This is a genomic window from Bacillus sp. FSL R7-0166 (assembly GCF_038008935.1).
Taxonomy (GTDB): domain Bacteria; phylum Bacillota; class Bacilli; order Bacillales; family Bacillaceae; genus Bacillus; species Bacillus altitudinis.
This window is the reverse complement of record NZ_JBBPAC010000001.1, coordinates 403,701-461,371: the sequence shown is the minus strand read 5'-3', so window position 1 is coordinate 461,371 and position 57,671 is coordinate 403,701. Positions and strand designations below refer to the sequence as shown.

The window sequence follows — 57,671 nt, the reverse complement described above, 5'->3', positions numbered from 1 at the left end:
TTTTTCTGCGTGTTTTTCCTCCTGTAGACAGACTTCACCAATTTTTGTCTATCCTAAAAGAAAACAGCAGTGGAGTATCCGTAGCCACAAGGTAAGAACATCAATATTTTCTTTTTCATGGCCGAAACACCCCTTTTTGATTGCGTGAGCAAGGTTTAGATTTATTTCATCCTACCTGATAAATGAACCACAGTCAAAAATAAATGATAAACGATAACGTGCAATATTTTGATTCTTCATACCCATTATCAAAAATCGTTCTTTTCTTGTTCATGGTTTGTTCAAATTTCTTCTATATAGTAGATCGTAATAGGAGGTAGGATACATCATGGCAAAAATAAATAAGAAAATGATTAGTCTTTGCACCGCAGCCATTAGCAGCTTATACATCACTGGTTATGCAACTACCCATCACGCTCAAGCCGTTCAGACAGCACAATCAAATACACAAGTAGACGCTTCTTCAAACGATACATCTCTCACATCAGATACTACCGCCACTCAAACAGAAGATACCACTTCAGAAACTGAACTCAAGGATGGTACTTTTTCTGGTACTGGATCAAATGAGATTGGCTCTATCAGTGTATCTGTTACCATCAAACAAGGAAATATCACTTCTGTCGAGATTACGAGTGATAACACAAGATACGGGCAAAGCTCCATTTCATCATTACCTAATGAAGTGGTTATCAGACAAAGTGCTGATGTAGATACGGTGAGCGGTGCAACATTAAGTACTCAGGATTTTGAAACAGCCGTTGCTCAGGCTTTAGAGCAGGCAAAGGCATAGAGAGGAGACACTATGATGAAATGGTTAGGACAACAAAAACTGATGACTTATCAAAAATCCATGCTGGCTATGGGAACTGTTATCAATATTCAAGTGGTTGCCTATGAAGAAGATCGACGAGCTGTTTTAGAAGACATCAATCGCGCTTTTTCCATTTTTTACGATATCGAACATCGGTTTAGCCGTTTTCGCTCTGATTCGGAAGTCATGAAGTTAGCCAATCGCTCAAATCAAGAGGTATTAGTCAGTGAAATGCTTTTCGATTTAACAGCCTATGCGTTAGAGTTAGCTGAATTAACAAATGGAAAGTATGATCCAACCATCGGGAAAGTCATGGAACAAAAAGGATTCAATCGGTTATACACGACAGGACAAACTTTTTCATCAGATGACGTACCACATACAGCCGTTCATTACCGTGACGTCCAGTTAAACGAGACGAATCGGACGATTTATTTGAATAAACCGCTTATTTTGGATTTCGGTTCTATTGCAAAGGGATTTGCGTGCGATCTTGCCGCAAAAGAGCTTGAAGCATGGGAAGGCTTTATGATGAATGCTGGTGGGGATGTGTTGGTATCTGGATTTAACGAACAACAAGAAGAGTGGACAATTGGGATTCGGCATCCCATTCACAAACAGACCAACATCTCGGTCATTCAAACGACTAATTGTGCGATTTGTACATCTGGAAGCTATGAACGGATCAGCCGTAATGATCCTCATACGCACCATTTGATTCACCCTCAAACGAAACAGTCTGAACAAAGTTTGTTAAGTTGTACCGTCATTGCACCACTCGGTATGCTCGCCGATAGTCTCTCTACAGCTGCTTTTTTATTAGGTAGAGAAGGAGGTTATTCTTTTTTAGCCGAACATGAAATACCTGCCGTGATGGTGGATCAAGATGCTGATATGACCCTAACACCGGAGATGAAGGAGGTTCCATCATGGAATTACAGCCAGCACCAACCACAGACCAAACATTTTTGAAATCATCGCCTTCACTAAAAACCTACATTCGGACGCCGAAACGGTATGTCATTGCCATTCTATTGGTTCTTCTAGCCGCCGGCAGTCTGCACACTGGATTTCTTAGTGGTCTCACTACAGTTGCCACCAGCATCGGGACAGCACTGATTCTTGACACTTTTATTACAAGAGTGATTCGGAAACGTCATAAACACACATTCCCTGATGGAGCTCTGCTCACAGGGCTGATTATTGGCATTGTTCTCAGTCCAGCCACTTCTTTTGCTGTATCTGCTTTCACAGCTGCAGCGGCCATTTTATCTAAGCATGTCATCACTTATCAAAAGAAGCCGATTTTGAATCCAGCTGCGTTTGGTTTATGGCTCTCAGTCATTTTATTTTCTTCCAATCAAAGCTGGTGGGGCGGTATGTCTCTTCTACCTTGGTGGACTATAATCCTAGTGATGGTCGGCGGTTATTTGGTGACAAGCCGCGTACAAAAGTTCCCGCAAGTTTTCGCCTTTCTAGCCGCATACGGACTCATTCACCTCATATTGGGATTCATCGGCCTAACGGATGCTTCATCTGCTTTTATGACGCCCTACTTAAATGCTGTCTTGTTCCTTGCATTCTTTATGTTGACTGATCCACCTACTTCACCAGCAAAGAATCGTGATCAAATCATCTTTGGTATCCTCTGTGCTGTCGTTTCATGTGTGGACTTCTATTTATTTAATAGCTTATCTTATTTACTCACAGGGCTTTTATGTGCCAATGCTTGGAAAGCCTATCGAACGTACCAAACAAATCAAAAGCGACGGGCAAAAAGGACGAAAGTCGTCTAAATAAAAAAACGGACATCGACTTTTCGACGTCCGTTTGACCATACCTTATAAACGATAACGTGCAATATCTTGATTCAATCGCATGCTTAGCTCATTGAGCCTTTCTGCTGCCTTCGCCACATTGGAGATGGCGGTGACTTGTTCGTCAGTAGATGCAGTGATTTCTTCAATCGCAGCGGCATTTTCTTGAGAAATATGCGCTGCACCATGCATCGCTTTTGTGATGAGGTCGTTTTGTTCTAGTAAGGTATTCAGCTCTTTTGCCATCGCATTCGTTTCAACGATGGTTTGTGAAATCGATGTAGAGATGGAATTGAATTCTTGTTCTGTTGCATGAACCGCTTCATCAAGCTCGGCAAAACGATCCATTGTTTTGGACATCATGCCAGCTGTAGCCGTCGTTTCTTCTTTAATGCCTTGAATCATCTGCTGGATTTGAACGGCTGATTGCTTTGTCTGTTCAGCTAAATTCCGCACTTCACTCGCCACAACCGAGAATCCTTTGCCATGCTCTCCTGCACGAGCTGCTTCAATGCTCGCATTCAGGGCCAGTAAGTTCGTTTCGTTTGAAATGCTTTCAATGGTATCTGTGATTTGAGAAATATCTTGTACTTTTGTACTTAACTGCTCAATCCCTGATCGAATGCCTTGAGATGCCTGAATGGATTGCTCATTTGATTGTTTTAATTGCTGGACAATTTGCTGACCCTGCTGGGAAGATTGGTTCGACTGGTCTGAAATTCGTTTGATCTGGTCGCTTTGTTCTTTGACGTTTTCAATGGATTGATTGAACTGAGTCATTTGTTGATTGGCTACCTCAAGGTCTGATGCCTGATGAAGGGTCCCTGTTGAGATGTCTCCAATCGCTCGGCCAATTTCTTCACTGCTAGCGGATGTTTCTTCAGAGATGGCGGATAGATCTGTCGCAGATTCGACGAGCTGGCTGCTCGTTTCCTGCAAACCGCTCACAAGTGCTCTAAGCTCTCCTGACATATGATTAAATCCTTTTGCCAGCTGCCCAATTTCATCCGAGGTTTCTTTTAAGCTGGTGCGTTCAAGATTGCCCGCCGCAATTTCTTTTGAAGCAGCCGTGACTTGCTTAAGCAATCTCACTTTTCCTCGGGCTGCCAAATAAAAGACACCCATACTTAAAAGAGCGACACCTGCTGTAATGAGAATAATATAGAGCTTCATCTGCTCTATTTCTTTATAAAATTCATCCTGAAATACAGCGATTCCTATACTCCAATTCCACGGTGTAAACTGGTTCATATAAGCGAGTTTTTGCTTTTCTTCCCCCGTGGCATCGTCTTTATCCATATAGGTGATATAGTGTGCATCCTCGCCTTTTGCTGTGGCGCCAGCGACCATTTTTTGACGATTTGTCGTGTTATCTGGGATGACGCCGATGTCGTTAACCGGATGAACCTGTGATGAATAATCGGCTCCATATGCGACAAGGTAGCCTTTATTTTTATAGGTGAAATCTGATTTTTGAAATTGATACCCTTTCCCGTTGTCATTCTTCGGCCCGCTCAAGTAAATACGGGCTTGTTCCTGCGCCTGTTCAAGCGTCAGTTCTTTTTTCTCCACACGGTCGTTCAATTGTTCAAGAGTGGCCATCGCTCCATTTACGATGTGTTTTAAATCTGCTTTCCCTGCATCAATTAAGACATTTTTCGCTAAAAAATACCCCGTTGTTCCTACAAGTCCGCCTGTTAAAATTGTAATAACGATAATGGCTGACATCAATTGAAAAAAGACACTCCTTGAAGCAAACGCTTTCTTTTTCATGTTCTAATTCCCCCTTACTACATATATCGTCATGCAGGGGAAAGTATTAAAAAAGTCATAGAAAAAATCCCTTTCACGTTAGAAAGGGATTTTTTAATTATCGCTCGATTTCTTTGAGGATGTCTTGATAGAGATCGTCTTCAGGTTTGAGTCCACATACCTCTTGAAGCACACCTTCAATGCCTTTTTCTTTCCTTAATGCCTGCAAGCGGACCGCTTCTTCGTCTTCTGCAAAGTCGTAAGCCAAAGCAGCAGCAATCCCTTTGATTAAGTACACTGGCTGCTTGATCTTTTTCGCTGGACCGATTAAACGGTCATCTGCTCCCAGCTTTCTAAGAGGAGAGCGTGCGACACGAGTCACTTCATCGGAAATAAACGCATTTTCAAATCGCTTGATGATTTTTTGAATATACGCATCATGTTCTTCTTTTCGGAAGCCATATGCGTCAATTAAATAACTGCCCGTTTCATGAAGGGCACCTTCGACCACTTGACGAATGTCTGGTGTATCAACAGCTTCTTTAATGGTTTTTACGCCTTTCTGATACCCGACATAAGCCGCTAGTGCATGTCCTGTATTGACGGTGAAAAGCTTCCGTTCAATATACGGCGTCAAATCTTGGACAAAGGTCGCTCCGTCAATTTGAGGAACATCTCCAATAAAGCCCGTCTCATCAATGACCCACTCGAAAAATGGTTCAACCGACACTTTGAGAATGTCCTCATGGTGCTGAATCGGAACAATGCGGTCAACCGCAGCGTTTGGAAAGCCCACGGTTTGTGATATCGCTGCTTGCTCATCTGCTGTTAAATGAGAGAACACCGCTTCTTTTAAATGAGCACTTCCCCCAATCATATTTTCACATGCCACGATGTTGATGATATGGTCCGGCTTTTTTTGTTTTAATCCTTCAGCAATCGATGAGGCAATGATCTTCAATACGGCTGGTCCAACAGCTGTTGTAATCAAATTGGCTGTGGCAACGGCCTCTGTTAATGCCGCTGGGTTTTGCGAGGAATTGATCGCTGATACTGGCCCGACTACTTCTTGCTTCTGCCCTGGTGCTGCGAGTTCAACCGTGTATTCTCCTCTTTCATTCAGCTCATTGATGACCGCTTCATTCACATCGGTAAAGACAAGCTCAAAGCCTGATGTCTTTAACAAAGATCCGATAAACCCTCTGCCAATATTCCCTGCTCCAAAATGAAGTGCCTTCATGTTAGTTCACCTCGTTAAAGATGGCGATCAGTTCATCCTGATCCTTTGCATGAATGATCCGTTCTACATTTTCTTCTTCTGAACAGACAATCGCAATTTGAGACAGAATATCAAGATGCTCGTTGTTTTTCCCAGCGATCCCAAAGACGACTTTCGCCATATTTCCTTCACCGTATTCAACGCCATCTGGAATTTGGATAATGGAAATCCCTGAATGAAGGACAGCCGCTTTGGCATCCTCTGTTCCATGAGGGATCGCAATACCGTTCCCCATAAATGTTGAAGAGATGTTTTCTCTTTCAAACATTTTGTCGACATAATCACTTGTGACATAGCCGTTTGCTACGAGGACTTCGCCTGCTTTTTTGATGGCTTCTTCTTTAGAACCTGCTTGTTCGTTTAGAAAAATATTGTCTTTAGAAAGTACTTGTTTCATACATGATCACACACCTTTTTTAGAATAAAAATCAGGAAAACAACCAAAACGGGGAGTTCAATTAGGAAAAATTGGACTCAACCCGTTTCGTCATGTTATTTTTTCAATTTCTCAATCAGCTCATCATATTTCGGGCTGTTTAAGAAATTATCCACTGAGATATGCACAGCGCCTGGCAGCTTTGCCTTTGCTCTGTCTGTTAAATCTTTATGAGTAAAGACCACATCCGCATCGTCTGGGATGTTGCTGATCGATGTGTTTGTCACATCGATATCAAGCTCTGCCTTTTTCACTTTGTTTTTCAGAATGGACGCACCCATTGCACTTGAACCCATTCCTGCATCGCAGGCAAAGATGATTTTATTCACGTCATCTGGATTGACGTCACTTGGAGATGCTGCTTGCTCGTTTGCTTGAGCGTCTTCTTTTTGTGCTGTAAGAGCAGCGGCGGCTGCACTTTTCTTGCCTTTCATGTCCTGCATCTTTTCTGTTGCTGCTGTTAAATCTTCGTCAACTTCTTTAGATGCTTTCAAAATGACCGATGCGACAAGGAACGATACGATAGCTGCTACGACAACCCCTGCTAAAACGGCAAGGTGACCGCCTTTTGGAGACATCAGCATAAGCGCAATAATACTTCCTGGTGACGGCACAGCTTTTAATCCTGCATTTAATAATGTGAACGTCAGGACACCACTTGCTCCCCCTGCAATGACAGCCAAAATAAGTTTTGGTTTCATTAAGATGTACGGGAAGTAAATTTCATGGATTCCTCCTAAGAACTGAATGACAATGGCACCTGGTGCAGACTGTTTCGCATTTCCTCTTCCAAAGAACATATACGCAAGAAGAACACCTAAGCCTGGCCCTGGGTTTGTTTCAAGCAAGAACAGAACAGATTGCCCTGTCTTCGCTGCTTGCTCGACCCCTAACGGACCTAAAATACCTTGGTTAATCGCGTTGTTTAAGAATAATACTTTTGCAGGTTCAATGAAGATACTTGCCAGCGGTAGTAAATGAGCATTGACAATGATATCTACACCTGCCGCAAGGGCTTTATTCAGACCTAGTACCACTGGGCCGATAGCATAGAATGCAATGGCAACAAGAATGGCACCGAGGATACCTGCCGTAAAGTTATTCACAAGCATTTCAAAGCCAGATTTGATTCGGTCTTTGAACAGCTGGTCGATTTTCTTAATAAGATAACCGCCAAGCGGTCCCATGATCATGGCACCTAAAAACATTGGAATGTCTGAGCCAACAATGACGCCAATCGTAGCCGTAGCACCGAGCACTCCGCCTCGATGGTCATAGACGAGTTTACCGCCTGTGTAACCAATTAAGAGCGGTAGTAAGTAGTTAATCATCGGTCCAACGAGTGTAGCTAATTGCTCATTCGGAAGATAACCACTTGGAATGAACAAAGCTGTAATGAGTCCCCATGCAATAAATGCACCAATATTCGGCATAATCATGCCGCTTAAATAGCTTCCAAAGCGCTGTACTTTCACGCGGAATCCGCTTTTTTCCTTCATCTGTGAAAACCCCTTTCTTCTCTCCCTTTATTTCGGGCTTTATAGGTCAAAAGATATAAGAACGAGAGTCAGTGAAGCCCTTATACCTATCGTAAAACGCTTTCACTTTCCCTTCAATTGAAACTAAATGTCACTTTGTCACTTAGTGTGTGACAAAATTGAAAAATAATGTGACACCTCTCGGCATACCATAGATGATAGCGGGGTAAAAGTTGAATCTACTGTTGTTTTGGCGCAAAATTCATTGGAATTTCACAACTTTCAAATGGTCACTTCTTGTTTCCTCTACTTAAATCGAATAGGCTTATATTGATCAAACATTCAAGAAACGTCTGCGCAGACAAGACATGACACAGAAAAAGTGAACCATCTTGCTATTTGTTTCGTTTACCTTTTAGAGTGGGCGGTACAATAGAAAGAGCGGTTTTTTCTGTGACTCACAGTTTACTGCCGCTTTCTTTCTGATACATGAGACATTTTCATAGGTAGAAAGGCGGTTATTCACATTGTTGAAATATAGTAAGTGGCTTCTGCTGCTTCTCTTCATGTTCTCATTTTTCATTCCAAAAGAAGCATTTGCTCATGCATATGTGGTGAGCTCAAATCCAGTAGCAAATGAAGAGCTGGATCAGCAGCCTCCTGCAGTCTCAATCACCTTTAGTGAAGGAATCGAAAGCGGATTTCATGCCATTAAGGTGTTCAATGCAAAAGGGGATCGTGTGGATCAAGGAGATACGGTCATCAAAGAGCAAAAGATCATGGAAGCAGCTTTAAAAAAGAATTTACCAAAAGGCATTTACACCATTCAGTGGAATGCAGTATCAGCCGATGGGCACTCTGTGTCTGGCATGATTCCGTTTAGTATCGGAAAAGCGGATGGAGGATTTGATCAATTAGATCAAGGACAATCAAGTGAATCCATCGATATGGCTTCAACCATTGACAAAGCCTTTCTGTATACGTCATTTAGCTTATTTCTTGGAACCATTTTATTTGGGCTTCTATGGTTTAAAGCGCCCATAACCGACGTTTTAGCCCGGCGAATGAATCGACTTTTGACTGTTTCACTGATCATGATGGGCGGAGCACTCTTGTTCCAGCTGCCGATTCAAACAAAATCAGCGGCAGACGTGTCCTTTTTAGGGGCATTTCAACCATCGCTTTTACAAGAAACCATTGCGTCGACTTCGGGCGGGAGTCTGTGGATGATGCTGATGGCGTCATTTGTTCTTCTGATGATTTGGACGATTGTGGCGATGAAAAAAGGAATCTTCACTTCCTTTCGAGTATGGCTGTTCCCGCTGCTCATTTTCACTGTGCTCCTATGGCTGAAAGCACAAATCGGTCATCCAGCCGCTACAGATAATAAAATACTGACAACGTCACTTGATTTCATTCATCTCGTTTCTGCATCTATTTGGGTCGGCGGCTTAACAGCCATTGTCCTTCTTTTGATGAAGAAACTGCCGAATGAAGATCAGCCGCTCATACGCAGCACCCTGACAGCTTTTCATCCGTGGGCACTGCTCTCAGTTGGACTGATTGTGTTTTCTGGGTTTGTGAATGCGATTTTTATTCTGCAATCATTTGATGCCCTTTTCCAATCAGCTTATGGACGCACCTTCTTAATCAAACTTGGTTTATTTATCATCATGGGTCTCCTTGGGCTCGTCCATTATTTGATGCTGAGATGGGAAAAGAAGCAGAAACGAAACGTATCTTTACGAGCAGAGTGGATCATTGGGATCGCTATTTTACTATTAACAGCCGTATTCACCAATATCCCAAGCCCTCCGCCGCCTGCACCAGAGCCATTCTTTGGAGCCAATCAGGTGGAGCATCGTGACCTTGTGTCTTTGAGCATTACCCCGAATGCTCCAGGTAAAAACACGTTCGAGGTGGCATTTACGAAGAAGGATGGACAAACGATCACAGACATTCAATCTGTGACAGCTAAGATCCACAAAGTCTCCTTGTTCGGTGATGAAACGCCAAACGAATTTCAGCTGAAACGATTAAAGAATGGACACTTCTCGGCTGAAAACCTCTTACTAAATGAAAAAGGCACTTGGAAAATTGAGATTCATGCATTAACTGGTTCTTTTGACAACATCGATACGACATTCATTAGAAGAAACTAAAAGGAGTTCATATCATATGAAAAAATACGTTAAAGCTTTATTACCAATGCTTCTCGCTTCATTTTTACTGGCGATTCCTGTGAGTGCACACGTGACAGTCAAACCTGATACATCTGCAACGAATGCTTGGGAAACCTATACGTTAAAAGTACCTTCTGAAAGCGACAGTCCGACAACAAAGGTTGTCATCACGATGCCTAAAGGCGTAGAATTCCAGCAATACGAGCCAGTGCCTGGCTGGAAAACAACAACTGAAGAGAAAAACGGAAAAGTCACAAGAGTCACTTGGGAAGCAACTGGCGATGGTGTCCTTGCTGGCCAGTTCCAGCAATTCGTGTTTGTCGCAAAAAACCCTGAAAAAGCCAGCGAAGCGGCATGGGATGCCTATCAATATTACAAGGATGGAACAGTTGTTGAATGGACTGGCGACAAGGACGCTGATAAGCCTCATTCGATCACAAACATTGTTGCGTCTAATACCGTAACGGATTCACATGGTCAAGAAAAACCAAAAGAAGAAAAGGCATCTGAAACAGCCTCTGCTTCTTCTTCACCACTTGTTCTTAGTCTGTCCATTGCAGCCTTAGTTGTGGCATTGATTGCACTTGGACTTACTTTTAGAAAGAAATAAACCTTACATGAGCGATCGTTTTTTCAAGCGGTCGCTTTTTATTTTCCCAACCTATCATTTCCAATATAGGATTGAATAGGATACTCGTGCGTGCCATAATGAGACACATGACCACCTAGGAGGCTATGAGATGAACCATCTAATCATATTTGCTCATCCCCAGCAAAGCTTAAATCAAACCCTATTAGATCTTGTTGTAAGCACTCTTTTGAACAATGGTCATGATGTGACGGTTCGTGATGTGTATAGCATTGGCTTTCCGCCAGAGCTGACAACAGCAGAAAAGGTTGCCATGAGAAACGGACATGTGCCGGCACCGGTTCAAAGAGAGCAGAAGCTGATTCAACAAGCTGATGTCCTCACGTTTATCTTTCCAATATGGTGGACAGGCTTGCCGGCGATGCTAAAGGGTTATGTGGAGCGCGTTTTTTCAGAGGGGTTTGCGTATGAGATCAATGAAAACGGAGTGGTGAAAAATCTGCTTAGAGACAAAAAAGGGGTCATTATTAATACGCATGATGCACCGAGGACCTTTCTTGATTCAAATATGATCATCACCCCCAGCCATCACATGACGACAGATACAGCCGCCTTCGATCTGATCGGCGTTGAGCCAGTCGAACGGCTCTTGTTCAGCAGCATGGAACAAGCATCTGCAGACGACATCCACGAGATTCTCAAAGAAACAAAAGAAACGGTGGATCAACTTTTCCCACCGGCTGTTTAACATAAAAAAGACTGCCGAGACTTCTCGGACAGTCTTTTTCACATGTTATTCGTCTAAACCAATTGACACATACTTCGTTTCTAAATAAGGCTCGATGCCTTCGATGCCGCCTTCACGGCCAATACCACTCTCTTTCATACCGCCGAAAGGTGCCTGCACAGCGGATGGTCCCCCGTCATTCCAGCCAATAATCCCGTAATCTAGATTCTCAGATATATAGAGACCATTGCGGTAATTCTCTGTAAAGAAATAAGCCGCAAGTCCAAAAGGTGTATCATTTGCTAATTCAATGGCTTCATCTAATGTGCTAAATGTCGTAATGGGTGCAACTGGACCAAACGTCTCTTCATGCATAATGTTCATGGAAGGGTCGACATGAGTTAGCACCGTCGGCTGAACAAAATAATACGACTTCTCATCGTCAAAATGTGTATCGCCGCCGACAAGAACTTTCGCCCCTTTATCCACGGCATCTTGAATTTGGTCGACAATTTTATCGAAGCCTCGCTTATTGATAATCGGTCCGATGGACGTGCCTTCCTCAAACCCATTTCCTACTTTCAGCTTTTCCACTTCTTTGCTGAAGCTTTGCGCAAATGCTTCATGAATTTCTTCATGGACGATTAAGCGATTGGCACAAACACATGTCTGTCCTGCATTACGGAATTTAGATGCCACTGCTTGTTTCACAGCCAATTCAAGGTTGGCGTCCTTATCGACGATCAGCGGGGCATGACCGCCAAGTTCCATAGAAACGTGTTTCACTGTGCTCGCACTGTTTTTGATGAGATGTTTTCCAACTGGTGTTGAGCCAGTAAACGTGATCTTGCGGATCAATGGACTATCTGTGAAGATTTCCCCCACTTCTTTTCCATCTCCAATCACCCATTGCAAGGCATCCTCTGGAATTCCGGCTTCATGGCCTAATTTGACAAGCTCAATGGCCGTAAGCGGCGTGTCTTCAGCAGGTTTCACGATAAACGTACAGCCCGCCGCAAGCGCTGGTGCTGCCTTTCTTGTAATCATCGCCGCAGGGAAATTCCATGGTGTAATGGCGGCAACAGGACCGACTGGCTGTTTTGTGACAAATAGGCGTTTGTTTGTCGTATGAGACGGGATCGTTCTGCCGTAAATCCGCTTTGCTTCCTCTGCGTACCACTCAATATATCCAGCGGCATAGACGATTTCCCCTAATGCTTCTTGATACGGCTTCCCGTTTTCTTCTGTGATGATTTTTGCAAGTCTTTCTTTATGCTCGATCATGAGATCAAACCACTTGCGAATGATATTTGCACGTTCATGGGCTGACGTTTTTGCCCATGTTTTGAATGCTTTGTGTGAGCGAGTGATCGCATCTTCAATCTGTTCTTTTGTATGCTGAGCAACTGAGGCAATTTCTTCTCCGGTTGCAGGATTATACACTTTGAGTTCGTTTGTCATGCTCTACCTTCTCCTTCGTTCTTGGATTCATTACATATAGTATATACCCAATGAGTGCCCAACCTAAAAGCAAAATCCATTCAGCTGGCCATGATAAGGAGGCCGGCATCCCTGGAAAATAAAATGAAAGAAAAAGGAAACTAAGTCCAATGGCTAAAACGCCGGTCGTCCGCCAATATTTAATGCGGTATGGTCGCTCAAGCTCAGGTTCTGTCTTGCGAAGTCTCATAAAGGCAATGGACACAATCAAATACCCAACGATGATGCCCACACCCCCTGCATTGACAATCCACACGAGGGCAGGTCGGCCTAGTAATGGTGCAAAAAAGGCCAATGCACCTAAGAACAAAATGGCATTTGTCGGTGTTTTATACTTCGGATGAATATACGCAAACCATTTGGAAATCATGCCTCTTTCCGCCATTGCATAGAGGATACGGCTTGCACCAATGATAAATGCATTCCAGCTCGTCACAATGCCTGCTACACCACCAATGACAAGCACAGTCCCAAACGCCTGATGACCAAGAAGCTGTACCATGGCATCTGCTGTTGCCAGTGATGAAGCCTCAAGCTGACCTTTTGACAATCCTGCCGCTACTCCAAAGACAATGAGTAGATAAAATACAACCGCACTCACAATGGAGATAATCAAAATTCTCCCGATGATCTTCTTTGGTGCGTTAATCTCCGCCGCTACCTGCGGGATGACATCAAACCCAACGAATAAAAAGGGAATCATCACTAACACAGCCATCAGACCGCCAACCCCGCCCTGAAACATCGGCTCAAGGTTTGCAAAATCTCCATTAAATGTAGCTCCGCCTAATAGAAGAAAACCTGTCAGGATAATGGCCACTGTGAACACCGATTGAAAAATGGCAGCAGGCTTTGCGCCAATGTAGTTCAGAGCTGTTAAAAACAGCGCACCGCCAGATCCAATCAACACCCATGTAAAGTAAACATCCCATCCTCCTATATTCCATAGGAAACCAACATGCTGTGTTGGAATGACATAGTCAATGACTGTCGGAAGTGCGACCGCTTCAAACGTAATTACGGACACATAACCGAACAATACGCCCCATGCGGAGACAAACGCTGATTTGATCCCAAATGCCCGCTGGACAAAGACGAGTCCTCCGCCTGTTTCTGGAATCGCAGAGGAAAGCTCTGCATACGTTAGTCCAATAAAGATGACGAGAATGCCCCCTATGACAAAGGCAATCACACTTCCTAAAAATCCAGCTGTTAAAATCCAATCTCCCGAAAGTACAACCCAGCCCCAGCCAAGCATTGCACCAATGGATAAAAACAGTACGTCTGACTGCGACATGGTTTTAGCCATTTGTTGTTTTTGCATACAACCATCCCCCTTTGTTGTTTAGCGTGCTGTGAAGGCGTCTTCGATAATCCCTAGTCCTTCTTGCAGCAGCTCATCTGTGATGACAAGTGGTGTTAAAAAGCGAATAATATTCCCATTGATCCCTGCCGTTAATAAGAGTAGTCCGTGCTTGTTTGCATAGGCTGCAATCGCTGCGGCTGTCTTCTTATCTGGTGTACGCGTTTTTTGATCTTCCACAATTTCAATGGCCGCCATTGCCCCTAATCGCCGGACTTCCCCGATGAATGAGTACTTACTTCTCCACTCATTCGCTTTGTCCTCAATGACTTGTCCAATGTGTTCAGATCGTTCATTCAGTTGTTCTGTTTCAATAATATCAAGTACAGCCAAAGCCGCCACACAGCCTAATGGACTGCCAGCATACGTCCCTCCTAGCTCCCCTGGGTCCGCTGCATCCAGTAATTCTTTTCTGCCAACGACACCGCTCAGCGGCAGGCCAGCTGCAAGTGATTTTGACACAGTGATTAAGTCTGGCACCACATCGTAGTGTTCAATCGCAAAGTATTTCCCTGTTCTTGCGAATCCTGTTTGGATCTCATCTGCCACGAATACGATTCCATGTTGCTGACAGAATGAAGCGACATGCTGGACAAAACGCTTCGATGGTACAATGAATCCGCCCTCCCCTTGGACTGGCTCCATCACCACACAAGCGACTGTTTCTGGTGCAACGGTTGCGACAAAGAATTGATTGAACTGATCAATGATGTATTCATCGTAGGCTGCATCGCTTAATCCTTCAGGTTTTTGATAGTAATAAGGATACGGCGCTTGATAGACCTCTGATGCAAATGGGCCGAATCCAAATTTATAAGGCTTGACCTTGCTTGTCATGCTCATCGTCATATTCGTTCTTCCGTGGAACCCTCGTGTAAAAGAAACAACCGCTTGTCTTTTCGTATATTTACGGGAAATTTTCACTGCGTTTTCAACTGCTTCGGCACCTGAATTTAAGAAAATGGCTTTTTTGTCGTGGTCGCCTGGTGTGAGGTTGCATAGTTTTTCTGCCAATTCGATATAGGATGCGTACATCATGACATTAAATCCTGGATGAATCAGGCTATCTGCCTGTGCTTTGACTGCTTCCACAACCTTTGGATGGGAGTGTCCTACATTTAATGTACCGATGGCGCCTGCAAAATCGATAAAACGATTGCCATCAATATCGAAAAGCTCGGCTCCCTTCCCTTTCGCTGCAAGATGACGGTTGCCATTACTTACGCCTCTTGCGACGTATTGATCTCTTTTCCCTTGCCATTCCTCTGTTGAAAAACGGTTTGTTGTCGTTTGACTCATTGTCACCCATCCCCTTTATGTCTTTTTTATTATTCTGAATATTTTTTGGTATGATAGAAAGTACCAATATCATTTTTTTCATGGTACCAGAGAGGATGGAATGACGAGATGCTGACAATTCAACTAGATCAAACAGGGGAAAACGGATTTATTTATCATCAAATTTATACAAAAATTAAAGAGGAAATTTTAAACCGCAACCTGCAGCCACACGATCAATTACCGTCTAAACGAGAGTTAGCAGATACTTTAAACGTCAGCGTCAATTCAGTGAATGGCGCCTATCAGCAGCTGCTTGCCGAGGGATATTTATATTCAGTTGAACGGAAAGGCTTTTTTGTGGAATCACTGGAAACATTTCATGAATCAGGTCAACTGAAACCCTCTTCCCTTCCAGCAGATTTAAAAGAGAATCCGATTGAGCGAGATGACTGGTATTCCTTTTCTCATATTTCTGTTGATACAGCCAATTTTCCTTTTAAAAGTTGGCTGAAAAGTGAGCAAAAAGCGATTCATCTCCACCAAGAAGCCTTTGGTGAGCTGCCACACCCACAAGGCGTCTATGAGCTGCGGGAAACAATTGCCCGGCTGATTGGACTTGCACGAGGGGTCAAATGCTACCCTGAACAGCTCATTTTAAGTGCAGGTACACAGTCGCTCATTCATTCGTTATCTAGCATCCTTCCAGCTGATCAAATATATGGATTAGAAAACCCCGGCTACCGCAGACTGTATCAAATGCTGAAAAACAATCATCACCGGATTGAAACGATTGGCATTGATCAAAAAGGGGTGCGGATGAGCGATATCCAGAAGAAAGAGCCAAATGTCTTGATCATTACGCCTTCTCATCAGTTCCCAACAGGGGTGATCATGCCGATTTCTAGGCGGATACAGCTATTAAACTGGGCAGCTGATCAGCCAGACCGCTATATCATTGAGGACGATTATGACAGTGAATTTAAGTACGGCACAGACAGCATACCGGCGCTGCAGAGCCTTGACCGCTATGACAAAGTCATTTATATGGGGACCTTTTCGAAATCATTGCTGCCCGGCTTGAGGATCAGCTACATGGTGCTGCCGCAGCATTTATTAAGACGCTATAAAGAAGAACAGCACTTTTTCATCCAAACAGCCAATCTTTTTACACAATACACCCTTCTTTATTTTATAAAAGATGGCGCCTATCAGCGGCATATTAAAAGAATGAATGGGCTATATGAGGAAAAACGAAAACAGCTCATTGGAGAACTCGACACTGTCTTTCGTGACAATGTACGGATTATCGGGGAAAATGCAGGGCTGCATTTTATCGCAGAATTCCGCTCAGATCGGACGCAGCATGAGATTTTACAACGCGCCAAAGACCGAAAGCTGAAAATGTACGGGATGGACCGTTTTACCCTTGATGAGCATGTGCCTGGTCACAAAGAAGGCTTTGTCCCGCTCGTCCTCGGCTTTTCGCACATGCGGCCAGAGGATATTAAGCCAGCGGTGAAACGCCTGTATGACTCGATTTATGGGAAATGAAACAGCTCATGTAGATGAATCGTGGCGCTCCTTTGACGGGACTAAACCCATAGAGGAGTGTTACGATCACATTCTTTCATAAACGTAATAGTTGATGTGAATATTTTTTTCTAGCAATTTCACGAGTGTTTGAAGGCTTTTTAAGTTGGTTGGCAGTAACGCAATACCATCTCCCTGTTCAACGATTTTGATCATTCCTTCAAACGAATCTAACTCAAATAGGGTTCGATCACCCAGCATACGTCTGGCCTCATGTCTTAATGGGCAAAGCTGATCACGATTCACGACCAATGAAATATCATCATCGTATATCTCTTTAGATTTTCCATATACGTTCAATGCCAAGCTCTTTACCTCTTTTAATTGATATTCCGGTTTTTCCATTTGATTAAAAGAAATAATTTGATCATACACATCCTCTGTTAACTTTTTGTTGATCGTACTTGATGAAGCAATGATAAAATCAGTGGCTTGAATATCCTCTAAAACTCGTTGCTCGTACAAAACGTTAAATAGAAGTTCAGAGCATAAAACGGTCTTTTTCTGTGAAGTCAATTTTTGTTGAATGTCCTTCGTTTCTTTTACGATTTTTTGAGCGTATTGATAAAATAAATCCCCCTGTCCTGTTGAACTGATTCCATGATGATGCCGGATAAAAAATGTTGAATCATATAACGTTTCAAGCGCTTTGATTCTTTGAGAAATATTGGATTGCGCATACCCTAAAGCTTTAGCCGCTTGATTAATCGATTCTTTTTGATACACCTCTATAAAAATAATCAAATCATTTATATTCATCATGATCACCTATCACTTTTTGTGATAACAATAACACAAATATGTATTATTCAACTGGTTTGAAGTCGATTATGATGGCTATTGAAAGGGAGTGTTTCTATGCATGCCATGCAATATCATGTGGATCTGCCTGCGGATTATGATATGAATATCATTAGAAAAAGAGTACTGAACAATGGATGGAAAACAGATGGATATCAGGATTTATTATTTAAAGCTTATTTGATCACTGAAAAAGACAAACATAGAAGTTTACACAATGGCTATTGCCCATTGTATATTTGGAAACAATCTGAGGGCATGACGGATTTTGTGTTTAAGGGGTCATTTGATCATATTTTACGTTCTTTTGGCTGGAAACAAATCAATATTGGCATCACGTATTCCGTTCATTTAACAAATGACTTTCATCGTAGCAAATTCGTTCTTGAAGAGTATGTGACGATTCATCCTACTGATTGCCTTGAAAATCTAGATATCGCCCATCTCTTTTCCCATTTCAACGACAATAAGGGTGAAGTCATCGTATATAATCCCGATAAATGGAAATGCGTCAAATATTCTTTTCTGGACTCATTACCAGAGAATATAGAGCAGCAGATTCACATTTATGACATTGTCCATCTGTCTATGGATCATTCAATGGCCTAATTCCGTTTTACACGAGACGCATCACAAATCCCCAAGGTTACAATGCCTTGGGGATTTGTCATTTGTTGATGCAAGATTCTCTTACCACCGCTCCTTGTCTACAGCTAAAACGGATGACAAGAGGCCTGGAAAAGCGATATCAATGTCGTCCTTTCTGAGAGAGTAGTAACGGTGCTTCCCGTCAATTCTCACTTTCACGATGCCTGCCTCTCTTAATACTTTAAAGTGATGCGACAGCGTGGACTTGGCAATGTTCATATGATACGTACCGCATGTTCTCTCACCCGCTTCTGCTAAGCAGCGGACAATCTCCAGCCGAACAGGGTCAGCCAATGCTTGCAGCACAGAAATGAGTCTCATGTTTTCTTGGGTTGGATGATTTGGATTATTCATACGATAAATGTATCGTATTTTGTTCTAACATACAATCTCGTTACTCGCCTATGACAAAAAAGACAAAGGGCTAAAATCAAGTTCATTTTAGCCCTTTGTCAACAATCGGATACATGTCATTGAGACATGTATTTTTTTAAGTTCATTTTCTTGTCATGTGCCATTGGTTTTGTTATCATAGCAAAAGTGACCACTCGGTTTCCATTGTGACCATATGGTTTTGCCGATTCGGAAAGGACTTATGAAGATGAACGAAAAGCAAGAAGAGATTTTGCGGGTATCGAAGAAATTATTTTCTCAAAAAGGCTATATGAGTGTCTCCATGCAGTCAATTGCTGATGCCTGTAAAATATCAAAAGCGTCTATTTATAAACTGTTTGATTCAAAGGAAGCTCTTCTATTGGAACTGATTAAATACAATCAGCGCAAAATGAGAGAGATTTCTCAGATCATTCATTCCGAAACGACGCTGTCCAAAAAGGAAAAATTCACAAAAAAGATTAAGCTTGAGCTTGAAGAGTTTAAAGAGAATCATAAATTTTTGAATATGCTGTCCTTTGAAGCTTTTTCACAGCATTCGCCCATCGTCATTAAGCATTTACGTGAGACACGCTCCATTATCATGCAGCGACACAGAGACATCATTTTAAGCACATATGGTGAATCTGTTGCGCCTTATGTGTGGGATCTTGTGATTGTCCTCAACGGATTAATGAGAGAATTCATCTTGATGTTGGCGATTGAGCACAAGAACATCCAATTAGAAAATGCCGCCGAAATGATCATCGGTGTAATGGACCGTGTATCAATAAAGCCTTGCTCCATTGAGCCTGTGCTAACAGATCAGCTGATGGACTCTTATTTGCTTTCCACACAGGAAGAATATGATGAAGAAAAGCTTGTCATCTCGTACTTAACAAAGATGAAACAAGAGCTTCACACACTATCAAACGGGGAAGAAAAGGACGATCTCCTCTCTGCGTTTGAACTGCTGAGTCAAGAACTGTCAAAGGACCAACCGAGAACCTTTTTAATTAGCTCATTGCTTGATTATTTAGGCAAACACAGCGTTTTATCTCAAAACGTGTCACAGCTGAAAAGCATTATTTTATAGATAAAGAAGGGATAATATGAACCAATCAACAACATCGTATAACCGGTCTGTGATTGTTGGGATTTTCCTCGTTGGGGCGTTCGTTGCGATCTTAAACCAAACGCTTCTCATTCCAGCGATCCCGCATATCATGGAAGAGTTCAATATTGATGTCAGTAAAGGCCAATGGCTGACCACAGCCTTTATGCTGACAAACGGGATTCTCATCCCAATTACGGCCTTTTTAATTGAGAAATTTTCAAGCCGTTCCTTAGTCTTAACGGCTCTTAGCATTTTTACAGCAGGTACCATTCTTGCTTCGTTCGCCACGAATTTCCCAGTGTTACTTGCAGCACGTATCGTGCAGGCAGCTGGCGCAGGGATTTTGATGCCGCTCATGCAAACGATCTTTTTAACCATTTTCCCAAAAGAAAAACGCGGGCAAGCCATGGGTATGGTCGGACTAGTGATTTCATTCGCACCGGCGCTTGGACCAACACTTGGCGGCTGGATTGTCGATTCCTTTAGCTGGAAGTTCTTATTCTATATTGTTCTTCCAATCGGTATTATTGATCTCATTCTTGCTTTCTTCTTAATGAAAAATGTCACACAGCAAAGAGACACTCGTATCGATGTCTTATCGGTGATCCTGTCTTCCTTCGGATTTGGCGGACTGCTGTACGGATTTTCAAGTGTCGGAACGTATGGTTGGACGAGTGCGACCGTTCTGATTTCACTCATTGTCGGCGCTGTGAGCTTGTTCTTCTTTATCCTGCGTCAGTCGAATTTGAAAAGACCGATGCTTGAGTTTGGCGTCTTTAAGTTTGCGATCTTTAGCTTAACGACCTTCCTCGGTATGCTCGTCTTTGCCTTACTGATTGGAACAGAGACGATTCTGCCGCTCTATACGCAGAATGTCAGAGGGTTATCTGCCCTTGATACAGGGCTGATCTTATTGCCAGGGGCTCTCTTTATGGGATTCCTATCGCCGATTATCGGACGAATTTTTGACAAAGTAGGCGGTAAAGGGCTGGCTCTAGGCGGATTTACGATATTAGCTGTCACTTCCCTGCCATTTATGATGCTCAGCCTTGATTCATCGATTACCCTCATTACAGTGGCCTACACACTTCGCTTAATCGGGGTTGGAATGATCATGATGCCGCTGACAACAGCCGGTATTAACTCGTTACCACCGCATTTGATTCCGCACGGGACAGCAATGAATAATACGATGAGACAAATGGGCGGCTCTATCGGGACGGCTGTGCTTGTCTCCATTATGAGCAGCTCTGCTGCCAATGCAGCATTATCCGATCCAATGAAGTCAGCCGTTCATGGCATGAATACGTCATTTATCGTGTCTGGTGCTATTGCGGTCATTGGACTCGTTCTCTCGTTCTTCTTAAAAGAAAAACGTGAAAACAAAGTGATGAAGCAGGAGCTATCTTCTTCGTCCTCTTCTTCATAAAGACAAAGAGCTCGGCATATCGCCGGCTCTTTTTTCATATATTTACACACATCGTCCTCTCAGAAAACACATTTGTTCATATAGAGAAGAAAAACCTTGATAATTTGAAGAAAAGAGTTGATAATAGAAACTATTCAATTTGTGAGAAAATTTTTACTATAGGAGATGTATGCATTGAAGGTCGTTAAATTTGGTGGCAGTTCTCTTGCTTCTGGCAAGCAACTGCAAAAGGTATTTGACATTGTCACAGCAGATCCAGCTCGAAAAGCAGTCGTTGTTTCCGCACCAGGAAAACGGCATTCAACGGATACGAAGGTCACCGATCTATTAATTAGCTGCGGTGAACAATATTTACGTTTAGGTGAAGCACACGATTTACAAGAAGCTGTCATCGAGCGATATGCCTCGATTGCGGATGAGCTGGGGTTAGGTCATGACATTATTGACACCATCCGGCAAGATGTAAACACGTTATTACAGGCTGATTCTTCTCATCCTGAGCGTTATCTTGATGCGATTAAAGCAAGCGGTGAAGATAATAACGCAAAGCTGATTGCAGCCTACTTTCAGCATCAAGGCGTCGAAGCCCACTATGTGAATCCAAAAGAAGCCGGTCTATTTGTCAGCGACGAGCCTGGTCAAGCGCAAGTCCTTCCAGAATCGTATGATCATTTATACAAATTAAGAAAACGCTCTGGCATCATTGTGTTCCCTGGCTTTTTCGGTTTTAGTCTAGCGGGTGATATCGTCACTTTTTCCCGCAGTGGATCAGACATTACCGGTTCCATTTTGGCAAATGGACTGAAGGCAGATGTGTATGAAAACTTTACGGATGTGGATGCAGTCTACGCCGTCAATCCAACGATCGTTCATGAACCAAAGGAAATCACAGAGCTGACATATCGTGAAATGCGTGAATTGTCCTATGCGGGTTTTTCTGTATTTCATGATGAGGCACTTATTCCAGCCTTTCGGGCAGGCATTCCTGTTCAGATTAAGAACACCAATAATCCAACGGCCAAAGGTACGAAAATTGTAAATCAACGGGATCATACGAATGGCCCTGTTGTGGGAATCGCATCAGACAATGGATTTTGCAGTATTTATATCTCCAAGTATTTGATGAACCGAGAAGTGGGCTTTGGACGTAAAGTGTTGCAAACGTTAGAGGAATATGGACTTACGTATGAACACGTGCCTTCTGGCATTGATGATATGACCATTATTTTAAGACAGGATCAGCTGGAGGAGCAGCAGATTGAACAAGAGCTTTTAGACCGATTAAAGCTTGTACTTGATGCAGATGAAGTGGTTCTAGAGCGGAACCTCTCGCTTATTATGGTCGTAGGAGAAGCGATGCGTCATAATGTTGGTACAACAGCAAGAGCGGCAAAAGCGCTGTCAAAAGCCAAAGTGAATATTGAAATGATCAACCAAGGCTCTTCAGAGGTGAGCATGATGTTTGGCGTCAAAGCGGCTCAAGAAAAAGAAGCCGTTCAAGCCTTATATGAGGAATTTTTCTCTATGTCCACGGTGCCTGTCTCCATTTAATCAGCAGACTGTCAGATCTCCGGATCGGCAGTCTTTTTGATCTCGCACGATTTGCGCATTAAAGTATATCTATTTCTCGTTTGATTTTGTATGATAGAGACAAATCAACTATTGTTCCGGCCATTGATCGGAGCTACAAGGAGTCCTAATCCATGCCTCGTCAACAACTATTAAAACAGTTTCGCAATTTTCATGATGCTTCTACAAGTATTTTAAACATGATGAGTCAATTCATTCATGTGAATACACTGTTTATTGCTAAAAATGATCAAAACACCAATCAGATTGTGAAAGTGCTAAATCAAGACGAGCAGCTTCTTGAAGAAGGGGAAGAAAATCCTTACGAGAAGACATTTTGCAAGCTGGCGGTCGATCATCGCGATACGCTGTTGATCCCTGATATCCGCTTGGACGAGCGTTCAAAAAACTTAGACGTCACGAAACAGCTGCAAGGCGGATCATTTATTGGGGTTCCCATCGATTTTACTGATGGTACGAACTATGGAACCATTTGTGGACTTGATCTAAGGCCGCAGCAATTTACAGAAGAGCATGTTCATATGTTTGAAACGATGGCATCTTTGTTGAGTTACGTCTTAGAACTCGACCAGGCCAATCGGCAGATTCAGCAATTATCTGTACCGATCGTACCTGTTGTTGACGGTGTCGCCGTGCTCCCTCTTCTTGGTGATATCGAAGAGACACGTGCGCAGCATATTTTAGAAACCATTTTACAGGAAAGCTACAGGCTGTCGCTCTCTCATTTGGTCATTGATGTTTCAGGGACAAAACGACTCAATGAACAAAGCATTCAATACTTGGTCAGCTATGCGCAAACGTTAAGACTTTTAGGCATTTCAGCTGTTTTAACAGGAATAAAGCAAGACCTTGCGCTAAATGCGATTCAATCGAATATTTCATTTAAAGACATCACCATTCGTAAGGATTTACCGCAGGCACTTGCTCATATCGGCCTAACGTTCTCCAAAACAGAATAAGTGATGATACACCAAAAAGGGCTAAACCGAGTTTAGCCCTTTTCCTGTGGGAGCGGTAAACGAATGATAAATGTTGTTCCTTTATGTTTTTCGCTTTTTAAATCAATCTGTCCGTCATGCAAGTCCACAAGCTGTTTGACAATTGACAGGCCAAGTCCGTATTCTCCGTATGGTGTATTCGTTCTCGAAATATCCGCTTTATAAAAACGTTCCCAAATGTGTTTGACTTCTTCAGGTGCAATGCCGATTCCCGTGTCTTCTACTTCAATGATCGTTTCCCCATTCTCTTCTTTCCCTCTCAAAGAAATACGGCCGCCTTCTGTAAATTGAATGGCGTTCTTTGTGATGTTGACGAGAATTTGAATGAGCCGGTCATAATCTGCGTATACCTTTTGTTCAGGGTGAACCTCTACCATGAGCTGATTGTTTTTCTCTTCAGCCATTCGGCTCAGCTGCTCCTTAATCACTTCAAACGTATCAATGAGTGGATAGTGAAATTTTTGAAGAGTGATTTGATTCGACCTGATTTTCTCATAATCCATATTTTCATTGACGAGACGCAGCATTCGTTTTGTTTCATCAGTGATGAGCGCATAGCATTTCTCTTTCTCTTCTGCCGGCACATCCGCAGTATTCAGCCATTCGACCAACCCTCGAATGGTCGTCAGCGGTGTTTTCAATTCGTGAGACACATCTGCGATGAATTGTCGCCTACGCTTTTCGAGCCGGTCAATTTCCTCTCTTGACCGTTGAAGACGATTGGCCATCATATTAAAATCCTCACCTAGTGTACCAATTTCATCAAGGTGTTTGTTTTCAAGATGAATGTTGTAGTCACCATGCGCAATTTTCTCAGTTGCCTCTCTCAGTTTTTTGATACGATTCACATGGAACTTCGACAGAAACAGACTGAGAATAAAGGTAATCGTCAATGCCACAAACACGATGATATATAAATACCGGTTCATTTGAGCAATCAGCTCTTCTGCTCCTTGAATAGGAGCTATGAGCACCACCCCGCCCTTCAGCTTTCCGTCTTCCATGACAGGAAGTGCCACAAGTGATGCTTCTTGATCAAGCCGGCGTGAATCACTTCGCTTGACAATAATTTCTTCTCCTTTTGCGAGCTTGGCCCACAAATCTTTTGTGAGTAACGCTTCATGCGGCGGCATCTCTTGCTGCTGAGATAGCACAGTCCCTTTTTCATCAAAGACGAAAAAACGGATTTGTCTCGTCGAAAGAATGTCTTCAAATGGACGCAAACGGAAGTTCATCTCGGCTTTCGACAATTGTTTAAAATTCTCCAAAATTTCATTCCCATACGAACTCATTTCGTCTACCCTATTTTGATAAGCAATATCTTTCACAAAATGAGACATCAAGGTGCTGATAATAATGATGGCAATGAGCAATAACCCAAGGTGACTAATCAGCAACTGGTAAAAATATTTAATCTTCATCGAACTTATACCCTACGCCCCATACCGTATACAGAAAGGGCTTAGGTCCGTCTCCGATTTTTTGGCGCAATCGTTTAATATGAACATCAACTGTTCGTTCATCACCATAAAATTGGTATCCCCAAATTTGCTCAAGCAATTGTTCTCGTGAAAATACTTGCCGAGGATGCTGTATAAAAAAGCACAGCAGATCGTATTCCTTTGGCGTTAAATTTTCGATCCGTTTCCCCTCTAGAAACACTTCTCTCGTTTTTTTATCTAACTGAAAATGTTCAGTCTCCAGCCGTTCGTCCTCTTTCGCTCCTTCTTCAGTAGATGTTGTTTGAGCAAAACGTCGTTTCACTGCTTTGATTCTTGCCATTAAGGTGAGCGGACTAAAGGGTTTTGTCACATAATCATCTGCCCCAAGATCGAAGCCCAGCACCTGATCAGATTCCGTTTCCTTTGCTGTCAGCATAATAATCGGAACATCACTAATCTGGCGTACTTTTTGACAAATGGTCAGTCCATCCATTGAAGGAAGCATGACATCTAAGATGAGCAGATCCCAATCCTCCTCTTGCTTAAATCGATTCAATCCTTCTAATCCATCATGGACGAATTCCGCTTGAAACCCTTCTCGTTGAAAAAACATATCCGTCATTGTACAAACACTCTGGTTATCTTCAATCATTAATATTTTCATCATCAGCCTCCGCTGTTGCCTTTGTTTTTCTTTATGTAGCTTTATTTTACATGTTCCTTCTCAAATCTCAATTGGATTGATACGATTTCATGAACTTATCATGCTTTGGTCATCTTTTATTCATACTTTTTGATGGAGTTGACATTTTGGGGAATCACATTGTTCTTTTTTAATATAGTAGAATGGCAAAATGAAGGAATTGCAGAGGATAGTCTAAGATGAGGACAGTGTCATTTACGTTCTTTCAGATGAAGAAGTCTCCCATTTAGTAAAAGAATGAAATGACACGCTTCCTGATCGTTATAAATGGTCTATATAAAACAGTTTGGAACTGGACATGCATATCGAGGGCGGTGTGCCCTAACGAAGCTAATTGTGATTTTCTATAAGGCACCCCATTTCGATGCGAATTTCCTTTTTCTTTATATCTTCATTTGAATAAGAGTTGACATTTAATCCAATCAGTTGAAAGCCATTTTTCAAATAAAACTGGATAGCTGGAAAATTGGATGATTGGGTTTCTAATACAATCATTCTAACTCTCAATTCACGAGCGCGTTTTTTTGCCATTTTAATGAAAGTGCTGCCAATACCTTTTCTTTTAAATTGTTTATCCACATATAAATCATGAATGAGTAATGTATTATTCCATTTCATGTGTTGAATGACTATAATTCCAGTTTCTTCACCATTCATCTCTGACACGTAAACCTCTGAATCCTCTTTATATGGATCGAAAATCTCCTCTTTTAGATTTTTTTTAACTGGCGCTTCAAATTCTTCTTCTGTAAGGGAGATGTTCCAACCATTGTGACTGGTTTCCAAATGAATATCATAGTATTTTTCAGATGTATATTGATAATATACTTGTTTTCCTTTAGGATAATTTTTTTGATAGATACGACGAATCGTTAACATTTCATACTCCCTTCATATCAATGATTTAAATCTTTAAACGTACTACTAAATTCGTCGATTTGCGATTTGATACCTTTAAAAATACACCTAAAAGATAAAACTCGTTTTGCCTCTGTCATAGAATAGGGTCGTTTTTAAATGTGATTGTTGTAGATCAAGATCAATTGTTACCTGACGAAGAGAATATCTTCTTTGACGTCATAGAGTGTATTCACTCTTATAAGAATAAAGACATTTAAAAAAGCTCATCTCCAAAGATGAGCTTTTTTCATATCACACGAGCAACTTCAGATAGGCAGCGTCATTTCCCTCTTCAACCGCCTGTAAAAGCTGCTTTGCCTTTGATGTGCTGGTGACGCTGCTTAACTTTTGTATGATGTCTTCTGTCGATAACGCACAGCCTGGTGCTCCCCGAGGAATATCGACTCGTTTGCTGATGATGGTGCCGTCAGATAAGGTGAGCTTTACAATCGTAAAACGTCCTTTTGGCACTGCGTCTGGATGGGGTTCTATCGTTTGAACATACACTCTATTTACCCGCTTCATCCATGTCCGCAGCTCTGGTGAAATGGCTTTTTTCGTAAAAGCATCCAGTGATAAAGGTTGTCCAAACACCGCTAATGCGATGACATACTCGACACTAAATCGTCCCTCTTCTCCCGTCAAAGGTGCCCGCTCCGTGAGTGCTGCATCACCGCCAGGCGGAAACATGACGTCGACCTGTACGATCTTCTCCTGTAAGGAAGAGTGTTCTTGTACTAATGACTCGATCGCATCGGCTGCATGATGCGCCGCTGAACAGAACGGATACACTTTAAACCATAGACCTGGCGACACGATACGCCACGCAGTGCCATAGTCCTCTAGCAAACGTCTTTCCGCTAGTTTCTGATCCCCATAGAGAGAAAAGAAGCCCAGCTCTCCATCCAGAACCGATTCACTCCCGCCAAAATCTGAGCAAGCTAAATCCATGGACCATACGGCTGTTTTAGCGGCTAAGCCAGCTTGCAATGGTTTCATATCAGTCCCAAACTGCTTTCGCATTCCAGCTGATTGCGCACCAGCAAAGCCGATCGCTTTCGCCAGCTCTTTCTGTGAAACTTGTTTCAAATAACCAATCGCACAGACTGCTGCAATGGCTCCGAGAGTTCCGGTATTATGCCAGCCCCGCTCATAATGCGACTTGCCGATGGATTCACCTAGCCTTGCCATCACTTCGACGCCAGTAATGTAGGCTGCTAGAAATCGATCACCGTACGCCTCCCCGTTGGTCAGCTGGGAAAGCAAGGCCGGGATGATGACCGCACTTGGGTGTCCTCTCACATCAGAATGCACATCATCATAATCAAGGGCGTGAATCAGATAGCCATTTAGCATGGCTGCGGATTGACGGCTGACCTTCTTCCCTTGTCCAATGACAGGAATTTGAGCCGCGCCGCCTTCTTGTTCCACGAGCGCCATGAGCTTCTGAATCCCTTCATCCTCTTTTGCAGCAAGCGCTGCTGCCGCAGCGTCTAACAAACCGTTTCGAGCCATTTGAATGGCCTGTTGATCTTGCAACGGATCAGCAGAGAGCACTTCCTCTGCGAGCTGTTTCGTTAGTTCCATGTTCTTGACTCCAACGCCCGAACCGCAAGCTCGGAGAAGAAAGCAGCAGCGACTGGGATTGCCTCTTCATTTAACGTAAAGGCAGGGTGATGCCATTCCTCGGTACCGCTCGTCCCCATCCAGACAAAAAAGCCTGGAATGCGCTCTTGGTAAAGGGCAAAGTCTTCTCCGCCTGGTGACTGCTCTGCCTCTACTACTGCGAGATCAAGCGCTCCTGCCGTTTCTTCCACAACCTTTGTCAAACGCTCGTCATTCATCACAGAAGGCAAATACGGATGCCATTTCACATCTGCCTTTGCGCCAAACCCTTCTGCGATACCGCTCACGATTTGTTTCATGAGATCTGGAATCATCGCTCTCACTTCAGGTTCAAACGTCCGAACGGTCCCTTCCATCTCGACGCGATCAGGTATCACATTCCATGATGTGCCGCCTTGAATACGTGTGATGCTGACAACCGCATGATGCAAAGAACTAATGCGGCGACTGACAATTTGCTGTAGGGCGCTTGTGATCTGACCGCTGATGGCAATCGGATCAATTGTGTGATTTGGAATTCCAGCATGACCACCCGTTCCTTTAATGTCAATTTCAAACCGATCGACGCTCGCCATTAATGCTTTTTCTCTTATCCCGATGGTGCCAACTGGCAGGTTAGGTTTATTGTGCATACCAAATATCGCATCCACTCCATTTAAGACGCCCGCCTCTATGACGTGTTTCGCTCCTTGCGCCACTTCCTCAGCCGGCTGGAACAAAATGCGCACTGTTCCCTTGAGCTCATGTTTCCGTTCGTTTAATAGGACGGCCGCACCAAAAATCGAAGCGGTATGGAAATCATGGCCGCATGCATGCATTTTCCCTTGTATCTTTGAAGAAAATGGTTCACCAGATGCCTCTTCAATTGGAAGTGCGTCAATATCGGCTCTCAGAGCAATCGTTGGTCCCTCTTGTTCTCCTTTGATTTCACAAACGACTCCTGTTTGAAGATCTGGGAAATCGAGCACTGTGATCCCTTCCTCTTGTAACCAGCCTCGTAGTTTTTTTGTCGTTTCATACTCTTCAAATGCCAGCTCTGGATGCTCATGAAGCGCTCGGCGTATGTTATTTAAACGTTTGTTTAAAGCTTGATTTCCTAATGATTTCACTGATACTCACCCCTCTAAAGAGTAAAAAGCAGCTTATGCTTCTTCAGCCGCTGCTTCTTTTTGGATAAATCGTTTTGTTCGTTCATTCTTCGTTTCGTCAAATAGTTCGGTTGGCGTTCCCTGCTCAATGATATGACCATCTGCCATAAAAATCACATGATCTGCTACTTCTCTTGCAAACGCCATTTCATGTGTCACGATGATCATCGTTGTTTCTTGGATGGCAATGGATTTAATGACTTGAAGCACACCTGAGACAAGCTCTGGATCTAGTGCTGACGTTGGTTCATCCAGCAAAATCGCATGTGGATCGACCGCTAACGCACGGGCAATCCCGATTCGCTGCTGCTGACCGCCGGATAGTGTGACCGGATAGCTGTCAGCTTTTTGTTCTAGCCCTACTTGTTTCAATAGCTTCATACCAATTTCATTTGCCTGCTGTTTTGTCATTTTTTTCGTCACAAGCAGTGACTCTGTAATGTTTTGCAGGGCTGTTTTGTTTTTGAATAAATTATAGTTTTGAAACACCATGGCCGTTTGCTGACGCAGGTGATGGGCTTCTTTACGTGTATATTTAGACGCATTCAGCTTCGCATCGCCAATTTCAATCGTACCTTCATCTGGCGTTTCTAATAGATTTAGACAGCGCAGCAATGTTGATTTACCGGAGCCAGAAGGTCCGATAATGGCCACAACCTGCCCTTTTTGCACGTCAAGATTAATTCCGTCTAAGACGACAAGGTCGCCGAATGATTTTTTCAAATTGGTGAGCTTGATCATGTCCACACCTCCTTAATTCCGGTAAGGTTTGCTGATTTTTCGTTCAAATAGGTCTTGCAGGAAACTATAAATGATGGTGAGCACCCAATACACAATGCCAACCGCTAAATACGTTTCAAAGTACTTATAGTTGGCCGATGCAATCATTTTCCCTTGCGCAAACATTTCTGCCACCCCAATGGTAAAGGCAAGCGATGTTTCTTTTAAAAGACCAATAAAGGTATTCCCCGTCGCTGGAATGGCATTTCTGACGGCCTGCGGGAAAATAATTCTGACGTAAGACTGCCATCTTGTCATGCCGACAGATAAACAGGCCTCAAGCTGCCCTTCATCCACTGAATTAAGAGCCGCTCTAAAAATTTCTGCTAAGTACGCTGAGTTTTTAATACTTAAACCGATAATGACCGCTGTTAGAGCATCCATTGAGGTCATCGCAGGGAATAGCTGCGGAAGACCAAAATAAATGAGAAAGAGCTGAACCAAAGTTGGAACCGCTCTGAAAAAAGAAATATACAGCTTGGCAAATTGGTATAAGACAGGTATCCGGTTTTTCGTTATAAGCGCGAATACCACACCAATGATAATGGCAAATACCATGGAGACAATCGCCATGAAGATCGTTATCGGCAAGTATTGAATCAAGGTTGGAAAAACCGTCACCATATACTGCCAATCAATGTGATTCATGTCTGCTTTTCACCGCCGCTGTTGTTATTTTTTAATCGGCACTGTGACATCGTCTTTGAAATATTTCTCAGACAATTTCTTCAGTGTTCCGTCTTCTCTTAATTCTTTGATCGCTTTATTGAATTCTTCTCTTAGCTTGTCGTGCTTTTCATCTTTGGCAAATGGGTAGCCGACTTCTTCATATACGATTGGGTTGCCGACGATTTTGAGTGGAAGTCCTGTTTTTTCAATTTGAGCTAACAAGACACTGCGTCCGTTGACGTAAGCATCTACACGGCCATTTGCAACTTCATTTAAGACACCGTCTTGTGTTTCATATGTTTTGATGTTGATTTTCTTGTCTGGGTCTTTGCTCTCTAGGTTTTTGGCATGGTTTGAGCCAAGAACAGCCGCCACCGTTTTTCCTTTTAAGTCATCAAGTCCTTTAATGTCCTTGTTGTCCTTCTTGACAATGATTTGTGTTCCTGCGTATGCATACGTATCTGTAAAGTTGAACGTTTGTTTACGCTCATCTGTAATCGCAACTTGGTTTGATACAGTATCCAGCTTACCAGATGTCAGCTGGCCCATGAGTCCGCTGAATTCACTCAGCTGCCAGTCTAGTTTGTAGCCTAGTTTTTTCGCAATGGCTTCTGTGACCTCGACATCAAATCCTACTAGTTTGCCGTTTTCTTTATAAGCAAATGGATAGCTTTGGCCTGTAGCGCCCACTTTAAGCACTTTCTCATCTTTTCCTTCACTCTGATTGCCCCCGCCGCATGCCGCTAACACCGCAAGCATTGCCGCAAATAAAACAACTAGCCACTTTTTGTTTTTCATGTTCGTACACCCTTCTTTCCTCTTATGGTTGTGTAATATCTGATCTTAATTGTTTTTTAAAATAAATGGTGATATGACCTTTGCCTAGATCCTTTTCACCTGCTCTGACATAGCCTTTACGCTCATACATGTCCATGAGCCACGGATGCTTATCAGCTGTCCCAAGAGAGACACACGGTACCTTTAGTGTGTCCCTTAGCACTTCCGTTTCAACCCACTCAAGCAAGGCTGAGCCTGTGCCTTTTTTTGCCGCTGGTTCTGAAGCAAACCACCATATATGCGGAACGCCGAATGGTCCTGGCTGTTCTCCCCAAGGCATACGGAGTGATAAGGTGGAGAGAAGCTCTCCGTTTTCTTCCATTACATAGCAAAGGTTCTTTTGTACATTTTTCTGAACGAGGGCGATATCTGCATGTGCTGCTTGGAACTGGATGCCGAGCTCACGAATCGGCTCATAGGCTCTTGTTGTCAGTTCAAGCAACGCTTCTATATCATCCTCAGTTGCCAGACGAAACGTATATCCCAACGTTAGTCACCTCACCTTTATGTCGTGTAGCGATTTTTTGGCTGTTTTAATCCGAGATTTTCTCGTAAAGTTTGTCCTGTGTATTCTGTTTTGAACAGGCCTCTTTCCTGAAGGATCGGAACGACGCGGTCTACGAAGGCATCAAGTCCTTCTGGCAATAATGGCGGCATCACGTTAAAACCGTCGGCTGCTTCCTCAACGAGCCATGTCTCCATCACATCTGCTAGCTGCTCTGGTGTTCCAATAAAGATATGGTGCCCACGGGACCCTGCAACAGATTGGTAGAGCTGGCGAATGGTCAGGTTGTCCTTTCTCGCCATATTCATCACAAGGTCAAAGCGGCTTTTCACGGCATTTGACGCGCTTGGATCAATCTCTGGAAGCGGTCCATCTAGTGGATACTGCGAAAGATCAATACCCCCTAAGTAGTTTTGTAAAATGCTAAGGCCGATCTCTGGAACAATCAGCTCTTGTAATTCTTCATACTTCGCTTTTGCCTCTTCTACTGTATCGGCAATGATTGGGAATATGCCCGGCATGATGCTGACATCTTCTCTCGCTCGTCCAGTAGCCTCTACTTTCCCCTTCAAGCTTTGGTAAAATTCCTTCGCTTTGTCGAGATCGTTTTGTGCCGTGAAAATGAGCTCAGCCGTTTTAGCCGCAAGCTTTTGACCATCTTCAGAAGACCCTGCTTGAATGATCACCGGCTGTCCTTGAGGGGTGCGTGATACGTTAAGCGGACCCCGTACGGAGAAGAATTCACCTTTGTGCTGCAGCTCATGCAGCTTACTAGACTCAAAGAATTCTCCCGTTTCTTGGTTTCTAACAAGTGCGTCCTCTTCCCAAGAATCCCACAGACCTTTGACGACATCGACGAATTCTTCAGCTCGTTCGTATCGTTTGTGATGCGCTAAATGCTCTTCTCCGCTAAAATTTTTCGCTGTTTCTTCAATAGAAGATGTGACCACATTCCATGCTGCTCGTCCGCCTGATAAATGATCGAGTGAGGCAAACTGTCTCGCAATATGGAATGGCTCACTGTATGTAGTGGATGCTGTTGCTGCTAAACCAATTGTAGAGGTAGACTCTGCAATCGAAGAAAGCAGGGTGAGCGGTTCAAATCTCGTTAATACATTTGGATGAGATGTATGATTAATTGATAAGCTGTCGGCTAAAAAGAGCAAATCCAGCTTCCCTTCCTCGGCCTTTTTCGCTAATTGTTTAAAGTAATCAAGATTCATCGCTGCGTCTGGTACTGCTTTCGGATGTCTCCAAGAGGCGACATGATGTCCAGTTCCTGCGATGAATACGCCTAGCTTGAGCTTCCGTTTCGGCTGTGACACTTGTTCTTCATCCTTTCTATATCTTCCTTGTATCAAGTTATTATTTTACAAGATACATTTTTCTTATTGAATTAATCGGTTTTATCCATAAAAAAAGGGCAAATGTTGTGAAAAATGAAAAATAATTATTACTATATGCCCTTTTTACATGATTGTCAACCGCCTTCTGAACCTCCAAAAAAAGGGATTTACAGGCGTTTACGGCGGATCAATTTCAATATTTCCGATGAGCCGGTCCGTGGAGTGTGTCATCAATTGACTGCGCTCCAGTACATTATGGGCAATCACCGAATGAGTGGAAGATACGGTGCGGACGGCAATCGCTTTTTGAGGAGAGAGATTAATGATGTTATTCCGCAGCACACGTGCTGAGACAACCTCATCAAGAAAAACGGCTGTCGGCTGTCCGATCGAACGATTTAAATAAAAGCGGTTATCTCCAATTTGGGGTGAGCCATTTTTAATATACATCACCACATATAAGGACGTTTCTTCAAAGGAATTGTCTTTAATCTCTAAAGGAGCGGTCGTATTGCTGTAGACGGCATAGTTTTGATAGTGCTTAAAACGATTCTGCCATATGAAAGCCTTTGCATTTCCTGTCACGCTGATCGTATACGAAGATGCGAGCTGTGAATGTCCTTCTTGAATAAAGTGATTGCCGTTGATCCCCGCTTCTCCCTCCTGCACCCATATCCCTCGGCTGAATTCCTTGAATTGATTATGCTGAATTAAGATATTCGTTCCTCTGACCATCGCCGCATCGATGACAGAGTAGACGGTATTGTTTGAAAAGACAATGCTGTCTGATTGATAAATACGCAGCGATGTACTTCTAAGCCGTGTGTTTGTCCCTGACTCAATATGATTTCCTTCTATTAAAATACGATTGGCCATATAGACAGACACAGCCGCATCTTCAAAAAGACTGATTTTATTACCTGTGATGTGCACGCTGTCTCCCCTCACATCAATCCCCTTTTCAAATCCTTCAATCATATTGCCAATAATGATCACATTGTTTTCCGATTGATCAAGCGGCACGCCTAAGCTCGTAATCCCTGCTTTTGTCACGCCCCCTCCCACTGCACGAATCAAATTATTCGCAATGATCATTTCAGTGGCGAAGCCATAGGAGATACTGCTGTCCGTTTGATTGCCTTCAATGATCACACCATAGCCATTGAAATTATAGATAGAGCTGGCTGCGCCGCCTCTGACTATGTTGTTTCGAATTTGAATATTCAGCGGTTCCTCCAAGTTGGTCGCATTTTCCCCGTATCCTTCAATATCAATGCCCATTTTTGGCTCGACCCCGTTCACCCCTGCCCTTTCAAGCAAACAGTCTTCCACAATGACACCATCACAGCCTGTAATAGACATATTGTTTCGCCTTGAGTCAGTGATGGTGCAGCCAGAAATATGAATAGACGAAGCTGGCGAGTACGATTCGATATGTGTCAATAAACCGTGCGGACTGACAATGATACCGTCTCCCGTACAATTGTTGATTTGAACACGATCGATATTCACATGGGAAGCACCTTCAATACACACCCCGAAGCCCCATTCATGTGTTTTTCTTTCTGGCGGGAGTGCCTTGTACACATGCTCATCACGGTCGCCTTCAATCCGCCCGCCCCGAATGGTCACATGCTCTACCTCTCCAATATAGAAGGCTGCATATCCCCACGAATCATTTGGTTTCACTTTGATAACGGCATCTGATGCCATCTCAATACAAATATGACTTGGCACTCGTATGCCGGCATTACGAAAAGGAAAAAATTGATCCCCCCTGTACACCGCATCTATTAGATACGTTCCACTCGGCAACCAGACGTGGGAGTAGCCCTGTGCTTTTGTCCATTCCAGGCATTCGTTCAGTTTCGCTGTACAGTCCGTTTTCCCGTCAGCAATCACGCCAAAGTCTATTACATTGACAACGGGTTTCTTCAGATCAGATTTATTTACATCCCCCAATGAAAACCCCTCCTTTTTTCACATGTCCTCTTGTCATCCTATGCATGTGGGAAAGGTTTGCTTGTACGATATTTCAAATTTTATATAAATTCTTCCGAAATAACTTTCCGATGATTTTTACTTGAGCGAATTTTTCATCTTTTTGAGTCTTTACGCCTATTGAACTAACATTTTCCTGTTTTAGAATAGTTTTATATTGACACAAGAACTATACAAGAATATCATTTTTCTCATATCTCTTTTTTTAAGAAAGGATCTATGCCATGTCTACAATTGACCACGATAAAATTGTTAAAAGTGTTCCTCAAAAAGGGTTTTTTGGACATCCTAAAGGGCTTTACACACTGTTTTTCACTGAATTTTGGGAGCGTTTTTCTTATTATGGCATGCGTGCACTGCTTATTTATTATATGTACACAGAGGTGACAAAAGGCGGTCTTGGTTTCGACCAGACAACCGCTAATTCGATCATGTCTGTCTATGGTGCGCTTGTCTATATGTCAGGCATTATTGGCGGATGGCTCGCCGACCGGGTATTTGGTTCGTCCAGTACGGTCTTTTATGGCGGGGTTTTCATTATGCTTGGTCATGTCATTTTGGCACTGCCTAGCGGTGCAACAGCGCTCTTTATTAGTATGGGGCTGATTATTATTGGGACAGGTCTCCTAAAGCCGAACGTATCAAACATAGTCGGTGACCTGTATACAAAAACAGACCCTCGCAGGGATTCTGGATTCAGTATTTTCTATATGGGGATCAATATGGGTGGTTTTATCGCCCCATTAATTGTCGGAACACTCGGTCAAAAAGTGAATTTCCACCTTGGTTTCTCACTCGCTGCCGTTGGTATGCTTGTTGGACTGATTACGTTTGTCATCACGAAAAAGCCGAATCTTGGACTTGCCGGCACTTATGTCACAAATCCACTATCAGCTGCTGAACGCAAGAACTTCAAAATTTTCGGTACATTGATCGTGATTGTCCTTGCTGTTTTTGCTGTCATCGGTATTCAAACAGGAGCGCTCACGATTAATCTATTCACTTGGTTTGTCAGTGTCCTTGGTGTGCTGATTCCAATTGTTTATTTTATTGTGATGTATTTTAGTCAAAAAACGAGTGCAGTGGAGCAGTCGAGGGTACTCGCTTATATTCCATTGTTCCTAGCTGCGGTGATGTTCTGGGCCATTCAAGAACAAGGCTCAAATATTTTAGCGACATATGCAGATCAGCGAACAAACTTGAATTTCCTTGGCATGACATTAGCCTCTTCTTGGTTCCAATCATTGAACCCAATCTTTATTGTGCTCCTATCACCAGTATTTGCTTGGTTATGGGTCAGACTAGGTAAGAAACAGCCGTCTACCCCGATTAAATTCTCACTTGGCCTTCTGTTCGCAGGATTATCCTTCATCATCATGATCATTCCTGCCTACATGTCTGGACCAAATACACTTGTAAGCCCACTATGGCTCGTTCTAAGCTTCTTCCTTGTCGTGATTGGGGAGCTTTGCTTATCACCAGTTGGGCTGTCAGCCACAACAAAACTGGCACCTGCTGCCTTCTCAGCGCAAACGATGAGCCTTTGGTTCCTTTCCAATGCAATGGCACAGGCGATCAATGCACAAGTGGTCAAGCTGTTTGATAAAGTGCCAGAAACCGTCTATTTCGGGATCATCGGATTGCTGGCCATCGTTTTATGTGTTGTGATGCTATTGCTGACACCAGTGATTAAGAAAGCGATGAAAGGCGTGCATTAAATTGAAAAAGAAGCCTCCCAAATGGGAAGGCTTCTTTTTTTGAATTAAAACCGAATCTCATCATCTCCGTGGATTTGCAGCTGGAGCGGTTCACTTTTCACCTGATGTTTTTTCACATAGCGGTGATAGACAACATATCCAATGATCATGAGCGGTACGCCGACATACAGCCCAATCCGCTGCTCCGCATCAAAGGCAAGACTGATTAGCACAATCGAATTCAGCGTGATCGCAATGATCGGCAGTACCGGATAAAGAGGGGTTTTAAATTTTAGGTTTTCCAGCTTTCCGCCTGCTTTCAAATATCTTCTGCGGAAAAGCAGCTGTGATAATGTAATCGTAATCCAGCCGGTTTGGGCACTCATGCCCGCAATAGACACGATCCAAGCAAATACCGTTTTCTCTGCAAAGAACCCGGATAATAACGAAATCCCTGTAAACAGGAAGGTGAGCAGTAAGGCATTCATCGGAATACCGCGCTGATTGACTCGTCTAAACGCCTTCCCTGCCATTCCTTCCTTCGACAAAGAGTACAGCATTCTCGTAGAGGCATATAGGCCAGAGTTCGCCACAGATAATAAAGCAATGATAATGACAAAGTTCATGATATCTGCCGCATAAGGAATGCCCGTTCTCTCAAACACAGTGACAAATGGGCTTTGCAGCACACTCGCTTCTTTCCAAGGCACCATACCCGCTAAGACAAAAATAGATAAAACGAAAAAGACAAGGGTACGCCATACCGTCTGATGAATCGAGCGAGGCACGGTTTTCTCCGGATTTTCACTTTCTCCTGCCGCAATCCCGATCAGCTCCGTCCCTTGAAACGAAAAATTCACCGTGATCATCGTGACGACAACGGCCAGCAAGCCATTCGGAAACAGACCGTCACTCACAAAATGACTAAAGTAAGGAGCTGGTTCCCCGCTCGTCGTTTGAATAAAACCAAACATCGCCGCTCCGCCTACGCCAATAAATAGTAAGATGGCAACAATCTTAATGGTTGAAAAGAAAAACTCCGACTCCCCGAACGCTTTCGCTGATCTGGCATTTAATAAGAACAAACACAGCCCAAATATGAGACACCAAATCCACACATCCACTTGTGGAAGCCAGCGTCTCATCAGCTGCCCTGCTGATAAAAATTCCAGCGCCACAGTAGCTGCCCAGCCAAGCCAATAAATCCAGCCAACAGCAAATCCCGCTGCAGGACTCACAAATTTCGTCGCATACGTATGAAACGACCCCGACACAGGAAGCGCGACTGACAGCTCTCCAAGACACAGCATGGTTAAATACATAATCAATCCGCCCACTATATAGGAAAGAACAGCTCCAACTGGCCCTGCTTGTCCAATCGTATAGCCTGTTCCAAGGAAAAAGCCTGTCCCAATGACACCGCCAAGAGAAATCATAAATAAATGGCGGGAGGTCATCGCCCTTTTCAATTGTTCGGGCTGATTTTGTCCAACATCCACAATGATGCCCTCCTTCTTCTAAGATGTTCTGTTATCAAAACATGTCTCCATGTGATTATTCCATTTTCAAAACAACCTACTAATTATACATCTTTTATAATAAATATGCTTCCTTCTATCGTCACTGTTTCAAAGTCTTTATTTTAGTAATGTTCGCACAACTATACGGTGATTCTGATCATTTGATAGGATGCCATATATCCAAAAGAATTGCACGAAAAAACCAGCATGCAAACTTACATGACACACTGGTTTCATTTCCCTCTATTCGAGTCTCATTTCAAACAGTCATGAGTCATTTTCCTTTTGTAGACACTCTTTGATAAAACCATCTATATCTTGAAAGCAGCGATTTTTAGATTCAGCGTGAAAAGTCGTAGAATCTGGATTGGCGAACCCATGCTGCCCCTTTACTATTTTCACGCAAAGCTTTTCCTTTTTCTCCAAAACATTCGCAACCTCTCGAGGGTTAAAAGATGCTTCAACTTCCGGGAAAAATAACAGCATATTGCAGGTAGGCGTCATATCGAGAAAATCTCTTATCCTTGAACCATAAAATCCAATGACTCCGGTAAACAACTGATCATATTGGCTGCATTGCCAAGCAATTGTTGCCCCCACACTAAAACCTATCAGACATATGTCTCTCTCTGCATTTTTCGTTTTTAACTCTTTTGCCACATTCAATACGATCTTTACCGATTCATCAAAACCAACTTTATTCATAAAGTAGTCATATGCCTCATTCTCACTGGCATAAGGGAAGTGTTTAGCCTGTCCTAATAAATGAGGACAATAAACCTCAAAACCAGCTTTGTCAAAATGATCGATCATACTCTTCATATGATCATTTATTCCGTATATTTCGTGTACTAAAATCATGACGGGTTTTTGTTTCGATGTATGCAAATGATCACACTTCCCTTTTATTCCGTTTGTTCACTGGAGGATCGTGTACTTTAAAAAGTCATTTAAGTCGACTGATCAACACTCACATAAACTTCTTTCGATGTGAAAATCATAGCATATTTTGCCATTAAGTAGTCTATCTCACATTCTCATCAATCGAACTCTCTTCATCATCGTTTGAGAATGCGTTTGGTTTTATCCACCTTTTGTTTTGGGTATAGTTCTATCGTTTATCCGTTCAACCAGTTCAAGGCATAAAGTTGGTGAGATTCGCTCAAGCTAGTTTCAAATGCTTTACTTTTAGGTTGCTTCTCTGTAAGATCATATGTTGTAAATACCAACAAGAAAAGTGGGGAATAAAATGAAAAAAATGTTCTTTGCCATTATTTTAGGCGCTTGTGTTGCATTGATCACAGCATGTGGATCAGCTGCAAACGACAGCGCAAATAAACAATCTGGGTCTAAGGAATCAGGTGACCTTTGGAAGTCCATTCAGGATAAAGGCGTATTAACCATCGGTACAGAAGGTACATATGCTCCTTTCACCTTCCATGACAAAAAGACAGATAAATTAACTGGCTATGATGTCGAGGTCATCACAGAAGTCGCAAAACGTCTTGACTTAAAACCAGAATTCAAAGAAACACAATGGGACAGCATGTTTGCTGGTCTGAATTCAAAACGTTTTGATGTGGTAGCGAACCAAGTTGGTAAAACTGGACGTGAAAATCAATATGATTTCTCTGATAAATACACAACGTCTCAAGCCATTGTTGTGACAAAATCAGATAACAATGACATCAAGAAACTTTCTGATGTGAAAGGCAAAAAAGCAGCGCAATCATTAACAAGTAACTATAACAAATTAGCTACAGATGCTGGCGCTAAAATTGAAGGGGTTGAAGGTCTTGCACAATCCATTCAATTGATTCAGCAAGGGCGTGCTGATTTGACGTTCAATGATAAATTAGCTGTCTTGAATTACTTGAAAACAAGCGGTAACAAAAACCTAAAAGTTGCATTTGAAACAGGAGATCCACAAGAAACGTATTTTGCCTTCAGAAAAGGCAGCGGCGAAGTCGTTGACAAAGTGAATGGCGCATTAAAAGAAATGAAGAAAGACGGTACACTTGCTAAGATTTCTAAGAAATGGTTTGGTGAAGATGTTACAAAGTAATACCCTAGGAGTCGTCATTCCTTGGGATCTTCTTCAGCAATCTTTTTGGCCAATGGTGATGCAGGGGATTTATTATACAATCCCCCTTGCCATCATTGCCTTCATTATTGGTCTTTTTATCGCGCTTGTGACAGCTCTTGCTAGAATGTCTAAAATCAAAGCCCTCAGATGGATTTTCTCCATCTATGTGTCGGCCGTTCGCGGAACGCCGCTTTTTGTGCAATTGTTTATTATTTTCTATTTCTTTCCGACATTTAATATCACACTTGATCCATATCCAAGTGCTATCATCGCTTTTTCTTTAAACGTAGGTGCGTATGCTTCGGAAATTATCCGTGCATCCGTCCTATCTGTTCCAAAAGGACAATGGGAAGCGGGGTATTCGATTGGGATGACCCATCGCAAAACGCTCGTCCGCGTGATTTTACCGCAGGCAGTGCGTGTATCGATTCCGCCGCTGTCTAATTCTTTCATTAGTTTGGTGAAGGATACATCGCTTGCCTCCCAAATCCTCGTGGCAGAGATGTTCCGTAAATCACAGGAAATTGCTGCGGCGAACTTGGATCAAATTTTATTTATTTATATGGAAGCAGCCCTGATCTATTGGGTATTCTGCTTCATTCTATCGCTCGTTCAACACCAAATTGAAAAACGACTTGATCGATATGTCGCAAGGTAAGGAGGGAACGACATGCTAACAGTCAAAGGCTTAAACAAATCCTTTGGTGAAAATGAGATTTTAAAGTCGATTGATTTTACGATCAACAAAGGGCAGGTTGTGGCGATTCTTGGTCCATCAGGTTCAGGAAAAACAACGATGCTTCGCTGTTTAAATGCACTTGAAATTCCAAATGCCGGCTCCTTTACCTTCGATGATTTCTCGATTGATTTTTCTAAAAAAAATAAACAAGCTGATTTGCTCAAGCTTCGCCGGAAGTCAGGCATGGTGTTTCAAGATTATCATCTGTTCCCACATCGCACTGTTCTTGAGAATGTGATGGAAGGTCCAGTCCAAGTCCAGCGCCGTCCGAAAGAAGCGGTGCGAAAAGAAGCGATTCAGCTCCTGCAAAAGGTAGGACTTGAGGATAAAAAAGATTTGTATCCCTTCCAGCTGTCAGGCGGTCAAAAGCAACGTGTCGGCATTGCCCGAGCACTTGCCATTCAGCCAGAGCTTATGCTTTTTGATGAACCAACCTCTGCGCTTGACCCTGAACTTGTAGGAGAAGTCTTAAAGGTCATGAAGGATCTAGCGAAAGAAGGCTGGACGATGGCGGTTGTCACACATGAAATCAAGTTTGCCCAAGAAGTGGCGGACGAAGTGATTTTTATTGATGGCGGCGTCATCGTCGAACAAGGTCCTCCTGAAGAAATCTTCAAACGACCAAAGGAAGAACGAACAAAACAATTCTTAAATCGGATTTTGAATCCAGTATGATCAAAAAGGCTGTTCTCATCATGTGAGAACAGCCTTTTTTTACCTCTTTCAAAGTAAGCGATTACATTAAGCAAAGCCATTTAAAGGGGCGTGCGAGTATGTTACGATTGAAATCGAGTGTTTAAGAAAGAAGGGAAAGCTTTTGAAGCGGGAACATCTTTTACGTTGGTTTTTTTATTTTGTTGGATTAATTGTACTTGCTTTTGGACTATCGCTGACAGTGAAGGGAAAGATCCTTGGCATTGGTCCGTGGGACGCTTTTCATTATGGACTGTTTCAGCATTTTGGTTTAACCATTGGACAATGGTCGATCATTATTGGTGCACTGATTGTGACACTGACATCTGTTTTCACGAAATCTTTTCCAAAGATCGGCGCCCTGCTCAATATGGTGCTGATTGGCGTGTTTATTGATTTCTTTAATGCAGTATTACCTGCACCACATGGGTATTTACCTGCTTTATATGTATTTATTACGGGCGTGATTGTGTCTGGGTATGGCGTTGGCATTTATGTCTCAGCTAATCTTGGCGCTGGGCCAAGGGATTCATTAATGTTGCTCATCTCAGCAAAAACGGGGCTGAACGTACAGTGGGTTCGAAATGGTATTGAGTTAACCGTGCTCCTATTTGCATGGATGCTCGGCGGCCCGATTGGCATTGGAACGATTCTGACGGCCATCTTTACTGGACTCGTCCTTCGCTTTTCATTGCCACAATCGACACGGCTCTTGCAACTGCTCATTACAAAAACAGCGGAGAAACCTGTTCAAACCCTTACCCGATAAGAACAAGCCATTCTACTAAATGAATGGCTTGTTTTGTGCTAAACTAAATAGACGCAATATTCTTAAAACAGGAGATGATCCTCTGATGCAGCTTTTCCATTATCATTACTGGACACCATTTGTTGAGGAGACAGAGAAGGCGTACACCTCATTAGGCTTTGAAGTAAAAGGGCGTTTCGCAAAGGAAGGTTCCTTTCCCCCTCCGCTTACATGGGATGATTTTAGAAAGAAGAAGCCCTCTTTCCGAATCATTGAGATGAGAAAGGGACAGATCAATATCACATTTGGTTATAGTAAAAAAGTCCTTTTTGATCACATCGGCTTTATAGTGACTGATGATGAATATGATCATTTGCTGGTACAAGCGCAAAAGAGAAACTGGGCAATCCAGACCGGGGAGCGAAGAACGTTTCTTTCTACACCTATGCGCTTAAGGCTTGAATTGCAGCGGCGGACAGATGTGATTGAAACTGGTGAAGAAGCAATTGCCGAGATGACGATCGCAGTACCTGATTTGACTCATACACCTGCGGTAAATCAGTTGCTGGACGGTCTGACACAACCTATTCATTGGAAAAAGGGAGAACGTCTCTCTTTACTTGAAGTGAAGATGATGGATTCTCATGGGATGAATACGACCGATCCAAACGGTGTTCACGTCCTCACACAAGGATAAAAAGCAGCGAGATACGCTGCCTTTTTTATGATTGTTTACGGATTGGAATCCAAATCAATGTCACATGATCTGGAGAATTTATCTCTCCATCTAAAGGATACGTTTCCATCTCCATTCCCCCAGCATGCTCATATCCTGAGGCAGGAAACCATTCTGTGAAAATACGTGTCCATGTTGAATGCACAGCGGTTTCGACAGGCCCCTTTGACTGAAATACAGCCCACGTACTGGCCGGAATCTGCTCGACTGTCATGGTCGAATCTGGTTCTTCCTCACCTTGCTCAATCCCAATGATATAGTCAAATGTTTCAAGCGTTTCATCAAAATGCGCACATACACCGATATATCCGAGTTCTCCAGCTGCATGAGCCAGTGAATCCGTCCATCCTTCTTGATTGACACGCTTCCAAAAGGCGGGAATATCCTGTTTGTTTTGGCTATTCTTTGTTGTTGTCTTTAGTCTTCTGCCCATGATTAAAAATGAATCCTTTTCCACAATTCGATAATGCATCGGTTCGACTCCTTTTATTTGAAGTTCGAAGGAGAGACGGGGGTAGGCTTTCACTGTATACTCGCCTGTTTTCACTGCTGCCGGTGTATATCCATGATGCCGCTTGAAGGCTTTCGCAAACGACTCTGGGGTTTCATAGCCATACTTCACCGCCGCATCAATGACTTTCACTTGCTTGGTCATGAATTCTTCTGCCGCAAGGGTTAATCGTCTTTTACGAATATATTCTGCTACTGCAATTCCCGTCAGCATATGGAATAGCCGCTGATAATGAAATTTAGACATACAGGCGGCCTCTGCCACTTCTTCGATCTGCAAAGGCTGATCCAGCCTCTCTTCCATATAATTGATACTATCCATGATCAAGTGAATCATTTTTCCCTCTCCTTCCTTTTCCACTATATCGAGAACCGCCCGCACCTTCCTGTCATTTTGTGCTTTCATTGAACAGGATGTCTGTTTCTCTTTTGCATGTGTTCATCCAATGGTACAATAAATGTAAAAAATTGAGGTCCGTTATGAAGATTTTCGCTATTCAATTACAACCTTTAGATGATAAAAATGCACGAAACCAAATAGAACAGCTGAAGCCTTTTGTGTCACTTGAAAAACGCGCCGCCGCTGAGCGCTTTCGTTTTTTGATCGATGCAAGAAGAACGCTTTTAGGTGAGGTACTGATTCGTCACATCATTCATGAGATGTACGCACTGCCTATGGAACAGATCATTTTTGAAACAGAAGGGAATGGAAAGCCTGTTGTCCGGCAAATTCCTTCTTTTCATTTTAATCTTTCTCACTCTGGTGATTGGGTCGTGGGCGCAGTAGATGATGCGCCTGTTGGCATTGATATTGAAGAGATTAAACCGATTGATTTAGCCATTGCCAAACGATTTTTTTCAGCTGACGAATATCAAGATTTACTATCACAGCCGGCAGACCAGCAGGAAGCCTATTTCTTTCATTTATGGTCCATGAAGGAGGCTTTTATCAAGCTGACAGGGAAGGGAATATCCTATGGTCTTTCATCCTTTACCGCTCGCTTGTCAGAGGATGGACAGGCTACTTTGAGATTACCTGATCACGAAGCCCCTTGCGTTGTCCAAACATATTCACTTGATCCTGCCTACCAAATGGCGGTTTGTACAAGAAAACCCGCTGCGGCTGAGCACGTCGAGATACTCACTTGTGAGAACATGCTGTCACGCCTTAATAACGTGTAATTTGTTGAAGTGATGACTTTAGCAAATCGACGCCTCGTGCGATTTCCTCTTCTTTTACATGCCAAATGTTCAGTTGAAGTATAGGATCCTTTTGATAAGTAGAAATGAAATGGCGGTCGATCGGCTGAACCATCACAGAAGCCTTTTTTAGCTGCTGAATGAGCTGATTCATCGGAATGGACCGGTCGACACGAACGTGGGTATGAGTAGCTGGCTCCTCTTCTCCCAGCTCATAAGCACCTTGATCATTTTTCAAACAGGCCACAAGTTGTTTGGATCGAGCTCTATAGGTCGCCTGCATCCTTTCTCTATGACGCTCAAACATCCCGCTTTTCAAATAAATTTCTAAAGCAGCCTGTGAGAGCATCGAGCTGTCGATATCAATCAGCCGTTTATGTTCACTAAAGGGGCCAATCAGCTCGTTTGGTAAGACGACAGCACCTGTTCTAAGCCCCGGAAAAATGATTTTTGAGAAGCTTTTTAAATAAATGACCTTCCCCGCCTGATCATATGAATAGATCGGGTCTCTTTTTGTATCGAATTCTAAATCAGCCAAATAATCGTCTTCAACGATGTAGACATCATATGCTTCCGCAAGGGCTGCAATCGCTATTTTTTCTTGTTTCGACAGACTCGTTCCAAGCGGGTTTTGAAATCTTGGCATCGTATAGAAAAAGCGAATATCATCCTCTCGGAAGATACGCTCCAATTCCTGAAGATCGAGTCCTTTTTCCGTCCGCTGGATTCCCCGGACAGGTAGCTGGTTTTTCTCTAAGTATTGGAGGAATAGGTGATAGCCTGGCTGTTCGACCAATATGGTCTGTTTTCCATTCGGAAACGGGATGGTGCTTAAAATCGATAAAGCCAGCTGAATACCAGAAGTCATGACGATCTGTTCTGGAGAAGCAAACACTTGATAATCCGTTAAACGCTTTGAAATGATTGGCAGTAAAGATGGTAATCCATTGGTGGTCCCATAGATAAATAAATCATTTTGATACAGATCAATCGCTTGATTGATGCAATGCTGAAAATCGACATACGGAAACACAATGGGATCAGGCGCAGAGGAAGCAAAATCAATCCATGTGCTGCCCTTCTTAACGGCTGACTGATTGGTTTTCACGACAAAATAGCCACTTCTTTCTACAGAGTACAGCAAGTGTTCACGCTCTAATGTGTCTAGTGCTTTTATGACAGTGCTTTTGCTCACAGCATATTGAGCCGCTAAGTGACGAATGGATGGAATTTTCATTCCAGCATTGTATTCACCGCTCTCGATTTTGTTTTTTATATTCAACACAAGGTGATCATATTTCCTCACAGCACTACCCTCCTTGTACCGGTACAGATATCAATAACTCTTATTGTACACTTTACTTGATCCGTTTACGATAAAAAGACAGAACCGGTCAATTCAACTGAAGCATGCATGCTCGTGTAAGGAGAATTCAGATGGATATGTCAAAACAAAAAGCGTATGCTGCTTCGATCGCATACGCCTGTATTATTGGTTTTTCATTCTTGTTTGTCAAAGTAGCCTTAGCATCAGCGAATCCAATTGATGTATTGGCACACCGATTTACTGTTTCTTTCGCAGCGGCTCTTTTGTTATTTCCATTTTTACGAAAAAAGTATCGTTTTTCCATTCAATGGCGTGATCTCATTTACATTGTGCCATTTTCCTTGCTTTATCCTGTGTTGTTTTTTGCATTTCAAGTGTGGGGGCTGATGTTTACCTCTTCATCAGAGGCCGGCATTATTCAGGCGACCATCCCTATTTTGACAATGGTGCTTGCAGCATGGTGTTTAAAGGAACGTCCTACCTCGATCCAGGTGCTGTTTACCATTCTTTCTGTGTCCGGGGTGATGCTCCTCTTTGTGGTGAAGGGAATTGATGTGAAACATTCTCATCTCATTGGTTATGTGCTGATCTTACTTTCAGCCTTATCATCCAGTGCCTATAGCGTATTTGCCAGGATGATGACACGGCGATTCCATGTCATTGAACTGACTTTCGTGATGACATTCTTTGGATTTGTCTTCTTTAATGCTGCTGCTCTCATTCGGCACTCGGTAAATACTACACTACCGCAGTTTTTCAGTCCGTTTACGCAGCCATCCTTTGTATGGTCTATGCTCTTTTTAGGCATTCTCTCATCACTGCTCACAGCGTATTTATCAAACTATGCTCTTTCCCACCTTGAAGCAGCAAAGGTGAGTATCTTTAACAACCTTTCTGCTTTCATTACCATTGCCGCTGGCGTGCTTATTTTACATGAAACGATTGATATGGTTCACCTCATCGGGGCTGTGCTCGTCATTGGCGGAGTGATTGGCGGGAATGTGGTGAGGAAGGGGAATTCATAAAGAAAACGGCCCTCGTTTGACGGGGCCGTTGTTTTCTTTTATTGGCTGATGAATTGCCTTTTTGTTGTCTGCTCAATGACATGCCTCATATGTTCTGCGAACTGCTCGAGGTGTGTGTTGATATACATGTGCCCTCCTTCGAAATCAGTACGTTCGATGGCGTTTGCCCATGTTAGCCAGCCGTCTGCGTCTTCCATGCATTTCTTATCTTGCTTTCCGTTCAATAAATAAACGGGTGATTCGATGATTGTTTTGTCTGTGTGCTGGAAGGATTCTAATGCTTGATAGTCGGCACGTAAGGATGGTGTAAAGTAATCCATCATTGGCTTGTTCTCTAACAATTCTTTTGGAATCCCGCCCATTTCAGCGATATGCTGAACAAATGCTTCATTCGATAAATGGGTCAATATTTGTCTTTTTGTTTGCGGTGGCTGAATGGCAGAAATGACAACCGCTGCCGGATCGATGCCTTCCCTTTCTAGCAACTGAGTCAGCCTGTACACCACAAGTCCGCCCATGGAATGTCCGAACAAAATAAATGGACGGTTTAATTTGCCTGTCAGTCCTTCTTTATACAATTCAGCCAGCCGGTCAATGCTTGTTTCAAGCGGCATGAGGTTCGTTCCATGACCCGGAGGCTCTGCTGCTGTCACTTCGGCCGTGTCCTTCAGCTGTTCAAAGAGCGGACGGTAAGAGGCGGAATATCCGCCTGCAAAAGGAAAACAAATAAGCTGAATCAGATCTGATTTTTTTTCAAAGGTTTTAAATAATTGGTTCATACGTCCTTACCCCTTTACGATCGTTTCAAGAATCTGCGCAAGTTGATCTGCCTGCGGTCTTTTCATCATGGTCACATGGTCGCCTTTTATCTGAAAATACGAGCACGTTTCTCTCGTGTAAGCTTCCCAATCGGCAAATTTCTTCTGGAAATCTGTGGCGTGATCGCTGCTTTGTATAATATAAAACGGCACAGAGAATGGGTCTTTTTCTAATTCAATGGCTTGTGACATGATGGTATTATGTGTCTGCATTTGCAAGTATTTATCTAAATAGTGATCATTCATAAATTGATGAACGACTTCATCCTTTTCTGCTTCTTTGAGGATTTTCTGCTTCACTTCTTGGAAGCTGAGCCCTTGTAATGCTTCTGGTTTGATGCCGACGAGGTTCCCCATACCTAGGACGAGGGCCAGCATTTTCACTTCTTCTTCGTTCATATCGGCATGAAGCGCTTGATCTGCCTCATCTCTTAATACCGGAACCGTATCTAAAATGATCAATCCTTTTGGCGCTTTTCCTGCATGACAGAGTCTCTGATTCATTCCGTAAGCAAGATGTCCGCCCATGGAATGTCCTGCCAAATAATCAATGCCTGGTCGATAGAATGTCTCAATGGCTTCAATAAAAATGGTGACAAGCTCTGTATAATGAAGGAATTGTGGTTCTTCATCCTCATACAAGCCTGGAGACTGCAAGGCGTAAACAGCTCCTTCATGTGTCATGAGCTTGGCCACATCGATATACCCCATCACCGTTCCACCAGCAGGCGGTGCAAAGAAAATTCTCGGTTCAGCCGGATCCCCTTTTTTCAACTCGATCACATAGTCTTTCGGCGCTCTTTCGACAGGCTCGCCTGTTTCTGGCACTGTGTCCAAATATGCCGCTAACTGTGCTGGCGCTGGGTGCATGAAAATCCATTTCGGATCAACACGGACACCTTTTTCTTTTAATTTGGCAACGGCTTGAATACTCATAATGGAATCTCCACCTAAATCAAAGAATGAATCATGAATTCCTACTCGTTTGACACCAAGCACTTCACTGAAAGCTGTCACAATCAGCTGCTGTGTTTCTGTTGCCGGTTGATCGTCTTCATGTGAGGATGAGACTGCGTCTGTCGGCTCCGGCAGTGCTTTTTGATCGACCTTCCCATTTGTTGTGACAGGAATTGCGTCAAGTACGATAAAGTAACTTGGAATCATATAGCCTGGCAGGCTTTCCTGTAAAAATGCTTTCCATCCGGGAACAGGCTCTCCCCCATCTATGACAAGGTAAGCTGCCAGCCGTTTTGAGCTGCCGTACGTTTTAGCAATGACGGTACATTCTTTTACTTGTGGGTGTTTGAGCAGGGCTGTCTCGATTTCTCCACATTCAATTCGGTAGCCTCTAATTTTGACCAAGTTGTCTTTTCGGCCAAGGTATTCAATACTGCCATCAGACCGCCATTTCCCTAGGTCACCGGAACGATACAGTTTGTCCCCTTTTAATGCCGGGAATGGATTGTCAATAAACCGCTCCTTCGTGCGCTCTGGGTCATGCAGATATCCTTTTGCCAGCCCTGTTCCGCCGATATAGATTTCTCCTTTGACGCCTGTTGGTACTGGATTGAGATGATCATCAAGTATGACAACCGTTGAGTTGGCGACTGGCACACCGATTGGCACTGATCTTGCATCCTCCGGTACGTGTGTGACTTGATAAGTGGTCGCTAATGTTGTGTTTTCTGTTGGACCGTAAGCATTGATCAGCACACCCTTCATATGTGGCAATGCCTTTCGTGCATGCTCACTAGACATGGCTTCTCCGCCAACGAGTAATGTACGGTATCCAGCCACACTTTTTGGATCATGCTCAATCAGCCGGTTGAATAATGCAGTTGGCAAACAGTTGGCTGTGACTTGATGCGTTTTGATTAAACGAGTTAATTCGTCCATATTTAGAGCAGCATATTTCGGGATCAGAACCAGCTGACCGCCACTTAGCAGCATTCCCCATAATTCAAAGGTAAAGGCATCAAATGCATAGTTAGACAGCTGAAGCATTTTATCTTCTGAACCAAGCTCAATATAGTTTGTTTCTTTCACTAAGCGGACCACACCTGCATGAGGAAGCATCACGCCTTTTGGTGTGCCTGTTGAGCCTGAAGTGTAGTTCACATAGGCAAGCTGGTCTTCTCCTACAATCGATTTTTCCCTTTGATACACTGCGTCTGTTTCTGGTAACGGCTTGTCCATTTCAATCTTTGTGCCGCTCAGACCGTCTAAACGATTGATCAGATGCGACTGGGTTAAGATGATATCGCTTTGTGTATCGCGAACGATCAGACCGATGCGGGCATCTGGATACTCAGGTGACATCGGTACATAAGCAGCACCCGACTTGACGATCCCTAGAACTGAGACCATCATGTCAAACGAACGATCAAACAGCATCGGGACAAGTGAACCGGGTCCAACGCCCTTTAACTGTAAATAGGCAGCCAGTTTTGTCGCCTTCTCGTCTAAATCTTGATACGTCATATGCTCTTCCATATAAGATACAGCAATCCGGTGCGGATCACGCTGCACTTGTTCTTCAAATAGTTCTTGCAGCGTACGCTTTGGATAAGGCGTGTCGGTTTGATTTTTTCCTATGATCATGGCATTCTGTTCTGTTTTGTCCATGACGCAAAAGTCAGCGAATGTCCGTTCAGGCTGAGCCGTCATGCCATCTAACAAATTGAGATAATAATTCATCATACGGTGGATCGTTTCTTGCTCAAATAAATCCGTATTATATTCCACATGGATAGACAGCTTGTCCTCCTGCTTAAATACATGCAAGGTGAGATCAAATTTAGAGACGGTATGATGGACCATCACTTGTTCCGATGTCAGTCCTTTTAGGTTGATATCCAGCGAATCAGTGACATACCCCATGGCGACTTGGAAGATCGGTGAACGACTTAGGTCTCTATCCATTGAAAGGTCATCCACAAGCTTGTCGAATGGATAATGCTGATGCTCAAAAGCTTTTAACGTCATTTCTTTCACCTTTGCCAGTAAATCGGTAAAGGTATCGGCTTTTGAAACGTCCTGTCTCAGCGCCAATGTATTGACAAACATGCCGACGAGCTTCTCTGATTGTTCGACATCACGCCCAGCGATCGGCGATCCAACAATGACATCTGTTTGTCCAGACAACTTGTGAAGCAGGACATAATAGGCTGACAACATCGTCATAAATAGTGTTGTCCCTTGCTGCCTCGACAAGGCATTTAAACGACGAACAAGCGGTTCATCTATCACGATTTGCTCTGTAGCCCCATTAAATGTTTGAACCGGCGGACGAGGACGGTCAAACGGGAGCTCTAATACCGGCAACTCTCCTTGTAACGTTTCTAGCCAATAGCTCTGAGCCTCATGGTGGTTCTTTAATTGCTCATTCTCCCAATGAACATAATCGGTCCATTCAATCTCAAGTACAGGTAGCTCAGGCGTTTTCTCTGATAATAGCGCACCATACACGACTTCTAATTCTTGAATAAGCAGGCTGAGCGACCATGCATCGGAAATGATATGATGCTGCGCACAAAGCAAGTAATATTCCTCTTTCCCCATATCAACAATTGTCCACTGTGCAAGCGGTCCACGTTCTAAGTCATAGATGCGGTTCGCCTCTTGCTGAATCAGCTGTTCCAATCTTCTCACTCTTGTTTTTTCATTAAATAATGAGAAATTCGCAACGGTTACTGATGGCGGAAGATCTTCACGGATGACTTGAACCGGCTTGCCGCCAATGGTTTGAAATGTTGCGCGCAGTGCTTCATGACGTTTTGTTAAGAGACCGATCGCTTTTGTTAACGTTTGGATGTGTAATTGGCCCATCAGCTTCCAAGCACCTAATATATTGTAATGATGGCTCTTTTCTAATGTAGATAAGAACCAAATTCGCTTTTGAGCATGTGACAGCTCATAGCTTGTTCGTTTTTCCAGCTTTGGAATGCTGGCTTCCTGAATGGCTGGTGCTCCATTGATGTCATCGACCATTTGTGCCAAGTGTGCCAGATTCTTGCTTTCAAACAATATTTTTAGCGGTGCCTTTATTGAAAACTCATGATTAATACGAGAAATCGTTTGAGTGGCCTTTAATGAATGTCCACCAAGATCAAAGAATTGATCCTCTTTGTACACACGATCGACTTCTAAAATATCCTCCCATATGGCCGCAAGCACCTGCTCTGTCTTCGTTTCTGGCAATTGCTTTTCAAACGGCTGTGCGTGTTTGTGATGGAACTGTTTGAGGGCTTCGTGATCAATAGAGCCATCTTGTTTTTTCGGTATATCTTCCACTTGCCTGATGTCCCATTTCCCCTCTATGATGTCTGTGATCTTGTCAGCATCCACTTCTTTGCCTGATTGCACCGTATAGTACAGTTTCTTTTCAAAAAGCGGCATTGGTGCTGGTTGAAGATGTTCAGCGATTTCTTGATTCGCCCCATCTAGGCCGATAAATAGATGCGCTTCATTCAGCCGAACACCTAGACATAATGAATGGAGCCCTTGTTTTTTTCCAATCAATTGAAAGCCCTTGCGAACGGTTAGCGCAGCCCCAGTATGTCCCTTAGACAAACCAAGATTATCCCACATACTGAAATTCAACGAAATCGCTCTTCTTCCCTCATGATAGGTAAGGGCATGTGCGAGTCCATCTAAAAAGCTGTTTGCAGCAGAATATGCACCAAATGTTGTGCCGCCAAAATAGCCATTCACTGATCCAAAAAAGACGAGTGGAACTGACGGGTCATGCTTGAAGGCTTCTTGTAGCACCCAAGCACCATCTGCCTTCCCTGAAAGTTCTTTGACGAAATCTTCTTCTGTCGTATGAGCCAGTGTGTACGTATCCACATGCTGAAAGTGCTCAGATACATTGCCAGCACCGGCTAAATGAAGCGCTCCTCGGATCGACTGTCCGAAATGCTTTTCTGCTTCATAAATCGCCTGCTCGACGTCACATAAATTCGTCACATCGGCTTGTACATAAAGGACGTCTCCCAGACCTTTAAGCTGTGAGAATGACGCCTCTTTTTCTCTGTCTTCTTCAAGGGATGTCCGTCCAATTAACACGAGCTTCAAGCCAAATTGGAGCATTTGCTTAGACAGTTCAAATCCAATACCGCCAAGCCCGCCAGTCAGCAAGTACAAGCCTTCATATTCTAAAAACCCTTCTGTCTGAGGTGCCGTCATCATATTCACTTTTTCCAGCTTTGGTACGAGGCGCTGGCCATGCCGGTAAGACACTTCTGCTTTCAAATGAATCGCACCTAGTTCGTCCGCAATATGCTTGGCATCCTGTTCCACATTCTCCGCTTCAATATCAAGGTGAGACACTTCTGCCCCTTCCCATTCTTGCGGGATGGTTTTTAATAATCCGGCAAGAGACGTTTTCTCCACATGAAGCTCATCTTGCGGTTTCACCAATTGACCACCTTTTGTGACAACAACGAGACGCATCGGCTCTTTATTTTCTTGTCTCAATGCTTGATACAAATACAAAATGGATTGGCTGGTGCTTGCATTCAGTTCTTTGAACTGCGCAGGGCTCGCAATCATCTCCTTGTCTGACACATTCCACAAGTGAAGCATACGGTCAATTTTTAATTCATCGGCTTCAAGCGCCGCCACAAGCCTGACGTAATCCCCCTTGATTCGAGGGTTCATCTGATACATCCCTTTTGACAGGCGTAAAAATTCATGACCCTTTTTCACAGAAACATAAGGCAGGTTCATTTGTTCAAATTGTGTATAAAGCGATTGATAAAGCCCTTTTTCATCCTCAAATACGAGTACATGATCAGTGGAGACTGGCTGAGATGGACCGATATTCTCTTTTACCCAAATACGTTTAAAGAACCAATCTGGGAGGGTTTGTTCATTTTCCGAAGCAAGATCAAGTGCACGTTCAATGTCATGAAACACCCCATCTTTCAGTGCCGCACCTAGTTGGGCACGTTGGATTTTTCCGCTTTCTGTTTTCGGAAATTGGTCTTTTTTCACCGGAATGATGTGGTCAGGTTCGATTCCCATTTTGCGAATGATGCTCTCTCTAATCTGCTGAATCATTGTGATTTGATCCTCTATCGAATCCTTCTGCGTGACAAAAAAGACGGCGAGTGTGTCATTACTTGATTCGGGATTGTAAATGCCGTACGCAGCGGCAAAGGTGACTTCAACCCCCTCAACCTCTTCCACAACGGCTTCAATTTCGTAATTCAAATAGTTCGCGCCGTTGATGACGATGATATCCTTTTCCCGCCCTGTGAGGACTAGGCGCCCTTCATGAATAAATCCTAAATCTCCTGTATGAAACCAGCCGTTTTCTGCAAATACTTCTTCATTCGCTTCCTCATTTTGATAGTAGCCCATCATAATCGTTGGACTCTTCACCTGCAAGCGGCCGACTTGATCTTCTGGCAGCACATGGTGATGCTCATCAACAATCCGAATCCATACAGATGGGATGGGTGCACCAACTTCTGTAAAGGTCATCTTGTGCGGATGATCGTGCGTCACATATTGAATCTCACTTGTTAATGAGGTCTGATCAATGGTCAGTTGTCCATCCTGATCATCATGACGCATGAATTCTTTTGACTGGACAATGGCTGATGATGTTTCTGACATGCCATAAGCCGGCACCATCGCATGGCGGCTTAATCCGTGCTCACCCATGATGTGCATGAAACGCTGCGTCACTTTAGGAACAACTGCTTCGGCGGCGTTCATGATATAAGTCAAGGTGGAGAGATCCCAGCTCCCTTTGCGAATGTCGTCTTCATATTCATTCATCATCGCAAAGGCAAAGTTTGGCGCCCACGTCCTTGTGACACCGTATCTTTCTACCCAATCCAGCCACACCATCGGACGTTCGATAAATTGGTCAATGGATGGACTAATTTGCTGGCAGCCGAGGTACACATCATGGACATGAAACATGACAATGCCCCCTACATGATCAAGCGGCATCCAGTTCATTGATACATCCTCATGCGTGAAACCATTTGCCTGCTCAAAGGAAATGATTCTAGATAAAATGCTTTGATGGTTGTGCCGGATACACTTTGGCACACCCGTACTTCCTGAGGACAGCAGCTGAAGCACAGGCTCATCCGGCTCTGGTTCATAATGCTGTTCATCTGGATCACAGGCAAGTAATGTTTCGATTGTTAAAATCGGAATCGCTTTTGATTCAAACGTTTTACGTAGCCCTGCAATGTCCTCAGCACTCGCTTCGTTTGTAATAATGAATGGCTCATTTTGCAGCTGAAACACGCCCTTGAGCTTGTTCACGCCTTGATTCATTTCATCATACACAGGCGGTACAGAGACTGGGGTTGGAATGATTCCACCGAGAATACAGCCCCAGAATACCGTGATAAAATCTTGATGGTCTTTCAATTGAAGCAGCACTTGATCGCCGTTTGAAAGTCCGGCTGCCCTTAATCCAGATAGGACACGTTCCGCTCCTGTGAGCAATTCCGGGTAAGTCTGGATCACCTCATGACCGCCTTCTTTGAGATACGTGACTCCGCGATTTGGTGACATAAAGGCGGCTCGGATCAGTACCTCTGTCAATGTGACTGGTGTACCTGGTTTTCTGATCACATCACCTCCATAAACAAGAGCTGGTGGTTTTTCTTGTACGGAGGATTGTATGGTTTGGCTGACTTCATCTTTTGAAAACGATTCGTTTCCATTTGTACGCTGTCTATCCGGGAAGAGGTCATCTAAATGATAAGGTGTTTGTTTTTCTGTCTGACTCTCTATCAAAACAGCTGCTTCCTCTACTCCATCTATGGCTTTCGTGCGCTCTTCTATCTTTCTTCGTTCCTCTTCATCTAGTACATCAATGGCAAGCAGCGCCTCGGTATCGACCGCTCCACTTTCTTTTCGCGGCAAGGAAGGGACGAGGACGAGTGCGGCTGGCACTTCATCAGGATGAAGCGGGCCTTTCATCAAATCCTCTCTTGTCAGCGAAGGGTCCTTCGCCTGTGCAAAAAGCACAAGCGATAGGCCTCCTTCTTGATTTTTCTTCGGGATGAGCGCACATTCCTTTAGTGGAAAGTGAAGCATGAAGACTTTCTCTAATGCTTTGAGATCGATTCGTTTTCCATTGATCCTGACAATATGATTTGCTGCATTTCCTTTTCGTCTACTAACTAGCATTCTTTTTCTCCTCCTACATCCAATCCAAAATCTGAATCTTGCTTTCTTCCGTCCAAACGCCGACATCCCCTGTCGGATAAAGGTATTCGCCTGTTTGATGTTTGAATGGATGCGGAATTTTATGCGCCTCCATCCAATCGGCTAGCTCTCCAAAAAGTGCTTTGATCTCTTTTGCGCCGATAAAAATATCTCCAGGAAATCCAACCGGCATGAGCTGATGTTCTTCATTCAGGACATATATTTCCGTTTCATAGGCAGGATCATGTACGCCTGCATAAACTTCTTCTTGGTCTGGGTATAGCACGCTGACACATGCGTTTTTCGCCCAATCACTGATCATCCGCTCTTTTTCCTCACTTGTCACAAGTGTGAAGGAAGATAGCGGCGTATCCACTTGTTCTGTCATGGCTTCAAGTGTGTGAATCAGCTGCTGCATCAGCGTTTGTATTTGCTTTTCTGTATATTGATTTAAGTTGTATGTGATCCGAAGCTCCAGCGTATCTCCCGGCACTGCGACAAGGGTTAAGTCATAATTTGTTTCTTCATGACTGGCGATGTCTAAAATGCGTACGCCATACGGCTCAATGGACTCAATCGGATAGTTTTCAAACACGACAATGCTGTGAAACAATGCCTCTCCATTTGGAATTTCCGTCATCTGCTGAATATCTGGCAGTACGGTATA

Annotated in this window: 47 protein-coding genes (1 of these 47 only partly in view); 20 read left to right on the top strand and 27 right to left on the bottom strand. The window is 43.3% G+C overall.

What is annotated here, in order from left to right:
- The first annotated feature begins 328 nt into the window (after positions 1-328).
- Genes NST01_RS02220 through NST01_RS02210 form a run of 3 tightly spaced genes read left to right on the top strand, consistent with a single transcriptional unit; the run spans position 329 to position 2,610 of the window.
- Positions 329-793 carry an FMN-binding protein gene (locus tag NST01_RS02220; protein ID WP_098680829.1) on the top strand — a complete coding sequence of 155 codons (465 nt, stop codon included), beginning with the start codon at positions 329-331 and terminating at the stop codon, positions 791-793.
- A 15-nt stretch (positions 794-808) separates the two neighbouring features.
- On the top strand, positions 809-1,786 hold the full coding sequence (locus NST01_RS02215) for an FAD:protein FMN transferase (RefSeq protein WP_098680830.1): 978 nt from the start codon (positions 809-811) through the stop codon (positions 1,784-1,786).
- A complete protein-coding gene (locus NST01_RS02210; protein WP_098680831.1) occupies positions 1,744-2,610 on the top strand; it encodes an RnfABCDGE type electron transport complex subunit D in 867 nt (288 codons plus the stop codon). Before NST01_RS02215 ends, NST01_RS02210 begins: the two co-directional genes overlap by 43 nt.
- A gap of 45 nt (positions 2,611-2,655) precedes the next feature.
- Here NST01_RS02210 and NST01_RS02205 read toward each other — a convergent pair whose 3' ends face one another.
- The 4 genes from NST01_RS02205 to NST01_RS02190 form a co-directional block, all read right to left on the bottom strand.
- Positions 2,656-4,404, bottom strand: coding sequence for a methyl-accepting chemotaxis protein (locus tag NST01_RS02205; RefSeq protein ID WP_326115451.1), 1,749 nt, complete (start codon positions 4,402-4,404; stop codon positions 2,656-2,658).
- Between the two features lie 97 nt (positions 4,405-4,501).
- Entirely contained in the window at positions 4,502-5,623 is a 1,122-nt protein-coding gene (locus NST01_RS02200) for a mannitol-1-phosphate 5-dehydrogenase (protein WP_326115453.1), read from the bottom strand.
- Position 5,624: 1 nt separating this feature from the next.
- Positions 5,625-6,059 carry a PTS sugar transporter subunit IIA gene (locus tag NST01_RS02195; protein ID WP_046527414.1) on the bottom strand — a complete coding sequence of 145 codons (435 nt, stop codon included), beginning with the start codon at positions 6,057-6,059 and terminating at the stop codon, positions 5,625-5,627.
- 95 nt (positions 6,060-6,154) lie between these two features.
- A complete protein-coding gene (locus NST01_RS02190; protein WP_326115456.1) occupies positions 6,155-7,597 on the bottom strand; it encodes a PTS mannitol transporter subunit IICB in 1,443 nt (480 codons plus the stop codon).
- A gap of 506 nt (positions 7,598-8,103) precedes the next feature.
- Here NST01_RS02190 and NST01_RS02185 point away from each other — a divergent pair.
- From NST01_RS02185 to NST01_RS02175, 3 genes are all read left to right on the top strand, one after another.
- Positions 8,104-9,738 (top strand): copper resistance CopC/CopD family protein, encoded by a 1,635-nt coding sequence (locus NST01_RS02185; RefSeq protein ID WP_326115458.1) that lies wholly within the window; start codon positions 8,104-8,106, stop codon positions 9,736-9,738.
- Between the two features lie 16 nt (positions 9,739-9,754).
- Positions 9,755-10,369 (top strand): YcnI family copper-binding membrane protein, encoded by a 615-nt coding sequence (locus NST01_RS02180; protein ID WP_326115460.1) that lies wholly within the window; start codon positions 9,755-9,757, stop codon positions 10,367-10,369.
- A gap of 130 nt (positions 10,370-10,499) precedes the next feature.
- On the top strand, positions 10,500-11,096 hold the full coding sequence (locus tag NST01_RS02175; protein WP_017366617.1) for an NAD(P)H-dependent oxidoreductase: 597 nt from the start codon (positions 10,500-10,502) through the stop codon (positions 11,094-11,096).
- A 45-nt stretch (positions 11,097-11,141) separates the two neighbouring features.
- Here the strand turns inward: NST01_RS02175 and NST01_RS02170 are convergent, their stop codons facing one another.
- Genes NST01_RS02170 through gabT form a run of 3 tightly spaced genes read right to left on the bottom strand, consistent with a single transcriptional unit; the run spans position 11,142 to position 15,237 of the window.
- Complete coding sequence (locus NST01_RS02170) at positions 11,142-12,536, bottom strand: NAD-dependent succinate-semialdehyde dehydrogenase (RefSeq protein ID WP_007498133.1); 1,395 nt, start codon at positions 12,534-12,536, stop codon at positions 11,142-11,144.
- A complete protein-coding gene (locus tag NST01_RS02165) occupies positions 12,511-13,899 on the bottom strand; it encodes an APC family permease (protein ID WP_017358512.1) in 1,389 nt (462 codons plus the stop codon). Before NST01_RS02165 ends, NST01_RS02170 begins: the two co-directional genes overlap by 26 nt.
- 21 nt (positions 13,900-13,920) lie before the next feature.
- Positions 13,921-15,237, bottom strand: a complete 1,317-nt coding sequence (gene gabT, locus NST01_RS02160; RefSeq protein WP_326115465.1) for a 4-aminobutyrate--2-oxoglutarate transaminase — start codon at positions 15,235-15,237, stop codon at positions 13,921-13,923.
- Positions 15,238-15,345: 108 nt separating this feature from the next.
- On the opposite strand from gabT, the gene gabR reads away from it, so the two are divergent.
- Complete coding sequence (gabR, locus tag NST01_RS02155; protein WP_060780767.1) at positions 15,346-16,770, top strand: MocR-like transcriptional regulator GabR; 1,425 nt, start codon at positions 15,346-15,348, stop codon at positions 16,768-16,770.
- Positions 16,771-16,836: 66 nt separating this feature from the next.
- Here the strand turns inward: gabR and NST01_RS02150 are convergent, their stop codons facing one another.
- Positions 16,837-17,568 (bottom strand): LysR family transcriptional regulator, encoded by a 732-nt coding sequence (locus NST01_RS02150; protein WP_212339309.1) that lies wholly within the window; start codon positions 17,566-17,568, stop codon positions 16,837-16,839.
- 99 nt (positions 17,569-17,667) lie between these two features.
- Here NST01_RS02150 and NST01_RS02145 point away from each other — a divergent pair, with 99 nt between their 5' ends.
- On the top strand, positions 17,668-18,219 hold the full coding sequence (locus NST01_RS02145) for a DUF4865 family protein (protein WP_326115468.1): 552 nt from the start codon (positions 17,668-17,670) through the stop codon (positions 18,217-18,219).
- A gap of 81 nt (positions 18,220-18,300) precedes the next feature.
- Here NST01_RS02145 and NST01_RS02140 read toward each other — a convergent pair whose 3' ends face one another.
- Complete coding sequence (locus tag NST01_RS02140; protein WP_026050045.1) at positions 18,301-18,612, bottom strand: ArsR/SmtB family transcription factor; 312 nt, start codon at positions 18,610-18,612, stop codon at positions 18,301-18,303.
- Positions 18,613-18,859: 247 nt separating this feature from the next.
- Between NST01_RS02140 and NST01_RS02135 the strand changes: the two genes are divergently transcribed.
- The 4 genes from NST01_RS02135 (at position 18,860) to NST01_RS02120 (ending at position 23,725) form a co-directional block, all read left to right on the top strand.
- Positions 18,860-19,726: a TetR/AcrR family transcriptional regulator gene (locus NST01_RS02135; RefSeq protein WP_224559208.1), complete on the top strand. Its 867-nt coding sequence runs from the start codon at positions 18,860-18,862 to the stop codon at positions 19,724-19,726.
- 16 nt (positions 19,727-19,742) lie between these two features.
- The gene (locus NST01_RS02130; protein WP_047946163.1) at positions 19,743-21,176 is read left to right on the top strand and encodes an MDR family MFS transporter; all 1,434 of its coding nucleotides are present in this window, start codon (positions 19,743-19,745) and stop codon (positions 21,174-21,176) included.
- A 174-nt stretch (positions 21,177-21,350) separates the two neighbouring features.
- The gene (locus NST01_RS02125) at positions 21,351-22,727 is read left to right on the top strand and encodes an aspartate kinase (RefSeq protein WP_065459841.1); all 1,377 of its coding nucleotides are present in this window, start codon (positions 21,351-21,353) and stop codon (positions 22,725-22,727) included.
- Between the two features lie 152 nt (positions 22,728-22,879).
- Positions 22,880-23,725, top strand: a complete 846-nt coding sequence (locus NST01_RS02120; protein ID WP_025206746.1) for a GAF domain-containing protein — start codon at positions 22,880-22,882, stop codon at positions 23,723-23,725.
- A 32-nt stretch (positions 23,726-23,757) separates the two neighbouring features.
- On the opposite strand, the gene NST01_RS02115 is transcribed toward NST01_RS02120, so the two are convergent.
- From NST01_RS02115 to NST01_RS02065, 11 genes are all read right to left on the bottom strand, one after another.
- Positions 23,758-25,185, bottom strand: a complete 1,428-nt coding sequence (locus NST01_RS02115) for a sensor histidine kinase (protein WP_007498154.1) — start codon at positions 25,183-25,185, stop codon at positions 23,758-23,760.
- Positions 25,175-25,870 (bottom strand): response regulator transcription factor, encoded by a 696-nt coding sequence (locus tag NST01_RS02110; protein ID WP_046527591.1) that lies wholly within the window; start codon positions 25,868-25,870, stop codon positions 25,175-25,177. The genes NST01_RS02115 and NST01_RS02110 overlap by 11 nt, the downstream gene beginning before the upstream one ends.
- Positions 25,871-26,239: 369 nt before the next feature.
- Complete coding sequence (locus tag NST01_RS02105; RefSeq protein WP_008347257.1) at positions 26,240-26,788, bottom strand: GNAT family N-acetyltransferase; 549 nt, start codon at positions 26,786-26,788, stop codon at positions 26,240-26,242.
- A gap of 273 nt (positions 26,789-27,061) precedes the next feature.
- The gene (locus NST01_RS02100) at positions 27,062-28,396 is read right to left on the bottom strand and encodes an MmgE/PrpD family protein (protein ID WP_341041409.1); all 1,335 of its coding nucleotides are present in this window, start codon (positions 28,394-28,396) and stop codon (positions 27,062-27,064) included.
- On the bottom strand, positions 28,387-29,544 hold the full coding sequence (locus NST01_RS02095; protein ID WP_341041408.1) for an amidohydrolase: 1,158 nt from the start codon (positions 29,542-29,544) through the stop codon (positions 28,387-28,389). The genes NST01_RS02100 and NST01_RS02095 overlap by 10 nt, the downstream gene beginning before the upstream one ends.
- 33 nt (positions 29,545-29,577) lie before the next feature.
- On the bottom strand, positions 29,578-30,324 hold the full coding sequence (locus NST01_RS02090) for an amino acid ABC transporter ATP-binding protein (protein ID WP_007498162.1): 747 nt from the start codon (positions 30,322-30,324) through the stop codon (positions 29,578-29,580).
- 12 nt (positions 30,325-30,336) lie between these two features.
- A complete protein-coding gene (locus tag NST01_RS02085; RefSeq protein ID WP_007498163.1) occupies positions 30,337-31,011 on the bottom strand; it encodes an amino acid ABC transporter permease in 675 nt (224 codons plus the stop codon).
- 24 nt (positions 31,012-31,035) lie between these two features.
- On the bottom strand, positions 31,036-31,830 hold the full coding sequence (locus NST01_RS02080) for an amino acid ABC transporter substrate-binding protein (protein ID WP_008347268.1): 795 nt from the start codon (positions 31,828-31,830) through the stop codon (positions 31,036-31,038).
- A gap of 22 nt (positions 31,831-31,852) precedes the next feature.
- A complete protein-coding gene (locus tag NST01_RS02075; RefSeq protein WP_341041407.1) occupies positions 31,853-32,356 on the bottom strand; it encodes a GNAT family N-acetyltransferase in 504 nt (167 codons plus the stop codon).
- A 17-nt stretch (positions 32,357-32,373) separates the two neighbouring features.
- On the bottom strand, positions 32,374-33,699 hold the full coding sequence (locus NST01_RS02070; protein ID WP_341041406.1) for an LLM class flavin-dependent oxidoreductase: 1,326 nt from the start codon (positions 33,697-33,699) through the stop codon (positions 32,374-32,376).
- A 198-nt stretch (positions 33,700-33,897) separates the two neighbouring features.
- On the bottom strand, positions 33,898-35,682 hold the full coding sequence (locus tag NST01_RS02065; RefSeq protein ID WP_053069919.1) for a right-handed parallel beta-helix repeat-containing protein: 1,785 nt from the start codon (positions 35,680-35,682) through the stop codon (positions 33,898-33,900).
- A 263-nt stretch (positions 35,683-35,945) separates the two neighbouring features.
- On the opposite strand from NST01_RS02065, the gene NST01_RS02060 reads away from it, so the two are divergent.
- Complete coding sequence (locus tag NST01_RS02060) at positions 35,946-37,439, top strand: peptide MFS transporter (RefSeq protein WP_052320311.1); 1,494 nt, start codon at positions 35,946-35,948, stop codon at positions 37,437-37,439.
- Between the two features lie 44 nt (positions 37,440-37,483).
- On the opposite strand, the gene NST01_RS02055 is transcribed toward NST01_RS02060, so the two are convergent.
- Entirely contained in the window at positions 37,484-38,917 is a 1,434-nt protein-coding gene (locus tag NST01_RS02055) for an amino acid permease (protein ID WP_008347282.1), read from the bottom strand.
- A 288-nt stretch (positions 38,918-39,205) separates the two neighbouring features.
- Positions 39,206-39,826: a dienelactone hydrolase family protein gene (locus NST01_RS02050; RefSeq protein ID WP_025206736.1), complete on the bottom strand. Its 621-nt coding sequence runs from the start codon at positions 39,824-39,826 to the stop codon at positions 39,206-39,208.
- A gap of 361 nt (positions 39,827-40,187) precedes the next feature.
- Here NST01_RS02050 and tcyA point away from each other — a divergent pair, with 361 nt between their 5' ends.
- The 5 genes from tcyA to NST01_RS02025 all read left to right on the top strand — a co-directional run bounded on the left by tcyA (position 40,188) and on the right by NST01_RS02025 (position 43,901).
- Positions 40,188-41,003, top strand: coding sequence for a cystine ABC transporter substrate-binding lipoprotein TcyA (gene tcyA / locus NST01_RS02045; protein ID WP_007498178.1), 816 nt, complete (start codon positions 40,188-40,190; stop codon positions 41,001-41,003).
- Positions 40,990-41,682: an amino acid ABC transporter permease gene (locus tag NST01_RS02040; protein ID WP_017366604.1), complete on the top strand. Its 693-nt coding sequence runs from the start codon at positions 40,990-40,992 to the stop codon at positions 41,680-41,682. Before tcyA ends, NST01_RS02040 begins: the two co-directional genes overlap by 14 nt.
- 12 nt (positions 41,683-41,694) lie before the next feature.
- Positions 41,695-42,438 (top strand): amino acid ABC transporter ATP-binding protein, encoded by a 744-nt coding sequence (locus tag NST01_RS02035; protein ID WP_007498183.1) that lies wholly within the window; start codon positions 41,695-41,697, stop codon positions 42,436-42,438.
- 142 nt (positions 42,439-42,580) lie between these two features.
- Positions 42,581-43,225, top strand: coding sequence for a YczE/YyaS/YitT family protein (locus NST01_RS02030; RefSeq protein WP_007498187.1), 645 nt, complete (start codon positions 42,581-42,583; stop codon positions 43,223-43,225).
- 85 nt (positions 43,226-43,310) lie between these two features.
- Positions 43,311-43,901: a hypothetical protein gene (locus NST01_RS02025; RefSeq protein WP_341041405.1), complete on the top strand. Its 591-nt coding sequence runs from the start codon at positions 43,311-43,313 to the stop codon at positions 43,899-43,901.
- A 25-nt stretch (positions 43,902-43,926) separates the two neighbouring features.
- Here NST01_RS02025 and NST01_RS02020 read toward each other — a convergent pair whose 3' ends face one another.
- On the bottom strand, positions 43,927-44,787 hold the full coding sequence (locus NST01_RS02020; protein ID WP_284564878.1) for an effector binding domain-containing protein: 861 nt from the start codon (positions 44,785-44,787) through the stop codon (positions 43,927-43,929).
- Between the two features lie 143 nt (positions 44,788-44,930).
- Between NST01_RS02020 and NST01_RS02015 the strand changes: the two genes are divergently transcribed.
- A complete protein-coding gene (locus NST01_RS02015; RefSeq protein ID WP_035390484.1) occupies positions 44,931-45,632 on the top strand; it encodes a 4'-phosphopantetheinyl transferase family protein in 702 nt (233 codons plus the stop codon).
- Here NST01_RS02015 and NST01_RS02010 read toward each other — a convergent pair.
- Positions 45,619-46,956: an aminotransferase-like domain-containing protein gene (locus NST01_RS02010; RefSeq protein WP_135226887.1), complete on the bottom strand. Its 1,338-nt coding sequence runs from the start codon at positions 46,954-46,956 to the stop codon at positions 45,619-45,621. The two genes, NST01_RS02015 and NST01_RS02010, sit on opposite strands and share 14 nt — an antisense overlap.
- Before the next feature lie 131 nt (positions 46,957-47,087).
- Here NST01_RS02010 and NST01_RS02005 point away from each other — a divergent pair, with 131 nt between their 5' ends.
- Positions 47,088-48,002 (top strand): DMT family transporter, encoded by a 915-nt coding sequence (locus NST01_RS02005; RefSeq protein WP_135226888.1) that lies wholly within the window; start codon positions 47,088-47,090, stop codon positions 48,000-48,002.
- A 38-nt stretch (positions 48,003-48,040) separates the two neighbouring features.
- On the opposite strand, the gene NST01_RS02000 is transcribed toward NST01_RS02005, so the two are convergent.
- The 3 genes in view from NST01_RS02000 to NST01_RS01990 are tightly spaced (at most 13 nt apart) and all read right to left on the bottom strand, a layout consistent with a single transcriptional unit that may run on beyond the window.
- Positions 48,041-48,781 carry a thioesterase II family protein gene (locus NST01_RS02000; RefSeq protein ID WP_100325552.1) on the bottom strand — a complete coding sequence of 247 codons (741 nt, stop codon included), beginning with the start codon at positions 48,779-48,781 and terminating at the stop codon, positions 48,041-48,043.
- Between the two features lie 6 nt (positions 48,782-48,787).
- A complete protein-coding gene (locus tag NST01_RS01995) occupies positions 48,788-56,986 on the bottom strand; it encodes a non-ribosomal peptide synthetase (RefSeq protein WP_098680847.1) in 8,199 nt (2,732 codons plus the stop codon).
- Positions 56,987-56,999: 13 nt separating this feature from the next.
- Positions 57,000-57,671, bottom strand: the 3' portion of a protein-coding gene (locus NST01_RS01990) for a non-ribosomal peptide synthetase (RefSeq protein WP_341041403.1). The gene runs 9,471 nt beyond the window's last position; only the last 672 of its 10,143 coding nucleotides appear in the window; its start codon lies beyond the right edge, outside the window; the stop codon is at positions 57,000-57,002.

Excerpts from the sequence above, each read along its gene's own strand:
- NST01_RS02220 (WP_098680829.1), top strand. The coding sequence starts at position 329 with ATGGCAAAAATAAATAAGAAAATGATTAGTCTTTGCACCGCAGCCATT.
- NST01_RS02215 (WP_098680830.1), top strand. The coding sequence starts at position 809 with ATGAAATGGTTAGGACAACAAAAACTGATGACTTATCAAAAATCCATG.
- NST01_RS02210 (WP_098680831.1), top strand. The coding sequence starts at position 1,744 with ATGGAATTACAGCCAGCACCAACCACAGACCAAACATTTTTGAAATCA.
- NST01_RS02205 (WP_326115451.1), bottom strand. The coding sequence starts at position 4,404 with ATGAAAAAGAAAGCGTTTGCTTCAAGGAGTGTCTTTTTTCAATTGATG.
- NST01_RS02200 (WP_326115453.1), bottom strand. The coding sequence starts at position 5,623 with ATGAAGGCACTTCATTTTGGAGCAGGGAATATTGGCAGAGGGTTTATC.
- NST01_RS02195 (WP_046527414.1), bottom strand. The coding sequence starts at position 6,059 with ATGAAACAAGTACTTTCTAAAGACAATATTTTTCTAAACGAACAAGCA.
- NST01_RS02190 (WP_326115456.1), bottom strand. The coding sequence starts at position 7,597 with ATGAAGGAAAAAAGCGGATTCCGCGTGAAAGTACAGCGCTTTGGAAGC.
- NST01_RS02180 (WP_326115460.1), top strand. The coding sequence starts at position 9,755 with ATGAAAAAATACGTTAAAGCTTTATTACCAATGCTTCTCGCTTCATTT.
- NST01_RS02175 (WP_017366617.1), top strand. The coding sequence starts at position 10,500 with ATGAACCATCTAATCATATTTGCTCATCCCCAGCAAAGCTTAAATCAA.
- NST01_RS02170 (WP_007498133.1), bottom strand. The coding sequence starts at position 12,536 with ATGACAAACGAACTCAAAGTGTATAATCCTGCAACCGGAGAAGAAATT.
- NST01_RS02165 (WP_017358512.1), bottom strand. The coding sequence starts at position 13,899 with ATGCAAAAACAACAAATGGCTAAAACCATGTCGCAGTCAGACGTACTG.
- gabT (WP_326115465.1), bottom strand. The coding sequence starts at position 15,237 with ATGAGTCAAACGACAACAAACCGTTTTTCAACAGAGGAATGGCAAGGG.
- gabR (WP_060780767.1), top strand. The coding sequence starts at position 15,346 with ATGCTGACAATTCAACTAGATCAAACAGGGGAAAACGGATTTATTTAT.
- NST01_RS02150 (WP_212339309.1), bottom strand. The coding sequence starts at position 17,568 with ATGAATATAAATGATTTGATTATTTTTATAGAGGTGTATCAAAAAGAA.
- NST01_RS02145 (WP_326115468.1), top strand. The coding sequence starts at position 17,668 with ATGCATGCCATGCAATATCATGTGGATCTGCCTGCGGATTATGATATG.
- NST01_RS02140 (WP_026050045.1), bottom strand. The coding sequence starts at position 18,612 with ATGAATAATCCAAATCATCCAACCCAAGAAAACATGAGACTCATTTCT.
- NST01_RS02135 (WP_224559208.1), top strand. The coding sequence starts at position 18,860 with ATGAACGAAAAGCAAGAAGAGATTTTGCGGGTATCGAAGAAATTATTT.
- NST01_RS02130 (WP_047946163.1), top strand. The coding sequence starts at position 19,743 with ATGAACCAATCAACAACATCGTATAACCGGTCTGTGATTGTTGGGATT.
- NST01_RS02120 (WP_025206746.1), top strand. The coding sequence starts at position 22,880 with ATGCCTCGTCAACAACTATTAAAACAGTTTCGCAATTTTCATGATGCT.
- NST01_RS02115 (WP_007498154.1), bottom strand. The coding sequence starts at position 25,185 with ATGAAGATTAAATATTTTTACCAGTTGCTGATTAGTCACCTTGGGTTA.
- NST01_RS02110 (WP_046527591.1), bottom strand. The coding sequence starts at position 25,870 with ATGAAAATATTAATGATTGAAGATAACCAGAGTGTTTGTACAATGACG.
- NST01_RS02105 (WP_008347257.1), bottom strand. The coding sequence starts at position 26,788 with ATGTTAACGATTCGTCGTATCTATCAAAAAAATTATCCTAAAGGAAAA.
- NST01_RS02100 (WP_341041409.1), bottom strand. The coding sequence starts at position 28,396 with ATGGAACTAACGAAACAGCTCGCAGAGGAAGTGCTCTCTGCTGATCCG.
- NST01_RS02090 (WP_007498162.1), bottom strand. The coding sequence starts at position 30,324 with ATGATCAAGCTCACCAATTTGAAAAAATCATTCGGCGACCTTGTCGTC.
- NST01_RS02085 (WP_007498163.1), bottom strand. The coding sequence starts at position 31,011 with ATGAATCACATTGATTGGCAGTATATGGTGACGGTTTTTCCAACCTTG.
- NST01_RS02080 (WP_008347268.1), bottom strand. The coding sequence starts at position 31,830 with ATGAAAAACAAAAAGTGGCTAGTTGTTTTATTTGCGGCAATGCTTGCG.
- NST01_RS02060 (WP_052320311.1), top strand. The coding sequence starts at position 35,946 with ATGTCTACAATTGACCACGATAAAATTGTTAAAAGTGTTCCTCAAAAA.
- tcyA (WP_007498178.1), top strand. The coding sequence starts at position 40,188 with ATGAAAAAAATGTTCTTTGCCATTATTTTAGGCGCTTGTGTTGCATTG.
- NST01_RS02040 (WP_017366604.1), top strand. The coding sequence starts at position 40,990 with ATGTTACAAAGTAATACCCTAGGAGTCGTCATTCCTTGGGATCTTCTT.
- NST01_RS02035 (WP_007498183.1), top strand. The coding sequence starts at position 41,695 with ATGCTAACAGTCAAAGGCTTAAACAAATCCTTTGGTGAAAATGAGATT.
- NST01_RS02025 (WP_341041405.1), top strand. The coding sequence starts at position 43,311 with ATGCAGCTTTTCCATTATCATTACTGGACACCATTTGTTGAGGAGACA.
- NST01_RS02020 (WP_284564878.1), bottom strand. The coding sequence starts at position 44,787 with ATGATTCACTTGATCATGGATAGTATCAATTATATGGAAGAGAGGCTG.
- NST01_RS02015 (WP_035390484.1), top strand. The coding sequence starts at position 44,931 with ATGAAGATTTTCGCTATTCAATTACAACCTTTAGATGATAAAAATGCA.
- NST01_RS02005 (WP_135226888.1), top strand. The coding sequence starts at position 47,088 with ATGGATATGTCAAAACAAAAAGCGTATGCTGCTTCGATCGCATACGCC.
- NST01_RS02000 (WP_100325552.1), bottom strand. The coding sequence starts at position 48,781 with ATGAACCAATTATTTAAAACCTTTGAAAAAAAATCAGATCTGATTCAG.
- NST01_RS01995 (WP_098680847.1), bottom strand. The coding sequence starts at position 56,986 with ATGCTAGTTAGTAGACGAAAAGGAAATGCAGCAAATCATATTGTCAGG.